The sequence below is a fragment of the Paraburkholderia gardini genome (genome assembly GCF_907164545.1).
In the GTDB taxonomy this organism is placed as follows: domain Bacteria; phylum Pseudomonadota; class Gammaproteobacteria; order Burkholderiales; family Burkholderiaceae; genus Paraburkholderia; species Paraburkholderia gardini.
On the sequence record NZ_CAJQZB010000010.1, the window covers coordinates 112681 to 153313 of the forward strand.

The window sequence follows — 40633 nt, forward strand, 5'->3', positions numbered from 1 at the left end:
GCGCAACTGATTGCGCCGACGGCGGGCGGGCTTGTCGCTGCGAATGCGGGCAGTGGATGGATATTCCTGGGCAAGGAAAACGGCGGTTCCGTTGTCGAGGAAGTCATGCCGGACTCGTCGATTGATTGCGTGGTCGTGCCGCCCGTGCCGTTTCCGGTGAAGGCGGGCGACCTGATCGGTCATCTTGGGCGCTACGACTCGTTGAGTCAGCAGACGTCCAACCGCATGGTCCACATCGAGGTGTTCTGTGACGACAGCGTCAAGTCGTTTATGGAGCAGGGGGCGGCATGGGTCAATGCTAATGGAGCGCATCCCGACCGTTGGCAGCAACTGGGGCTCCCGGGCGATCCGACGATCCTGCGCGTCGACAAAAACACGACGTTGTACCGGCCAGCAGGCCAGCCCGGGCAGTATCCGCAGCCTGGGCAGGGTGTGAAACCGACGGGCGTGATCCAGGTCGCCGCGTTTGCCGAGCTGGCGAAGCAGAGCGGCAATCCGCTAACCGAAACCACCGTGGATGCCGACGGCAAGAAACGGTGCTGGTGGCATGTGGACAGCGCGGACGTGCAGGGCAATGCCATCGATGGCTGGGTGCGGGAACAGAACTTTGCGGGTGGGCGGGTGACACGCGAGTTTGCGCAGACATGGGTGGACTTTCAGCCCCCCCTGGATGATGCGCATGACCCGGCGCATACGATGTTTGCCACCGCGCAGGCGTTTGTCGACTATGCAAGCGGCGCGGATGTGCCGGAACCGGCTGCGCTCGGCAAACTCAGTCCGCTGATGGCATCGATCTATCGAGCGTTATATCCGACCGGAGACGGCAGCCGGGCTGCGGACGATCTCTGCGCCGCCGCGGAGGACCCGTGGACTGCCTTGCGCATGTCGCGGTTGATCATCAAGCACGAGAGCGAGTGGGCCAATCCAGACAAGTGGAAGCAACTTATCGTGGAAATCGAAAAGCAGACCGGCCCACAGGCTCAGCACGAGGCGGAACAGAAGCGGATCGAAAAGCTCGTCTGGTGGGATGACGTCAAGGCTGGCTTGACTGACCTGCCGGCGTCAGACGTTTTCCATATTCATCCGATCGGACTGGTGGGAAATTTTTATCGGAACGCCAATGCACATGCGATTTCCGACAACGGATTATGGTTCATATTCGCACACGAGGCGCAAGCAAACGTAACTAACCATTTGCATTGGCCTCACGGCGCTAGCGGTGTAACACTTGGCGCGGGATACGATATGAAAGGAAGAACTCCAAGTGAGATTTCTACTGACATGAACTCTATTGGCCTTCCTGATGCAACGGCACAGGCTGTCTCACATGCGTCAGGGTTGCAAGGTAGCGCAGCAAGCACATTTGCCACGACGAATCACAATTTAGTTAACTTAACTGATAATCAACAGGTGCAGCTGCTTCGTAACACTATTGGACACTACGAAAATATGGTGCGTAATTCGATTAAAGTTCAAATTAGCCAAAATGAATTCGATGCGCTCGTGAGTTTTGCCTACAACCCAGCAGGGCGGTGGCAAAGCGTTACCAATTTTGTAAATAATGGACAGATAGAGTGCGCGATGTCAAAAATCAGAGAAGGAAATACGTCCGGAGGCGTTGTGATGTCGGGGCTCACAAATCGACGTTCAGATGAAGTTAACCTCTACAAAAATAACCGATACGAATTCAATGGTCACCCACTTCCGCCGAGATGAGTAATAATTTAACATGGTTTTTTGCGGGATACATTGGTTTGCTCGGAGCGTTAAGGATGAAATTATATTTTTTTACTTTGTTATTTTTATTTTTGGCGATCCCAGTTATTGCAAAGGACTTGCCCGATTCCGTACAGGGTAGGTGGGAGGTTGCCGAAGTTCACATAAATACGGAGGCGTCCCGTACTCCTTTTTATGCAGGGAATGATCCTCGTTTAGTAGGGCGAATTTTTACATTCGCACCAGGTCAGGTAACAAGCGATGCTCCGGAAAATTCCGAGTGCGTGACACCACAGATCAGAATAACTTCTGCCGATCCACAGGAGTTGATAAGGAAGAGTATGGCTGGATATGGGTATCCGGTCATGCATGCAGATGCAAAAGCCTATCGGCTTGATGTCGGTCGGGATAAAAATCCCGAGATAATGCAAATCTATTGTAAGGATAAATTGTGGAATGGCAGCCTGGGGGCAGACGGAGGCATGCAGGGCTCGTGGTTATTCCTTGCTGATGGCAATCGGATCCTACTGAGATGGTACGATGAAACGATCCTTGTTTTAGAAAGGATTACGGATAGCCAGAAGCCAGGACCTTCTTTTAATTGCTCAAAATCAAGTAATGAGACGGAAAAAGAGATATGTCAGTCAATAGAACTATCAGCATTTGATCGCAGTGTATCTGAAGCCTATAGGCTATCTATATCTCAATACCATGATGCAGGCAAAAATGTCGGTTCACTCATTCGCGATCAGAATTCGTGGTTGGTTTTGCGAAATAAATGTGGCTCGAATGCGAAGTGTATTCTTTCTTCGATGAGAAATCGACTGGATAGATTATCCGTGCCTTCTCAATGATGGGTAAGCCGATATCGATTCCTCAAAAAGCGGATAGCATCAACGAGTGCCACACTAATTTTCAAGATATCGATGGATGGGGATGGCTGATGCGTCCACCTATGTTTGCGGCCTATATGTAGTTATTCGTTGTTTTAATCTGAGGCGGGTCATCAGTTGGTTTCGCAAAAACCGGAGCGGGTAATGAGAATCTGGTTGGTGGGTGCAATGAGGCGCAGGAATGCGTGGTTTCTTTTACAAACCGAGCTGCTGCGCAAGATCGACTGTGCGAATCGACTGATCTTTCGGCTCTATGGATTCAAGGAAGTAGGAAATACTTGATTCAATGCAAAAGTGGAGACACAGCTGAAGACAACGTCGTGTGGATTGTTGACCAGAGCGCGAAATTCTTTGGTCGACTGAACTTCGGTCGATTCATAACAAAGAGTGCTATCGAAAAGAATCCGAATTCGAAAATTCCAGACAAATTCAGTTCGCGGAACCTTTGTCATCCGATCGACATGATCAAGCTCAAAGCGAGCGATTTTCTCCTGCACGATAAGAGGCCGACCGATGCAGATGACGACCCGTACTGCTATGACGTCACCTATTTGAAGCTAGGGGATGCGAAGTTGGTCATCGATACCAGTCGCGGTCCGGTAATGCGTAGCGATTCGCAGCATGCTGTACACGCGGTCTCAACTCGTGACCGAGAACGCTTGACTCACTTATTAGACGTACTGCGCCAATGGCATCCGCAGCCGTGATCATTCATGCAAGCGGAGCATACGAAATCGACTTACGAAGCGGCTCTGAGTGTTGAAAGGAATCATCGAAATGAAAAAACTGGCATACGAAGGCGATAGCACGAGCCACGGCGGAAAGATCCTCAGCGGCTCGGACCGCATCAGGATCAAGGGCCGCCGGGCCGCACGGATCGGCGACATCGTGTCGTGTCCGATCCACGGCGACAACGAAATTGTCGAGGGTGGCACGAGCATGACAGACAACGGCGTGCCGGTGGCGCGGGATGGTGACCGGACCCAGTGCGGGAGCATCCTCATCGCCACGTCGGACGGCGCGACGGTCCGATAGATGCCAGTTGACTTTGCACGGGTGCCGCCACGAGTCGCGGTACCGGAGCCGCCACGCCCGTCAAAACTGCTCTGGGCTGTCCTGCTCGGTGTGGTTATCTGTCTGGGCGCCGCGCTGTCGGTCTATGTCTGGCCGGCAGGAAGGCCGACGAACACCCTGTGGTTCTGGTTCTGCGTGATTGGCTATCCGATGTTCGCGTGGGTGTTCCTGCTGTGTTGCTATCTCGGATACGCGTACGCCCGGCGCAGCGGAGCCATTGCCAACAACCGGATCAGCGACCGTGAGGAACTGAAATGCCATACGCTGGCCAGCGCGCCACTCGCGGTGCTCGGGCATGCGTGGTGTTTCTCCGGTGACGACGATGAAAACGGCCTCGAGGGACTGGTCAGCGGCCGTGTGAAGATGGTCGCCCGGCCCAGCCGGGCAGAGCCGGGGTTCGATGTCAGAGCCCGATGGCTCGAAGTGCCGGGCAAACCGTTTTACGCGGGAAACGCACTGACCGAGCACGCGCGGCATCGGGCGGTGTCCGACTGGCTCCTGAACAGGTTAGTCGACAGGATTGCTACGGGACTCGCCGAACTGCCTCGTCGGACCGCCCTTCAGGTCAATCTGTGCATCCAGTCGGAAATGGACCTGGCAGACGTGCGGACCCGCTTGCAGGAACTGATTGCAGCCAGGACTCCGGCTCTGCGAGTGACGGTCGATGTGAGTGGGGAGCACCTGTCGCTCTTTCAGGCGGACGCGTGGCATGACGGCCTGAAACCAGGCGAGGCGCATTTGCTGATCGCAATCCAGTTGCGTAAAGCGGTCAGCGAACGGTTGCAGGACGGCGTCGCAGAGACCGGTGTTGCGCTGCTTCTGGGCCATCCGGGTATCGTCCGGAAGATGCCTGCAAAAGGGATGTCGCTACGCCTGTATCGCCCGGCTATCGGAGTGTCAGACACCGTGAGCAAGCCACTAGAACTTGCCGCGCGCTGGGGACAGGCTGATTCAACTTACATCAAGACGGTGTGGAGTCACGGCCTCACCGAAGAACTCGTTCGTTCGGTCAAATCGTCGCCTCAGTTCCGCGAGCAGACGCGATGGGTTGATCTTGGCGCAACGGTTGGAACATGTGAAGGTGCGGGCGCCTGGCTCGCAACGGCTCTCGCTGCGGAACACGCGTCGCTCACCGACGATCCGCAACTCGTCCTTACCCAGGAAGGCGGCGACATGATTGCCCTCGTGTGCAGAAAGCAAATATGAACGAACACAAGCCACAGTCGGTACCGATCTTCATCAGTATCGCAATTGCCATCGTTTTCCTTGCGTTGGGCATCGCCGTTTGGGTCGAGGGACCCGCACGTGGATGGTCGCGCGATATACGGATCATCATCGAGTTGAGTCTGTTATCGGGCTTGCTTGTATCGCTCATTCTCGTGAAGTACTTCGAGGCTGTCGTGCTGTGGATCGCTTCGATGCGTGCAGCGAGGTGGCTCGCGCAGTACGACTGGAAGCGGCAAGCTCATGGTGGCGCTGGACAAGCCACATCGTCGCAGGAAGGCGGTCTGGGGCGACCTGATGCGCTGCGCAATGCGCTTCGTGAGCGTCATGGGTGGCGCTGGAAATACCGGGATCGGTGGGTGGTGGTCGCAGGCGACGAGCCGATCGTCAAGCGTCTTGCACCTGGCCTCGTGCGAGACGGCTACACGATCTCGGGCGATACCGTCCTGCTTTACGCGAAGCAGACCGGCGACCAGCTGGATGCCATCTGGCTCGATCAGATTCGTCGCCTGCGCCGCCGCCGACCGGTCGATGCCATCGTGGCCGTGGTGCGAACCCATACCTCAGGCAATCGGCCGTTCGACGCGGAACGCACCGCCCAGCGTCTGGTTCGCCACGCCCGTGCGTTGCGCTGGGCCGCTCCGGCGTACCTGCTCAACGTCACCGAGGCCGGCAGCGAAACGTCCGACCCGGACGAAGCGATCGGTTGCACCTGGTCGAACGCACGGCTTGGGTCGGATCAGGTTATCGCCTCACTGCGCGGCGTCTCCGATGAACTGGCCGATGCCGGCGTCGTGCGCCTCACGAAAAACGTGGCAGACCGCTATCCTGCCGAACTGTCGCACCACATTGCGCAATACGGCAGCGCACTGTCGGATCTCGTGACCCAGATCGGCCAGTCGCGTATCTGGCGCAGCGCAATTCATGGCGTGCTTTTCACACCGCTTTTCAAGGAGCGCGCTGCGGTGATGCCGGAAGCCGTGGCGGAGGAGGGCGAAGGTGAAGCAATCGGTGCGCGTACGGTCTGGCAAACCATCGCTGACCACAGCCGGCGCATTCACGGCCGTCGCGTCGGGTTCTCGCTCTCGACCGCGACTGCATGGGCGGTCTCGGCAGGGGTCGCGTTATGGATCGCCGGCACTTTCCTGTCAGGCTTCTCGAACCGTGCAACGATTCAGGCAGCGGCAAACACGACCGCAAAGCTCCCGGCCTTGCAGGACCGCACGCAGGCGGCACTGACGCTGGATGCCTTGCAAAAACAGATGGACACCCTGGAGGTGCGGCGGCGTGACGGGGCGCCCTGGCACACGCGTTTCGGCCTGAACCGCGATGTCGACCTTCTCGGCGCGCTGTGGCCCGGCTACGAAAGTGGTGCTGCCCGCATTGTCGTTGACCCGATCCGCGCGAAGCTTGAAGAGCGCCTGCGGCAACTCGCGTCCCTGTCGGACGCGGAAATCGCAAGCGGCGGCGACGCGCAGGTCAAGTCCGCCTATGACACGCTCAAGACTTACCTGATGCTCGCGAAGCCCGAACGCGCCGACGCGGCGTTCCTCACGCCGCAGCTGATCGCAACAGCGGCTCCAGCGCTGCCGCTCGATTCGCCCTTGAACGAGGGCACGTGGCTGGACCTGTGCCAGCACCTCGTCGCCTTCTACGCGAATCATCTTGGGCAGCGCGTGATGGCTGAAGGCACGTCGCTCGCGATCATCCCCGACGCGTTGCTCGTTGGCGCCACGCGTCAGACGGTGATCGGCGTCCGGGGAATCCAGAACTCGACCGACGCGCTCTACCAGCAGATCCTCGATGAAGCGAGGCCGAAGTATCCGCCCGTGTCGCTTGCGACGCTGCTGGGCGACACCAGCAGCCGGGGGCTGTTCAATACGACAGCGACAGTCGCGGGGGTATTCACACGCGCGGCGTGGGACGAACGTATTTCGAAGGCAATCGACGATGCCAGCGAACAGCGCAACGTGGCCGGAGACTGGGTACTGTCAGACGCCCCGAAGGGAGTCCCACTGGGGGAGGCCCGCGCCGGCGCAACGCCGGTGGCATCGCTGAAAGCCGAACTGCGGCAGCGCTATTTCGACGGCTACGCGCGGGCGTGGCAATTGTTCCTGAACAGCATCCGCTGGCAACCGGCACCGACGCTCCCGGGCACGGTCGACCAGCTCGCGCTACTGGGCGATCCGCAGCGCTCGCCGCTTGTCGCGCTGATGAATGTCGTGGTGTATCAGGCGGGGGCCGGCGAAACCACACAGTCGCTCTCGGACACCCTGATCAGCAAGGCACAGCATCTCGTGGGCGCTGACGAATCTGCCAGGGGGACTTTCTTTGGGGCGCAGGATCCGTCGAAGATCGCCCAGCTGCGGAACATGGCGCCTCTTGCAACCACATTCGGTCCGCTGTTGCGTTTGAGCGGCAGCGATCTGGCCTCGGGGGGCACTCGCGGCGATAACGCGGCCGCACAGCTCGTCACCACAGGCGACCTGAGTCTCGCGCGCTTTCTCGAACGCGTGACCGCGATGCGGCTGAAACTGCAGCAGATCATGATGAGCAACGATCCGGATGCGATGTCGCGCGCCGCGGCGCAGGCCGTGCTGCAGGGCAAGACATCCGATATCGCGGACAGCCGCGAGTACGCGAGCCGTGTGGCCGCGAGCCTCGGCGAGCAGTGGGCGGGCTTCGGGCAACTCCTCGAGCAGCCGCTCGACCAGACCTGGCAGGTGGTACTGCAGCCTGCATCGTCGAGCCTGAATGACACATGGCGCACGGCGATCGTCGCCGACTGGGACAAGGCCTTTGGCGGCCGCTATCCATTTGCCGATTCCGACAACGATGCGTCGCTGCCAGAGATGGCGCGGTTCATGCGCCCGGACAATGGCGTGATCACGCAGTTCGTGACGTCGCAACTCGCCGGCATTGTCGAACGGCAGGGCGACCGCTGGGTGCCGGCGCAAGGGGCGAACCACGGCGCACTGACCGTCGATCCGGCGTTCCTTGCCGCGCTGAACAAGCTCATGCGCGTCTCGACCGTGCTATTTCCATCCGGCGACGCACATGTGCGGTACGAGTTGCGAGGAGTGCCAACGCCCGGCGTGACCGACCTGAAGTTCGCGCTGTCGGGCCGGGAGTTGCACTACTTCAACCAGAAACAAGAGTGGACGCCATTTGTCTGGCCGGGCGATGCGCTGGAAAACATCACGCACGTGGAGTGGCAGACCGAGCAGGGCGGCTTGCGCTCGGCGCTCGACACGCAGGGCCGCTTCGGTCTGATCCGCCTCCTCGAGCGCGCGAGCGTCACACCGCAGGACAGCGCGCGGTATCTGCTGTCGTGGAAACCGGACCAGAGCCTGGGCGTTCCGCTCAGTGTGCAGATGCGCAGTGAAGCCGGGGCGGGGCCTCTCGACGTGCTGGCGCTGCGTCACTTCACGTTGCCGGCACGAATTTTCGTGGCGACGTCGGCGAAGACTTCGCAACAGCAGACGTCCCCCAAGGGGACTTCCTCCGGGGCGTCGGTCAGTCCGCCACCACTGCCGCCAGCGGCAATCGCCGCCGCGAAACACGCGACGATGCCGCTACCCCATGGCGTGCTGCCGGAGGTCGAATGAGCATACTGCCCAACTTGCTGAAGGCGCTGTTTCCCTCGAACGACGCGGACCAGCTCGTGCGCGAGCGCGTCGACGCGTGGAGCGAATGGCTTGCTCCGCTGCCGGGCGCGGATGGCGTGGGCCGTGACCCCGGCTACGAAGACGCGTTTTTCACGTTGAAAGACGAGGTCACCAAACTCTCCGGTATCGACGATGCATTGATCGTGCGCTCGTGCGAGCAACTGATCAGGGAAACCGGCAAGGATCTGCGCGTGGCCGGTTACTACGCGTTCGCGCGCCTGCGTCAGGACGGGCCGGCTGGCCTTGCGGACGGCCTGGAACTTGCCGCAGCGCTCGTCGACCGTTTCGGCGAAGCGTTACTGCCCGCGCGGGCGGAAGCGAAGAAGGGTGCGCTCGAAATGCTCGCCACCACGCGCATGATCGACGTGCTCGAAAGCCGTGGCGGATCTGACGACGCATCTCACCACGGATTTGCGCCGGCCGACCTCGAACGTGCGATCGCGGCGCTCGATCTGCTCGTCACGTGCACCAGCGAATGGACGGAGGCGGCACGCCCCGATCTGCAGCCGCTAATTTCCCGCTTCGAGCGCAACGACAACCCGCCGCACAGCGACGCACCTGGCACCGGCACGCAGACATCGACTGCAACGGATGCCGGCAAGCCTGTCATGGCGATGAGTTCAGTGTCTTCCACGCGCGATCTTCTGGAACAGGCCCGAACGATGGCGACCTGGCTGCGGGATCAGGAAAACGGCTACCTGCCATCGGTGCGGCTCGTGCGCAGCGTGCGATGGGACACGCTGCATGAGGTGCCGCCAGCGGATGCGCAGTCGCGCACGCGGCTCGTACCGCCGCGCACCGAACTGCGCCAGCAGATGAAGCGGCTCGTGCTGCAGAAGCAATGGCATGAACTGCTCGAACGCGTCGAAGGCGCGTTCATGGAGGGCGTGAATCATCTGTGGTTCGATCTCCAGTATTTCCAGCACGCCGCGCTCGACCATGTGGGTACGCCTTACAGCGCGTGGCGCGAACTGCTGCGAGCCGACCTTGCACTGTTCCTCGAACGTTTGCCTGGCATCGAGCGGCTCGCGTTTAACGACGGGACGCCTTTCTCCGACGATGCGACGCTGGAGTGGATCGCGCGGCACGCGGTGGTGCGCGATCTCGAGGCCGGCGAGACGGTCGCGCCGCTGCCGGTCTCGGCCGACAGCGAGGATGGCGCCGGCGGCGACTGGCCGGAAATCGAGGCACAGGCGCGCGAGGTCGCTGCGAGCCAGAGTCTCGAAGCCGCCTTCACGTGGCTGGAGACGCTGCCCGGCGTCCGGACCGAACGCCAGCGATATCTGCAGCGCCTTGTGATGGCGCGGCTCGCGGACCATGCGGGGCGCACGGATACCGCGTTGCCGTTGCTCACCGAACTGGACGCCGCGGCGCAGACGGTACCGTTGATCCGCTGGGAACCGGCGCTCGCCTTCGAAGTCAAGCACCAGCTGATTCGGGCGCTGAAGGCAACGAGCCATCGCAAGGACGCGGACAAGCCGGCGCTCGCTCGCCGCATCGACCGGTTGCAGGGCGAGCTGACCGTGCTCGACCCCGCCCGCACGCTGACCCTGTCATAAGAACGGAATGACCAGAACGTATGTCCATGGAACACGACGATCCGATCCTGCGGTACTACGAAGCCGAAATGCGCTATCTGCGCGAAGCCGGCAAGGAATTCGCGAAGACGCATCCCGACCGGGCGCGCATGCTTAACCTCGATCGCGTGGGCGATCGTGATCCGTACGTCGAACGCCTGTACGAAGGCTTCGCGTTCCTGACCGGCCGTCTGCAGCAGAAGCTCGACGACGAACTGCCGGAGCTCACCGAGGGGCTGGTCAGCCTCCTGTGGCCGCACTACCTGCGCATGATCCCATCGCTGTCGGTGGTGGAACTCATTCCGCTCGCCGAAAAGCTGCAGAAGACGGAACGTGTTGCCGCCGGCGTGCCAGTGCGCTCGGCGCCCATCGCGACGCCCGTGACATCCGGTGGCGAGGGCACGACACCCAAAACCGTGCAGTGCGTCTACCGCACCACGCAGGCGGTGACGCTGCAGCCTGTGCGGCTCGTCAGCGCGGGCCCCGCTGTGCGTCACGATGGCCGGTCGGTGATCCGGCTTCGCTTCGAGATCGATCACTCGGCACAACGCGACGAAACGGATCTGTCACGGCTGCGCCTCTACCTGAACGCGGATCTGCCGACGGCATTCGCGATGCACCTCGCGCTCACGCGCCAGGTCGACTCGATCGCGTGGCGCATCCCTGAAGTGCGCGATGGCGAAGCGCTGCCGCTCGACGGTATGACGATCGAGCCAGCGGGCTTTTCGACCGGGGAGCGGTTGTGGCCCAAATCGGAGGCGGCGTTCTCCGGCTACCAGCTGCTGCTTGAATACTTCACTTTCCGCGAGAAATTCCTGTTCGTCGACCTGTGCGGACTCGATCTCGCAACACTGCCGAAGCATGCATTCAGCTTCGAGCTGGAAATCCTGCTGAAGCACAGCTATCCGGCCGACCAGCGCTTCACCACCGAACACGTGCGGCTCTTCTGCACGCCGGTGATCAACCTGTTTACGCTCGATGCCGAGACGATTCTGGTGAATCATCACGAGACGGAATACCGGGTGGTGCCGGCGGGTCATCAGGGCGAACACGTCGAAACCTACTCGGTCGACGCGATCGAATCATTCGATCACGAAACGGCGGGACGCCACGAATACGTGCCGTTCGTCACCTTCCGGCATCGCGGCGGCATGATGCGTCACGAAGCGCCAGAACGGTATTTCCACACGCGCGTGCGCCCCGGGGTGACCGGGCTGCACGAAACGTGGGTGATCCTGGGCGGCCACGCCTGGGAATCGATGCAGGACCTGCCGGAGGAAAGCCTGTCGCTGCGCGTGACGGGCACGAACGGCATGCTGCCGCGCAAGGGCCTGCGCGAAGCGAGCATCGATGAGCTCGTCGCGAGCACGCCGAACGTGGCGGGTGTGCGCAATCTCGCGGCACCGACGCTGCCGCTCTATCCGCCCACGGGCGACCGCTTCCAGTGGCGGGTGCTGTCGCATCTCGCGCCGAACTTCCTGTCGATGATGGATGCCGAAGTGCTGCGCGGCGCGCTGGCGCTTTACGACTGGACCAGCGACGAACTGAACCGTCGGCGCCTCGCGGGCATCCTGCACGTTTCGGAAGAACTGCTCGAGGAAGTCTCGGGCGGGTCGGTCGAGCGCGGCGTGCTGATCGAGGTGATACTCGATAGTCACGCGTTCGCGGGCGAGGGCGACGTGATGCTGTTCGGCGAGCTGCTGCACCGGTTCTTCGCGCTGTACGCGGAAATCAACCTGTTCACGAAGCTCGCGATCGTAAGCCTGCCGTCGCAAACCCGAACTGAATGGCCGCGCAGCAAGGCGCAACGCTCCCCGCTATGACGCTATGCGCCCCAAAGGAAGCCCCGTTAGGGGGCGAAATGCCCGATCCCGCACCGCCGGATCTCGACCCGCTCGTGAGATCGCTGCTGACGCGCGCACCGACGATGAGCTTCATGCAGTTGTGCCAGCTCCTCGAGATACAGATGCCAGACCACGCGGGCTTCGGTATTCGCGACACGATCGAACATGAGGCCGTGCGGTTCCGGCCGCGGCCGCGCACCGGGTTTCCCGCCGGTGAAGTGGCATCGGTCGAGTTCGACGCTGGAGAGGAACCATCCGGCACCCGTGCGCCGCCGACCGTGCGTACGACGTTCATGGGGCTCTACGGCGTCGACGCCGCGATGCCGTCGTGCATGATCGACGATATCGTGCTCCGGGAGGAGGGGCACGAAGCGCTCGAGGCGTTTCTCGACCAGTTCAATCACCGCTTCGTGACGCTGCTGTACCGCGCATGGAAAAAATATCGCTACCCGGTCGGCTTCCGGCCGGGCGCCACGGATGAACACTCGCGCAAGCTGCTGAGCCTGGCCGGCTTCGGCTGGGGCGAAAAACCGGCACGCGCCGGACTGCCGGATTCGCGCGTACTTGCCCTGCTCGGTCTCTTGATCCAGCGCACGCGCACGTCCGAGGGGCTCGCCGGCGTCATCGCGCTGGCGGTGCCAGGCGTCGAGGTCCGGGTCGACGAGTTTTACCCGACCTTCAAGGCCGCAAACAAACCGCATGTACTGGGTTCGACCGGCTCGGACAAGAACAGGCCGGATGACGGCGCGAGTCACACTCCGGGCACACTCGGTGCCGGCTACGCGCTGGGCGCACGGGTGGCGTATCGTGGCCGCGCGGTGCGGGTCACGCTTCGGCCGGCAGGCGCGGAGCAGGCGCACGACCTGTTGCCCGGCGCGCAACTCCACGGCGAGGTGATCGCGTTCCTGCGCCTGTACGTCGGCACGAAAGCCGACGTGTTCCTGCGCATGGAGGTGTCGTCGCGGCTGGTGCCGCCCCCCATCATGAGCTCAGCGACGAGCGGTCCGTTGCCGCGGCTCGCATGGACCGCGGTATTGCCGTGCGATCGCGAGCGGCTGATCACGATTGAACTCGGCCGCTACGAAGCGTTTCCCGCGCCGGCACCGAACCCGTATCTTGCGCCAACGCGCTGCCTGACTCCGGAGAATTCATGTCCAACCGCTTAACCCGGGCGACCCTGGCCGCCCTCGCATCCGGCCTGCTGCTTTCCGCATGCGGCGCCTGGCAGGCTGTGTCCGACGGCACTTCGAGCGCGTATCGCGCCGTCTTCTACAAAAAGGTCAAGACGCTGAATGTCGACCTGACGGCGCGGGCATCCCTCAATCCGGACGAGACAAACCGCTCGACCTCGGTCGCGGTGCGTGTGTATCAGCTCAAGGACCGCAAGCTCTTTGACGCAGCGTCCTACGACGATCTGATAAAGAACGACAAAACCCTGTTGGGGCAGGACCTGCAGACCAGCATCGCCACCGTGGTGAGCCCGGGCGCGTCCGCAAGCCTGTCGCAGCCCATGCAGCCGGAGACGCGATACGTCGCGATCGTCGCGTTCTACCGCGACCCAGGCACCGACGGCGGGTGGCGACGCGTGATTGCAAAGAAGAATCTTTCGGCCGATGCACCGCTCAAGCTCGAGCTGGTCGATCGTGAACTCGTCGCGTCGAACGATGAAGCAAAGGAACGATCCGTCCGGTAACGGCGAAACCGGTGTGGTTCCGCTGGAAAGTCGACCTTGTTTGTCCTGACACGTAGGCACGCGGATTGCTGGGTTGCGAAAACCAGACCGTGCTTGCGTGAGGCGTCATGAATTCAGGTTCGAAACAGGCTGCCGGGTACCAGACGATCGAAGTCCGTAAAGGACAGGTCACGGAAAAGATGTCGCGCGGAGCGTTTCATGGCCCGCTTCCACGACCCCGCGTTCCGGGCGGAAGACCCAGCGCTCGAGCGGCTCGAGGCGATCGCGTGGGACGCCTATTCGAATGCGCGCAAGTCGCCCATCACCGAAAAGGCCGGGGCCGGATTTCAGGACCCGGACTACGATCTGTCAGTCGAATGGCGCGCCGCAAGCGATCGTATCAAGGCCGCCGGGGCGCGCCAGAAAGACAGGGCGACGCCTTCACGCGTGTTGATCGTCAACGCTTCGTCGCGAAACGACTATACGTGCCCCGGCGAGATGTCAAAGAGCTTCCGGCTTGGCAAGATCGCCCAGCAAACGCTGGAGCAGAGAGCCTGCGAGGTCGATTTCCTCGATCTCTCGCGTCTGAATTCGGACCACGATCTGCATATCCATCCTTGCAAAGGGTGTGTTTCGACGGCGATGCCGCTTTGCCACTGGCCGTGCAGTTGCTATCCCAATCATTCGCTGGGTCTCGTGAATGACTGGATGAACGAGATCTACGAACGTTTCGCCGCCTGTCACGGCGTGTTGTTCGTTACGCCGGTTTACTGGTATCAGGTCAGCAGTCCGCTCAAGCTGCTGATGGACAGGCTCGTCTGCGCGGACGGCGGCAACCCGGACCCCACCTCGACGCATGGGAAGAACCCGGAAGAAGCCAAACGGATCGAGCTCGCGGGATGGGACTATCCGAAGCATCTGGCAGGCAGAGCCTATGGCCTTGTCGTTCACGGTGACGTTGCCGGTATCGAAGGCTCGCGTCGGGCGCTGACGGACTGGCTCGACTGGATGGGATTCATCGAATCCGGTGCGAAGTCGCGTCTCGACCGCTTTATCGGCTACTACGAGCCGTACGCGACAAGCCATGCGGCACTCGATCAAGACGAGGCCACGCAGAAAGAGGTGGTCAATGTCGCCGAGGCGATCGCCGTCTGCATCGCTGAAATTCGCGAGGGGCGCAAGGAACCCGACGAGCGTCTTGAAACCGTGCGCCTGAAATGATCGATGGGCGATCGCGTCGCCGCGCATGCACGTACGTGCCCGCCAGTCCGGAAGAATACGAGGAGGACGACCATGTCAGACGAAGCAGAGGAGTCACGCCGGGAGCGACGTCGTCTCGGAGAGTGGCTTCCGCGTAACGAAGCGCATCTCGTGCGATACAGACTGGATCTCGCCGCCAAAGCGCGAGCGCGGGGAGCTGCCGTAGCCCGTAACAGCGCGGTCGATGAACTCGCGGCATTGATCAGCGGCGATCCGGTTCTGAGGATGGACATGACGAGGGCCATCGCGCAGGCACAAGAGCAGGGACACGTTCCCGGCTATTCGTCGCTGGACGAACTGATGACGATCATCGACTACCTGATGACCTGCGCGCCGCCCTTCAGCAAAACCAGCCTGATTCACTGTCCTTTGAATGCGGTGCTGGACTGGCCGATGTGCATGCCATCGGGGTATGCGCTCTTTCGCGATCCCGCGCTCAATGCGCAGCTCAAGCGCGTGCTGAACTGCTGGTGTGGCTTTCTGGGCGGCCCTCATTCACGCGAGCATCTGAACACGATGCCGCCCGACGGCTGGTTCTCTCCCGAAGCCGACAAGCGGATCGGCCTGTCGCAATTCATCTGCGATCCCGATGAGCCGTATTGGGGCTTTACGTCGTGGAATGATTTTTTCACACGCCGGTTCCGCGACGGCGTGCGTCCGGTCGACGAGCCCGATAACGACAAAGTCATCGTCAGCGCGTGCGAGGCGGCACCCTGCAACATCCAGCACGATATAAAACTCCACGACACGTTCTGGATAAAGTCGCAACCTTACTCGTTGCGCGACATGTTTACCGCGAGCGAGCCCGAACTCGCGCAAGCCTTTATTGGCGGCACCGTTTATCAGGCCTTTCTCAGCGCATTCAACTACCATCGCTGGCATGCGCCGGTGAGCGGCGTGATTTCGAAAGCCTATGCAGTCGACGGCACCTATTACTCGAACGCGGATTCGGAAGGAGAAGATCCAGCCGGCCTCAATGATTCGCAAGGCTACATCACGGCGGTGGCGGCCAGAGCGGTGATCGTGATCGATTGCGACGATCGTTCGGTCGGCAAGGTCGGCTGTGTGTTCGTCGGCATGGCGGACGTGTCGTCCTGCGTGATCGAGGCGCTTCCCGGCCAGCGCGTGCGCAAGGGAGATGAGCTCGGTTTCTTTCAGTACGGCGGTTCGACATGTTGCCTCGTCTTCGGGCGCGATGTCATTCGCAGTTTCGCGTCGCAGCCGCCGTTCGACGACAATGAGGCACCCGTCAAAGTGAATGCGCGCATCGCGACCGCGCGGTAGCGGACGCAGGCGCGCCCCCGAATCGATGCCTTTTTCCGAACCACCCTCCGTTTCTGCACAGGCATCCGACCTCGTGATCGCGCGGCGGGAAGGGCTCTATTGCGCGCCCGGCGACTTTTTTATCGATCCGTGGCAGCCCGTCGAGCGCGCGGTGATCACGCATGCCCATTCCGATCATGCGCGCGGGGGTCATCGGCACTATCTGGCCGCACAGCCGGGCGCGGGCGTATTGCTGTCGCGTCTGCCGGGCATCGATCTGCAGACCGCCGCCTATGGCGCCCGCCTGAACATCAATGGCGTGACGGTATCGCTGCATCCGGCTGGACATGTCCTCGGGTCCGCGCAGGTGCGGCTCGAACATCGCGGCCGCGTGTGGGTCGCATCGGGCGATTACAAGCTCGCCGCCGATCCGACCTGCGACGCGTTTGAACCGGTGCAGTGCGACACGTTCATCACCGAATCGACCTTCGGCCTGCCGGTCTATCGCTGGGAGCCGCCGCAAACGGTGTTCGACGACATCGATTCATGGTGGCGCCACAATGCGTCGGAAGGGCGCGCATCGGTGCTGTTCTGCTATTCGTTCGTCAAGGCGCAGCGCATTCTCGCGGGCATCGACGCGGGCATCGGGCCGATCTTCTGTCACGGTGCGCTCGAATCGTTGAATCGCACGTATCGTGACGCGGGTGTGGCGTTGCCGCTGCTGCGGTTCGTCAGTGAAATCGCCATCAGGGATAAGACCGCGTTCAGGGAGGCACTGATCGTGGCGCCGCCATCCGCGCGGGGCAGCGCGTGGATGCGCCGCTTCGGCGATTACAGCGATGCGTTCGCATCGGGCTGGATGCGCTTGCGTGGCACGCGCAGGCGACGCGGTGTCGACCGCGGTTTCGTGCTGTCCGATCATGCGGACTGGCCTGGGCTGCAAACCGCGATACGCGAGAGCGGCGCTGAGCGCGTGATCGTCACGCATGGCCAGATCGAGCCGATGGTGCGCTGGCTGCGCGAGCAAGGCCTGCAGGCCGGTGCGTTCGAAACGCACTATGGCGAGGATGCGGTTGAAGCGGATGCGATAGCGGGCGAGGCGCAGGAAGCCGGAACGTCGATGGATTCGCCGTCCGAAACCAGCAGGCCGCCGGCCACGCGAGCACGTCGATGAAACGCTTCGCCGAGCTCTATACCGCGCTCGACGCGACCACTTCGACGCACGACAAGCTCGAAGCGCTCATTGCGTATTTCACGGTGGCCGCACCGGAAGACGCCGCGTGGGCATCGTATTTCCTTGCAGGCGGCAAGCCGCGCCAGTCGGTGCCGAGCCGGCTGCCAAGCGAGATCGCATGCGCACATGCGGGCTTGCCCGCGTGGCTCTTCGAGGAGTCGTATCACGCGACAGGCGACCTCGCCGAAACGATCGCGCATGTTCTGCCGCCTGCGCGGCGCACGTCCGAACTCGGTCTCACGCAATGGATCGAAGAGCGCGTGCTGACGATGCGCGGCGCGACGCCGGACGCGTTGCGCGTGCGGCTCACCGGCTACTGGGACGAACTAGACTGGAGCGGCCGTTTTTTGCTGACCAAGCTGATCGGCGGCGGCTTTCGCGTGGGCGTCGCGCGGCAACTGGTCGTGCGTGCGCTCGCGCAGGTCGCGGGCGTCGATCACAAAGTCATCGCGCAGCGGATGATCGGCTGGACCGACTCGCAACAGAAGCCGGATGCCGCGCGCTATCTCCGCCTGATCGCACCGCGGACGGACGGCGAGAAGGCGGGTCAAGCGCACGACAGCGACATCGGTCTGCCGTATCCGTTTTTTCTCGCGCATCCATTGCAGGCCGATCCCGCGACGCTCGGCGACCCGGCGCATTGGCAGGTTGAATGGAAATGGGACGGCATTCGCGCGCAGCTGGTCAAACGGGCGGGCCGCGTCTGGCTGTGGTCGCGCGGCGAGGATCTCATCACCGGGCGTTTTCCCGAGGTCGCCGCGTTGGGCGACGCTTTGCCTGATGGCTTCGTACTCGACGGCGAGATTCTCGCCTGGGCGCCAGGCGCAAACGCGCCGTTGCCCTTCGCGCGATTGCAGCCGCGTATCGCACGCAAGACGCTGACTAAAAAAATCCTGGCTGATTCACCGGCCACGCTGCTTGCCTACGATCTGCTCGAAGCGCACGGCAGCGATCTGCGGACAAAGCCGTCAAGCGAGCGGCGCGCGCGGCTCGAATCGCTCGCCGCGTCGCTCGACGGCACGCCCGCGCGCGATCTGTTGCGCGTGTCGCCGCTCGTGGCTGCGCCGGACTGGACCGCGCTTGCGCGCCTGCGTGAGGAAAGCCGGGCACGTGGCGTCGAAGGGCTGATGCTGAAGGAACGCGAATCGATGTACGGCGTGGGCCGTACCAAAGCATCGGGCACATGGTGGAAATGGAAGATCGATCCGTACGCGGTCGATGCGGTGCTGATCCATGCGCAACGCGGACACGGACGGCGCGCGAGCCTGTATACGGATTTCACGTTCGCCGTGTGGGATGAAGCGGATGGTCTGCGCACGCTGGTGCCGTTCGCGAAGGCCTACTCGGGCCTCACCGACGAAGAGATGCGCGAGGTCGATGCGATCGTGCGCAAGACCACCATCGAAAAATTCGGTCCTGTGCGCAGCGTGACGCCGACGCTCGTGTTCGAGATCGGCTTTGAAGGGATTCAGGCCAGTACGCGCCACAAGTCCGGTGTCGCGGTGAGATTCCCCCGCATGCTGCGCTGGCGCACCGACAAGCATATCGACGACGCCGATTCGCTGGCTATGCTAAAAGGCTTCATCGTCAATCATGGCGTTTGATATGCGCGGGTTTGCGCTTGCGATCCCTGTTGGCGATTGTGCCGGCTTGCCGCAACGCAGCGACGATCGCCGCATACGCGCTGTCGCGCGTTTCGGTGTCGGGCGCCCGCAACGCGAACGACGGATGATAAGTGGCGACGATCACGCGGCCGCCATGTTCCAGCGTCTTGCCCAGTGCATCGCCTAGCCGCACCGATTTCTCTTCGAGCACCGCTTTCAACGCCGTTACGCCCATCGCAACGACCACATGCGGCGCGACCGATTCCAGTTCTTTTGCGAGCCAGTATTCGCACGCTTCGATTTCGCGCTGCGCGGGCGTTTTATGCATCCGGCGCTTGCCGCGCGGCGTCCATTTGAAATGCTTGACCGCATTGGTGATGTACACGTCCTTGCGGGCGACGCCCGCTTCCTGCAGGGCATCGTCAAGCAACCGGCCCGCGGGACCGACAAACGGTTTTCCCTGAAGGTCTTCCTGATCGCCGGGCTGCTCGCCGACCAGCATGATCGGCGCGTGCCCTGGCCCGGCGCCGGCTACGCCTTGCGTGGCGTCGTGCCATAACGCGCAACGGCGGCATGCGTCGAGCGTGGCGGGTTGCTGGTCGCGTTCGACCATGGGTGAATCAGTCGACTCGCGGCCTTTCGAGGGTTCACCCTTGTCGTCGCCCAGTCGAGGTTGCCTGCTGTGTGGCACGCGCATGTTTATCCCCAACGATAAATGACGTGAGCTTTCCTTGACACAGCATGCAGCAAATCCCGTTCCGGCTGTTAAGCCCGGGAAGCGACACATAGCCTGGACAAAAGGAAATCAGGGCACGCGGCTTGCGGCACTGTCCCGCTGGCCGTCGCAATCCGCGTTGAGCGTGGCAGCTTGGGTGTTCTGGCCCGCCTGGCATGGCACAGGCGGTACATGTAAACGCGAGGTGATTGTATGATACGGCGTTCGCCAGACGGGCCGCACGTGCGGGGAACCTGTGCAGCCGCTCGCGGCGATACGGAGACGCATCCACGGCAGTCGAAATTGCCGGTTCACGCAAACTGACCAGTCGAATACAGAAAAAATGACCGTCCTTGACGCTGTCGATCAGAACAGTTTCCGCCGCATCATTCGACGAAATATCGCGCTACCTCTAGCGATCGGTCTTCTGACCGCCGCGGTGTTCGTCGCGCTCATCGCTTATCTGGTCTCGACCATGAGCTGGGCCGAGCATTCGGAACGCGTTATCGGCGAGGCCAATGAAATGTTGCGGCTGGCGGTGGATCGCGAATCGTCCCTGCGCGGTTTTCTGATCTCCGGCGACGAGAGTTTTCTCGCGCCCTATGAAGTGGGCGATGCGCGCTTTCGCACCGAGATCGTATCGTTGATGAGCCTCGTCTCCGACAATCCGACGCAGGTCGACCGGCTCAAACGGATTCAGGCCATCCAGGCGCGCTGGGACGGATACGCACAGGAGATGATCGATCTGCGGCGTCGCAATCTGGATTACGTGAAGGATGTCGCGAGCGGCCGCGGCAAGATCGAATTCGACGAGACGCGCCGCGAGTTCGGCGATTTCCTCGACATCGAATTGCGCCTGCGCCAGGAACGCACGGAGGCGGCGCGGCGCGTGACGGCGATCATGGTAGGCACTTTCCTCGCGTTCAGTCTGATCGCGAGCGGCCTGCTCGCATGGCTGGGGCGGCGCGAGTTGCTGAGCCTGTCGGGCACTTACGACGGCATTCTGCAGGATCAGGCCGGAAAGAACGAGGTGCTGGAGCAACAGGTCTGGCTGCGTTCGGGGCAGCGCCTGCTTGGCGAGAAAGTCGTCGGCCAGGCGACGCCGGCGCTCGTGGGCGGGGCCATGCTGGACTTCCTTGCCCAATATCTGGACGCCGCGGTGGCGGCACTCTATGTGCGCGACAGGCGCGACAACACGCTGCGCCGCATCGCCACCTACGGCTTTAGTCAGGAAAGCGAACAGGCTACAAGTTCTTTTCACGATGCCGAGAGTCTCGTCGGGCAGGCGGTCTTCACGCGCCGGCCGGTGGTGTTGCGCGAGGTTCCCGACGACTACGTGAAAGTGGTGTCGGGCCTTGGCATGAGCCCGCCCAGAAATCTGATCCTGATGCCTGTCGAAAGCGATGGCGTGGTCAACGGGGTCGTCGAACTCGGTTTTATCCGGCCGCTCGTCGCGCGCGATCAGGAATTCCTGCAACTGGTTGCCGGCAGCATGGGCGACTTCGTCGAAGCGGCGCTCTATCGCGAGCGCTTGCAGGACGCGCTCGTCGAAACGCAGCAGTTAAACGAGGAATTGCAGGTCCAGCAGGAGGAATTGCGCGTCTCCAACGAAGGGCTCGAGGAGCGCGGCCGGGCGCTGGTGGAATCGCAAACGCGGCTCGAAACGCAGCAGGCCGAGCTGGAACAGACCAACGTGCAACTGGAGGAGTACGCGCAGCGGCTGGAGCAGCAGAAGGCGGATCTGCTGCGCGTGCAGGACGAACTGGCGGCGAACGCGGCGAACCTTGAACAGTCGAGCCGCTACAAATCCGAGTTCCTCGCGAACATGTCGCACGAACTTCGCACACCGCTCAACAGCTCGCTGATTCTCGCGAAGCTGCTGCAGCAGAATCGTGGCGGCAACCTGACCGAGGAGCAGGTGCGCTATGCGCAGACGATTCACGCGTCCAACAGCGATCTGCTGGTATTGATCAACGATATCCTCGATCTGTCGAAGGTCGAGGCGGGCCAGGTCAGCGTCGAGGCCGAAACCGTTTCGATCGACGCCACACTGCAGGCGCTGGAGGAAATGTTCGCGCCGATGGCTGCGGCAAAGCAGTTGCGTCTGACCCTCGAGCGCGTGCCCGGCGTGCCGGACACGATCGTGACGGACAGCCAGCGCGTGCTGCAGATCCTGCGCAATCTGCTGTCGAATGCGTTGAAGTTCACCGGGCGCGGCGAGGTGTCGCTTGGCGTGTCGCCCGCCGAGGCCGGCATGCTGCGCCTCGACGTGCGCGATTCGGGCATCGGCATTGCGGCGGACAAGCTCGAACTGATTTTCGAGGCCTTTCAGCAGGCCGACGGTTCCACCAGCCGTCAATATGGCGGCAGCGGGCTTGGGCTGTCCATTTCGCGCAAGTTCGCGCTGCTCCTCGGCGGCAGGATCAGCGTGGCGAGCGAGGTGGGCAAGGGCAGCGTCTTCACGCTCTGGCTACCGCTCGACGCAACGGCCGCGCTGGCCAGGGCGAACGAGCCGAACGCGGCGGGAACGGCACCCGCCATTGGCCCCCTTGTCCCCGACGCAAGCATGGGCGCCGCCGTGCGGCAGCCGGATACTGTCGCGCCAGACGCCACTCAGCTCGCGCGGCGGCCGGAACCGTCCGGCACGCTCGCGGAGGAAAACGGCGAGCCGATCGACGACGACCGCGAGCATCGCACCCGCGGCAACCGGCTGATTCTCGCGATCGAGGACGAGCCTGCATTCGCCGAAATCCTGCGCGACCTGACGCACGAACTCGATTTCGATTTCGTCCATGCCACCGATGCCGCGAGCGGCCTCGAACTGGTGCGCGAGATGCACCCGGCGGCGGTGCTGCTCGACGTCGGCCTGCCGGACCATTCGGGGCTGACCGTGCTCGAATGGCTGAAGAACGATCCGCTCACGCGCCATATTCCGATCCATATCGTCTCCGCTACCGATCATGCGGACAAGGCGCTGCATCTGGGCGCGATCGGCTACACGCTCAAGCCGACCGCGCGCACCACGCTGGAAGCGGCGATCCGGCGCCTCGAAGCACGGCTGCAACAGCGCCTGAAACGCGTGCTGGTGATCGAGGACGACACGCCGATGCGCGAGAGCATCCGCGCACTGCTGCAAGGCGAGAACACGGAAATCGTGACGGTGGGGACCCTCGCGGATGCATTCGCGCAACTGTCGAACACCGTTTTCGACTGCGTGGTGACCGATCTCGCGCTACCGGACGGCACCGGCTACGACCTGCTCGAACGGCTGGCCGCCAACGCTTCGCATTTTGCGCTGCCGGTCATCGTGTATACGGGGCGCACGCTGTCGAGCGAAGACGAGCACCGTCTGCGGCGCTATTCGAAATCGATCATCATCAAGGGCGCCAGATCGCCCGAGCGCCTGCTCGACGAGGTCACGCTGTTCCTGCACAGCGTCGAGTCGTCGCTCGCGCCGGAGCAGCAGCGCATGCTGCGCACGGTGCGGCAGCGCGACAACGCGTTCGAAGGGCGGACCATCCTGCTGGCCGAAGACGACGTGCGCAATATCTTCGCGCTCTCGCATGTGATCGAGCCGCTTGGCGCGAAGCTGCTGATCGCACGCAACGGACGCGAGGTGCTCGATGCGCTGGCGAGCGGCCCGGAGGTGGATCTCGTGCTGATGGACATCATGATGCCGGAGATGGACGGCCTGACGGCAATGGCCGAAATCCGCCGCAACATCCGCTTCGCGCATCTGCCCATCATCGCGCTGACCGCCAAGGCAATGGCGAACGACCGGCTGCGCTGCCTCGAAGCCGGTGCCGACGATTACATCTCGAAGCCGATCGACGTCGACAAGCTCGTTTCGCTATGCCGCGTCTGGCTCAGGCAGCGGTAGGCGCACGGGAGCGACGACGATGAGCCATTCCATTTCCGCAGTCCGCCCCGAGCGCATCAGCGACTTCGATATCGAACTCAAGCTGCTGCTCGAGGCGGTGTACCTCAAGTACCAGCACGATTTCCGGCATTATTCGATGTCGTCGCTGCGGCGCAGGATGTTGCACGCGCTCGACGAATTCGGGCTTGCCACGCTGTCGCAGTTGCAGGACAGGATCATGCGCGACAGCGCCGACTTTTCGCGGCTCTTCAGATACCTGACGGTGCAGGTTAGTGACATGTTCCGCGATCCGGCGTATTTTCTGGCGCTACGCGAACATGTGCTGCCACTTTTGCGCACCTATCCTTCAATCAAGGTCTGGGTGGCCGGTTGCAGCACCGGCGAGGAATTATGGTCGCTCAAGATTCTCTTCGACGAGGAAGGCCTCACCGAGCGCACGCTGTTCTACGCGACGGATATCGACCCTGACGCGCTTGCGCGCGCCGAGGCCGGCATCTATGCGCTGGACCGGATCGCCGGCTTCACGCAGAACTACCTCGCTGCCGGCGGCCGGGCGTCGCTGTCCGACTATTACCACGCGGCGTACGGCGGCGCGCGTTTTGCCAGTTCGCTGCGGGACCGGGTGGTGTTTGCGGATCACAGCCTCGCGACCGACGAGGTCTTTCTCGAAGCGCATCTGGTTTCGTGCCGTAACGTGTTGATCTATTTTGACCGCGTGCTGCAAAACCGCGCGGTGGGACTGTTCGAGCGGGCCCTCGTGCGGCGCGGGTTTCTGGGCCTCGGCAGCAAGGAGACGCTGCGTTTTTCGGACCAGCATGAAGCGTTCGACGCGTTTCGCGAGCGTGAACGCATCTATCAGAAACGTTAAGGATAGCCGGGTGCCACGACCATGCCAGCATTCCCAGTTGGTTGACGGAAGTCCCATGTACGCCAATCGTCAATCTTCCGGACGACAGGTTGCATCGACGCGTTCGCACACCTTCGACATGGTGGCGATCGGCGCGTCGGCGGGCGGCGTCGAGGTGTTGAGGGAACTGCTCGCCGCGCTGCCCGGCAGCTTCGCGCCCGCCGTGATGATCGTGATGCACCTGGTGCCCGATGTGCCCAGCTATCTCGTGCAGACGTTCAGCTATCGCAGCGCGTTGCCGGTGATCGAGCCCGACGCCGGCGAGCGGATTCTCGCCGGCCGCATCCATGTCGCGCCGCCGGGCTATCACATGCTGGTCGAGAATGACCGCACCGTGGCCCTGTCGACCGAAGCAGCCGTGCGCCATTCGCGGCCCTCGATCGATGTGCTGTTCGAATCCGCTGCGTGGGTGTACCGGGAGCGCCTGCTCGGCATCCTGTTGTCCGGGGCCAACGACGACGGCGTGCACGGTCTCGCGACGGTGCGCGCAATGGGCGGTCTCGCCTGGGTACAAACGCCGGAAACCGCGGCGTCGCCCGAAATGCCGCGCGCCGCGATCGAACGCGGCGTGGTGGATGAAGTGCTTTCCCCGCCAATCATGGCCCGGCGTCTCGCCAGACTGCCGGCCGTTCACTGACTATCGACCCGCTGCCATGGCGAATCTACCTGTCAACATCCTGATCGTCGACGACGTCGCGCACAATCTCACCGCGCTCGAGGCCTCGCTCGCGAGCCCGGAGGTGATCCTGCTGGTGGCGGATTCGGGCACCGCCGCGCTCGATCTGCTGCTCAAGCACGACGTCGCGCTGGCGATTCTCGACGTCAACATGCCCGGCATGAACGGCTTCGAACTGGCCGCCTTGATGCGCGGCAGTCCGCGCACCTCGCATGTGCCGATCATCTTCCTGACCGCCACCGCCGAGGATGCGTCGCGCACGTTTCGCGGCTATGAAGCGGGCGCGGTGGACTTTCTCTACAAGCCGTTCGATCCGCGCATCCTGCAATCGAAAGCGGATGTGTTCGTCCAGCTCGAACGACAGAAGCGGCAGCTCGCTGCACAGCTGGCGACGACGCAGCAGATGCTCGAAGCCAATGAAATGCTGATGGCGGTGTTGAGCCACGATTTGCGCACGCCGCTTGGCGCCGTGCTGGCTTCCGCCGAACTGCTGATGCGCACGACAACCGATGAGCAGGTTTCGGGCACGGCCATCCGCATCAAGAGCAGTTCACTGCGCATGGCGCGCATGGTGGATCAGTTGCTCAACCTCGCGCGTCTGCAGGGCGGGCGGCTGCAGCTGGAGACGCGTCCGGTGGAACTGGCGATGCTGTGCAAATCGATCATCGATGAATTCGCCACACGCGAAGGCGGTGGGCGTATCGCCTTCACGAGCCACGGTGACTCGACGGGTAACTGGGACGCCGATCTGTTGTCGCAGGCGATCTCGAACCTCGTCGGCAACGCGCTGCATCACGGCGAACGCGGCGGCGCCATCACGGTGCGGGTCGACGTGACCGCGCCGGGTCGGGTCGGACTGAGCGTGACGAACCAGGGCATTATTCCGGCGGACATCTTTCCGAATCTGTTCAAGGCATTTGGCGCGAAAGGCGTGGGCGGCCGTCCGCGGGAAGGGCTCGGACTGGGCCTGCATATCGTGCGCGAGATTGTCCATATGCACGGCGGCGAGGTCGGTGTGCGATCAGACGAAGAGGGCGATACGGTTTTCACGGTCGAGTTGCCGCGTACGGTGACACGAGCACACGGCTCGTTGACAGGCCGCTAGTTTTGCTGGCGCATCGATATCGACGCGTCTGCCGCAGCCGGGCGCGAAGCGCCGGCAGCCTCTCCGGCGCAGAAGGGGGAAGAAAAACCGGACGCCGAACCGTCGTAATAGATGCCGGGCGGCGATGCCTCTGGCGTGGCGCTTCGTGTTGAGTGTCGCCTTCGAGCGCGAGTCCAGTCGCGCGGCACGAACTGCCGTGCGTCGCAGCAGATCCTGCAACGCGGCGGCGGTGTCGGCGACCTTTGTGCAGATCATTGCCAGGGCGGGTGATGCCCATATGCGATGACGCAGATATACTTCGACTGCCACAGCCTTCTCAACCAGCGTTTCTCAACCAGAATTCCCGCCGGGTCATGAAGCCTTCCTTGCTGGTCCTGATTCCTCTTGACGGGGACAGTCTCGCGGACATCTCCGCATCGTTCGATCTCATCCACGCACCCACACCGATGCAACGCACCGAGACGATCGCCCGTCACGGCGACGCGATCCGGGCCGTGCTGACCAATGGCACGACGGGGCTCACCGCCGCCGAAATCGACCGGCTCGGACAACTCGAATTCGTCAGTGCGCTTGGCGCCGGATACGAAAACATCGCGCTCGATCATGCGCGCGCACGCGGCATCGTGACGGTGAACGGCGCGGGGGCCAACGATAACTGCGTCGCCGATCACGCGTTCGCGCTGCTGCTCGCGGTCGTGCGCGACGTGCCGCGGCGCGATCGCGCCACCCGCGACGGCGTGTGGCGCGACGTGTTGCCAATGCGTCTGACCGTGTCCGGCAAGCGGCTTGGCATCGTCGGTCTCGGCAACATCGGCGAGAAGGTCGCGCGGCGCGCGGCCGGCTTCGATCTCGAAACCGGTTATCACAACCGCAAACCGCGTGAAGGCGCGACGAGCCGTTACTTCGACAGCGTGCTGTCGCTCGCGCGATGGAGCGACTACCTCGTCGTGACGACGCCGGGCGGCGCGTCGACCCATCATCTGATCGACAAGACCGTGCTCGACGCGCTCGGGCCGACGGGCTTTCTTGTCAACGTGTCGCGCGGAAGCGTGGTCGATACGGCCGCGCTGGCGGTGGCGCTGAAGGCGGGCGCGATTGCCGGCGCCGGGCTCGATGTCTACGAAGGCGAGCCGCATCCGCCGGAGGCGCTGATCGCATTGCCGAACGTCGTGCTGACGCCGCACGTCGGCGGGACTTCGCCGGAATCGGTTGCGGCGACGGTGCGCAATTTCATCGACAACGCCACGCGCCATTTCGCGGGCGAACCGGTACTCACGCCGATCTGATCGTTTTCGTTGCTCCGGTTTTCTGACCTTGGGAATTGCTCACATGGCATTGCATACAGCAGTCGTCGAATGGAACGGTAATGGCAGCACATTTACCGACAATCGCTATAGCCGCGCGCATCGCTGGACGTTCGACGGCGGTGCGGTCGTACCTGCGTCGAGTTCGCCGCATGTCGTGCGCGTGCCGTTTTCGGATTCCGCCGCTGTCGATCCGGAAGAGGCCTATGTGGCCGCGCTGTCGAGCTGCCACATGCTGTGGTTTCTGTCGATCGCGGCACAACAGGGATATGCGGTCGCCACGTATCGGGATGAAGCAGAAGGCACGATGGCGAAAAACGATGAAGGCAAGGAAGTCATGACGCGCGTGGTGCTGAAACCGCTCGTCACGTTTACCGGCGAAAAAATGCCCACCGACGATATGCTGCATCAGTTGCATCACGCCGCACACGAAGCATGCTATCTGGCGAATTCCGTCAAGACGCAGATCGATGTCGAGGGAACCTGGGCGTACAACGCGGGCCATTGACTGACAGTTTTGTCCCGGCAGGAGCGTATGCAGTCAGCCTCGACTCGAAAAGAGACCATAGTCTTGAATTGTTGATTTTTTGGCACTTATGAAGTGCAGCGATCGTGTCCATGGACAATTCGGTCTTTGCGGTCTGACATGGTGTTGAGTACGCCTGTCAACCCAAACGCGCCAAAGTCCTGGCCCCCGCAAAATTTCGCCATCTGCCGCGCGTCGTGTAGAGGTCAGCTTGCGCAACTTATCTTCACGCAGAAAGGCAGCGCGTTCGAGCTGAGCGTCAAACGACGGGTCAACTTCGAGGGCGAGACGGTTGAATACCTCGGGAGCGGCCGATATAGCTTGACAGGGAGATGAAAAAACGCATCCAGAGCTTGATTTTCTTTTTGCCTTACCTTAAAGTAAGGAATAGTTAAATCAAGGGGAATGTCATGGCATCCGCGACAATCACGTCGAAGGGCCAGGTCACGATCCCGGTCGGCGTTCGGAGCGATTTGGGGTTGGGAACTGGCGACAGAATCGAATTCGTTCTAAACGATGCCACTGGTCGTTACGAGCTGGTGCCCGCGACAAAATCCGTGGAATCACTCAAGGGACTTGTAGGGAAGCCTGCCAGGCCTGTGTCCGTTGAAGATATGAATGCCGCCATCGCCGCGCGCGGAGCTGGTGCTTAATGATTGGACTCGATACAAACGTACTAGTCCGCTACATCGCCCAGGATGACTCAGCGCAGTCGCCGAAGGCGACTGCGCTGATCGAATCGCTGACGGCTGACGAGCCCGGTTACGTTACGCAGGTTGCCCTGGTCGAAGTCGTGTGGGTTCTCTCCAGCTTGTACGCGGCGGATCGTGACCAGATTGCAAAGGTGGTTGAGGGTCTTCTTCGAACCAAAGAGTTGAGCGTCGAAGCTGCCGGAACAGTCTGGAAATCCCTTCGCGTCTTCACTTCATCGAAGGCCGATTTCGCGGACTGCCTGATCGAGCGTGTTTGCCACGATGCGCACTGTGAGTACACGGCGACGTTCGACGCGAAAGCAGCCAAGTCGGCCGGCTTGCGGTTAATCAAGTAGAGCGGAAAAGCATTTCACCCGACGCGCCGCATAACGCGGCGCGCGCCGGGCTAACCCGCGCACATCATCTCGTCCGCGCCGGAGACCGGTGCGGCGGTCGTCGCAAATCCCGACGCTGGCGAGGCGTCGAGCGGCGACGTCATGAACACACTGACGCAGCGCACGATCTGCCAGAACACTTTTTCGAAGGCACGCGAGCGCCCGGATTCCGTTATGTCCTGCGCGAGCGGATCGGCGAAATTCCAGCGGATCGAGCGCGGTTCACCCGGGAACGCCGGCGCATGGAATCCATCGACGCAATCGTCCATCGCGATGACAAGATCCATCCGTGGCGCCCAGGCGCCAGTGAATTCGTGCCAGCTTTTGGGACTGAGAACAGCCAGGTCGGACACGCCTGGCCGCAGTTGTGCAATAGCCAGCGAGTGCACCTTCGCGGCAGGCGTTGCGCCCGCGCTGAATGCCTCGAACCGGTCGCCTGCCAGTTCGCGTAGCAGTGCCTCCGCCATGATGCTGCGGGACGCGTTGTCCCGACAGAGAAACAGCACCCTGTATTTTATGGTCACCCTCATACCCCGTTTTGCGCATTTTCTGGTTATGTGCGGGATTCTGCCGGGCCAGTTTTACATGCCGGCGACAGAAAGATGACCTGAGATAATTCTGCCGTCAATCCGGCCTTTTCCTTCCTGCCGAGAATTCTGTCGAACGTTCTGTCAGATAGCGACGCGCGGTGTGGCCGGAAGCCGGCTGCCGTCGAGCCCGATGCGATCTTCCGGAGGCCGCACTGCCCGTGCCCGGCATCCGCCCGCTAAAGCTGGTTCGCACCGGCCGCGATCCGCGTGCCGCCCACGGCCCGGCCACCGACGAAGCAGACCACCAGCGCGGCGATCACGAGCACGCCGAGCGCGAGCCGCAGGCCGAATACGCCCGCGCCGAAGCCGATCAGCGGCGGCCCGATCAGAAAGCCCGCGTAACCTGTCGTGGCCGCCATTGACACGCCGATGGCTGGTGTCGACGTCGAACGTCCCGCCGCGCTGAAAATAACCGGGACGATGTTGGCCAGCCCCACGCCGACCATCGCGAAGCCGGCGCACGCGGTCAGGATGTTCGGCATGCCCAGCACCAGTGCGAGTCCGGCTGCCGCGATCAGACCGCCCGTCGCGACCACTCTCGCCGGCCCGAAACGGTGGACCGACACGTCGCCGATCACCCGGCAGGCCGCCATCGACAATGCGAACGCGGAATACCCGAGCGCGGCCGTGCTGGCCTCTCCAGCCAGCTCAGAGCGCAGGAATACGGCGCTCCAGTCGGCCACCGCACCCTCGACCATCATGCACAGGAACGCCAGCGCGGCGAGCTTCATGACGCCGGCGCCAGGCAACGCAAATCCGCCGGCGGGCGCGCTCGCACGCGGTCCGACATCGCGCAGCGCGAACACGGCGGCGCCCAGCACGAGCACAGCGATGAACAGGTCGGGCAGCGCAAGACCGCCCACGACGCCGACGCCGACTTTCTGGAGCATCCCGCCGCTCGCGGCGCCGAGCAGGCCGCCTGCGCTCCACGCCGCATGGAACGAGGACATGATCGGCGCGCTCCATTGCGTTTCGATCGAACTGGCGTGTCCGTTCATCGATACATCGAGCGCGCCGTTCGCCGCTCCCAGCATAAGGAGCACGAAACACAGCGCCGCGAGGTTGGGCATCAGCGCCGGAAGCGGCAGCGCGACGACAAACGCAGCGCCGAGCAAGGCGGTCGCGCGGCCGCTGCCAAGGCGCGGCGCGAGCCGGCCGGCGAGCGGCATCGCGACGATCGCGCCGAGCGCGAACGCGAAGAGCGCAATGCCGAGCGCGGCATCGCCGAGTGCGAGACTCTCCTTGATGCGCGGGACTTCGACGGCCCACGCGCCAATCCCGAAGCCGTTGGCGAGAAACACCGCCAGCGTCGCAATACGTTCGTTGACGGGTTTCATGATGCGGCCACCATCACGGTATCGAAAGCCGCCTGGAGACTCGCCATACGCGCGGCCGGAAGATCTGCCTCGACGATCAGAAAGTCGACCGCCGATGCAGGTGCTACGACGTACGGCGCGGCGGTCATCAGCTTCTCCGAGGTCATCGCGATCGCGACCTGGCCGCTCGCCTTCACCATCGCCCGTTTGAGTTCGGCTTCCCCGGCTTCGAAGGCCGCGATGCCTTCCGTCGGGTCGAGCGCGCAGGCGCCGAGAAAACACAGATCGGCATGGATCTGCTGGACCTGCAGCAGGGCGGTCGCGCCGGTCGCGCCTGCGGTGCGCCGGCCGACACGCCCGCCGATGAGAATCACGTCGAAGCCGGGCCGCTCCTGCATGCGCATGCAGGCTTCCGGTGAATTGGTGATGACGGTCAGATCCGCGTTGTCCGGCAGTGCCTGCGCGATCGCGACGTTGGTCGACCCCGCGTCGAGAAAAACGATCTGCTTCGGCCGGACGATCGACGCCGCGACCCGCGCGAGGCTCGCCTTGCGCTCGACGCCTTCGCGCATGCGAACCGACGCGGCGACGCCCGCCGGCGAGATCAGGATGGCGCCGCCATAGACCCGCTTGCAGTGACCGGCGCTGGCGAGATCGCGCAGATGCCGCCGCACGGTGTGCTCGGAAGTCTGAAGCTCGGCCGCGAGCTCGGCGGCGAGTACCCGGCCCTGCGCCTGAAGCCGCGCCAGAATCAGCCGCTCCCGCTCGTCGGGAAGAAGCCCTTCGATCGCATCCTGCCGTGTTCGCTGCATGTTCTTGCTCCGCTTTGCCCGGTTGCCCCGATCCATGAATCAATCACAATCGAGCAAAATATATCGTAAACGAGCAAAACGGACAATGCGAAAGCGACGGGCCCCGATGGAGCCAGTCGCGAAGCTGCATGCGTCAATTAGTGCAGGACGGTCCTGAATTCGTCGAGGCCCAGCCTGACCGGTTCGGTTGGCTGGAAGGACTTCTTGTATTCCGCGACCTTGAGGATTTCGTACAGCGCGCCTTCGAACGCGACGAGCAGGTCGGTGCGCCGCCGGCTGGCGGCGCCGCACCAGGTCATCAACGCTTCGGCGCTCACTTCGAAAACCTGCGCGCGATCGTCAAAACACACGCGAAAGGCGACCGTTGCGCACTCCGTCACGCAAGGCCGGAACGCTTCATCAACATATACCGACATGGCGATCTCCCAACACAACACTTCCAGGAGAACAGGATGACAGTCTGGCAAATCCAGTCTGTGGGAAAACCGCCATTCAGCGCGAGGTTCCTGATAAATCCGCTTACCCGCACGCGCCAATTTCCCCGCAGGCGGTACAAAAATCGCAGCCGTCCTTTCGGATGACGGCGTTCGCGCCGCAGTAGTCGCACTTGCTGCCGAGCATGGCCGGCGCGGATGCGGGTGCGCTGGCTGTGATGCTGGCATCGGCGCCGGAATCCGCGCCGGGCTCGCGGCGCGGCGCATTCGCCATCGCCGCGTGCGTGGTGTCGACCATCTGCCCGCGTGGCAGGCGGGCGAGCAGGCGCGACGGCACCTGGTTGCCTTCCGCGTCCAGAAAACCGCGACGGTGCAGGATCTGCTGGATCGCGTAGCCGAGCGCCGCGACTTCCGAATCGTGCCAGCGCGGCGAACGATGGCCGTCGGGGCGCAGCACTTCGCCGAGCCGCACCTGGCCGCGATCCCACGAGACCTTGCGCATGTCCTGCAGATTGCGTGCGATGAACCCGCCGCGCGCCGCGAGCGACAGCGAACGCATCGTGGCTGTGATCCATTGCTGCGAATCGTCGCGCTGGCCGGCCGGGATGAAAATTTCGATCGGCCGCTCGATGGTGACTTCCTCGCCGGCAATGCGCCCGGTGACCTCGATGAACGATACCGCCACGTACAGCGACTTCTTGCCGAGCTGCGTCAGGTACTCGACCTTTTCGATGATGGCGGGCAGCTCGCCTCTCGGGCGATGATCGAGCGTCACGCGCAGCGGGTCGAGATCCGCCGCGCCGGGCACTTCGTCGGGCGTGTCCGTCCCGGTGGGGGTGACACTCAGCACGGCACCAAGCGTCTCGTTGGGACGATACGTGGCGAGCCCTTTCAGCCCGCTTTTCCACGCATCGAAATAGAGGCCCTCAAAATCCTCGAACGGGTAATCGGCGGGCACGTTCACCGTCTTCGAAATCGACGTATCGACGAAGGGCTGCACGGCCGCCATCATGTCCAGATGGTCGCGCGCGGACATCTCCAGCGCGCTGACGAAATAGTCGGGCAGCGTGCCGACGTCGCCGCCGAGTTCGCGGTAGAGACGCCACGCGTGATCTTCGACCGCGAACTGCTGACGGCTGCCGTCGGCCATGATCTTCATGCGCGTGTAAGTCCACGAGAACGCGGGCTCGATGCCGTTCGACGCGTTGTCCGCGAACGCAAGGCTGACCGTGCCGGTCGGCGCGATGGAAAGCAGGTGGCTGTTGCGGATGCCGTGGCGACGGATCGCGTCCTTGAGGTCGTCGGGCAGGCGCGACGCGAAGGTGCCGTCTTCCAGATAGCGGGCCGCGTCGAAGAGCGGAAACGCGCCGCGCTCGCGTGCGAGTTCGACCGACGCGCGATACGCCTCGTCACGCATCAGCCGCGCGACGCGGGCCGCGAAATCGCGGCCTTCCTGCGCGTCGTAACGAAGACCGAGCATCACGAGCGTGTCGCCCAGACCGGTCAGGCCGACGCCGATACGCCGCTTCGCCGCGGCCTCGTCGCGCTGTTCGTCGAGCGGCCAGAGCGTGACGTCGAGCACGTCGTCGAGAAAACGCACCTGCGTGCGCGTGCGGTGCGCGAGCGCTTCCCAGTCGAACGAAGGCGTGCCGCCGTGCATCTGCGCAAACGGATCGATAACGAAACGCGTGAGATTGAGCGGCCCCAGATTGCAGCAGCCATACGCCGGCAGCGGCTGCTCGCCGCACGGGTTGGTGGCGCGGATCGTTTCGATCGCCCGCAGGTTGTTGTCCTCGTTCATGCGCGAGACGAACACGACGCCCGGTTCGGCGACGTCATACGTCGAGCGCATGATCTTGTCCCAGATTTCGCGCGCGGGTTTCTCGGCGTAGATCCAGTAGCCGTCGTCGCGCTGGCGCAGATCGTTCGCCGCGCGCATCGCGGGCGAGGGCTCCGCGCGATGCACGAGTTGCCACGGCGCGCTGGCTTCGACCGCGCGCATGAACGCGTCCGTCACGGCGACCGACACGTTGAAATTGTTCCAGCGTCCCTTCGAATGCTTGGCTTCGATGAATTCGATGAGGTCGGGGTGATCGCAGTCGAGCACAGCCATCTGCGCGCCGCGCCGCGAGCCCGCACTTTCGACGGTGCGGCACGACGCGTCGAACACATCCATGTAGCTGCATGGGCCGGATGCCGAGGAACTGGTGGTGTGAACGCGCGCGCCGCGCGGACGGATCGCGGAAAAGTTATAGCCGACGCCGCCGCCGCGCCGCATGGTTTCGGCGGCCTGCAACAGCGCGACGTAGATGCCGGGCAGACCTTCGTCGTCGACGCCCTGGATCGAATCGCCGACCGGCTGCACGAAGCAGTTGATCAGCGTGGCCGCGAGGCCGCTGCCCGCCGCGCTCATGATGCGGCCGGCGCCGAGCGCGCCGTGCAGCAGGTTGTCGACGAAGCGTGCCTCGATCACCGGACGCAGCGCTTCCGGCTCCGCCATCGCCACGCCGCGCGCGACGCGCCGGTAGACGTCGTCGACCGTCTGCTCGTCGCCCTTGGCGTATTTTTCGAGCATGACGTCGGTGGAGAATTGTTGCGGAGCAATCGATAGCGTCGGATCGTTTTCTGCCATGGTCCCGTCCCAAACGGCGTTGCGTGGATGATGCGGTGCGGTGAAGCCGGCGATGCGCGTGAGCCGGCGGCGCGATCCGTCTCACGGTACCGCACACGGGCGCTCGCCGCAATCGCCCGCCTTGCGCGCTATCAAATGCGAGCGAGGCGCCGGCGTCCGTTGATGCGCGCGCGTACGGGCATCGCCGGATGGCAGAAAAGACGTGCCCCGCTGCAACGCATGCCGTCGACCGTTTACGATGTGGCTGACGGGCGATTCATCGCGACCCGGACTGGAACAGAACAGGAAAATCCCATGCCCGACGAAACGCCGCTGGTTGTGTATCGCGACAGGGTCCGCACCGAATGGGTGGACTACAACGGCCATTTGCGCGACGCGTTCTATCTGCTGCTTTTCAGTTACGCGGCGGACGTGCTGATCGAGCGGATCGGACTCGATGACGCGACGCGCCGGGCGCGCGCCCGGTCGATCTATACGCTCGAGGCGCACGTCAACTATCTGCACGAGATCAAGGAAGATGCGCCGGTGCGCGTCGATGTGCGCGTGCTCGCGCACGACACGAAGCGGCTGCATATCTATCTGGAGATGTTCACCGACGCTCGTGATGTGCCCGTGGCTGCCGGTGAGCAGATGCTGCTGCACGTCGATACATCGGGCCCGAAGGCCGCCGCGTTCGACGCCGATATCGCGGCGCGCATCGAGGCGCTCGTAGAGGCGCAGTCGCTGGCGAACCTGCCGCCGGCGAAGCACCGTGCCCGCGCGATCGGCCTGCCGTCGCCAGGGGCGCGATGAAACCGGATCAGGCGTCGAGCAGGTTGCCGAGGATTTCGGCGGAGATCATGGCCGCTGCGTTCGAAGGCGCGGGGCGCTCAGCCGGTTTGAAGACGGCATCGCCGCGACGGATCTTGCTGCGCGACAGCGCGCAGGTGCCCGACGTGTGCGCCGAGCGGCGGCGCCAGCGCTGCTCGCCGTAATGGCAGCGGCCCGGCTCGACCCAGCGGATGACCAGCGTCGTGTCGGAGCGCTCGAGAATCTCGATGTGCACGCCTTCTGTTCCGCTCAGAGGTAAGGACGCTAGGGTCTGCATGGTCGGCTCCGTTGTGTGGTGTGCCCGAATGTAGTCCCGCGCGCGCGGGAAGAACATTGTGCATACGTTGAAACACCGTTCCATGTTTAGCAACAATGGTGCCACGGTCGCCTTGCGGGACGGAACGACGCCCCGTTTCACGCGATATGGCATGTTTTTGCAACGCTGTGTTGTTTCGGGCGCGACATCCAGCCGGCGTCTGGTGGCCGGTCGAGACGGCTTCACTGTCGACGGGCGGGCTCGCGCCGGGCATCCTTTAAGATGCGGGATCGCTTCGTGCGTCGCGCTTTCGGAGGCGTTTTCCCCTCAGGCCGCATCGTCCGTCGTTATTCAACCCAGCATCGAGGCTTCATGAACCAGCGTCTGCCCGCATCGCCCGACCCGCAATCCAGTCGCCAGAAAGCCCAGAAAATCGGGCTGCAGGTGCTGTACGTAGCGCTCGTGCTGCTAGCGCTGTGGATCGTGCGTTCGTTCATCCCTGCCGTGGTCTGGGCGAGCGTGATCGCCATCGCGCTCTGGCCGCTGCTCAGGCGCATGGAAAGCCACACCCTGTTCCAGGGCCGCACGACGGTGATTGCGTTCGTGTTCACCGCGGCCGTCTCGCTGCTGGTGGTGCTGCCGATCGGGCTTGGTATCGCGCAGGCGCTCAACGAGGCGCACGATGTCCTTGCATGGTTTCGCGACGCGCAGGAAAACGGCGTTCCGGTGCCGGACTTCGTTAACCATCTGCCGTTCGGCGTCGCCCAGATCACGGGCTGGTGGCAGACGAATCTGGAACAGCCGCTGCGCGGCTCGGCCGCGATGAAAGGCCTGCACAGCGAGGCCGTACTGACTTTCGGGCGGCATTTCGGCGCGCGTGCGGCGCATGTGCTCGTCGTGTTCGGCTTCATGCTCGTGACGCTCTTCATGATCCTGCAGGCCGGTCCGAAGCTGTCGGATACGCTGCTCACGGGCGCGCGGCGCGCGTTCGGCCCGGAAGGCGCGCGGCTGATCCAGCGCATGGCCGGCGCGGTACGCAGCACGGTAACGGGCCTCGTGGTGGTCGGGCTCGGCGAAGGTGTGCTGCTCGGAGTCGTCTATGCGATCGTCGGCGTGCCGCACGCGGCGCTGCTTGGACTCGTGACCGCCATCGCGGCGATGTTGCCGTTCTGCGCGCCCATCGTGTTCTGCTGCGCGGCGCTCTGGCTGTTCGTGCAAGGCTCGGTCGCGGGTGCGATCGGCCTGGCGGCGGTCGGCTTCGTCGTCGTGTTCGTCGCGGAGCATTTCGTGCGGCCCGTGCTGATTGGCGGCTCGACACGGTTGCCGTTTCTGCTCGTGCTGTTCGGCATTCTGGGCGGCGCGGAGACGTTCGGCCTGCTCGGTCTCTTTATCGGCCCGGCGTTGATGACCGTGCTGATGGTGCTGTGGAACGACTGGGCGCGCTAGTCGTATCGATTGGCTCGCGCCGTGCCCGATGCGCGCGCGAGGTTTGCGATGCCTCGCGCACGAGCGGGCCGGCGGCTCGCGCACGACGCGATGAACCGCGAAACCGGCTCCGCCGCCCACGCGACGAGCATTAGCGAGACGACCGCGATCGCATCGGCGGCGAGGCCGAGCGGGACGTCGAGCAGGCCATCGGTTGCCTGATACAGCAGCGAATCGACGACGAGCGAAATCACGGTTCCCGCGACGAAACACACGAGGCCCTTGCGGCCGATCAGACTGATCCACGGCAGCCTTTGCGCGATCTTGCCGGTCCAGCCGAAGCGTACGAGCGTGGCGACCAGCCACGCGATCGCCAGAAAATTCAGCACACGCAGCCACATGAGATTCTGTTTGAAGCCCGGGGCGAGTGGCGCCGTTGCGATGGCGAGCTTGTAGTACGCCGCCGCTCCGACGACCCCCGCGGCCAGCAGGGTGACGATCCAGCCCCAGCGACACGCGGCGACGCGCTGCCAGACCGGCTGGCAACGCGCGATCACGCCCACTACGAACATCAGCTGCCACGCGAGAGGGTTGAAGTCCCACGGTGTGTTTCCGACGCCCGGCAGCCAGCCGGCCAGATGCGGCGCGCCGGCCCACAGCGCGACGCTACCCGCGAGCAGCAGCCACGGCTTGCCGCGCGCGAGCGGCAGCACGACGGGCACCATCAGCGCGAAGAACGCGTACATCGGCAGCACCGACGCCAGATATGGCTGACGACGGAACAGCAGGATGTCGCCGAGCGACGCAAGCGGCGCGTTGATCAGGTCATCGAGATCGTTCGTGGCGAGGTTCGGCGCGTCGACGCTGAACGCGACCATCATCGCGCTGACGAGCAGCATCAGGCCCGCGGTGACGAGAAACGCACGGTAAATCTCGAGCGAACGTTTGAGAAAGCGGTTACGGGCGATGGCATCGGTGCGACGTTCGGCGAGCGCGGCATACGCGGTTGCGGTGGCGAACCCGCCGAGGAACACGAACACTTCCGCGGCGTCGCACAACGCCCAGGCGTGCAGCGTGAAGCGCGACAGGATGCTGCCGCCGATGTGATCGACCACGATGATGAGCAGCACGAGCCCACGAAAGAAATCAAGCTCGACGAGACGGTGCTGTGACGTTTGCATAAGTGTTGCCAGAACAACCTCATGCGGGACGCACGCGAGATGCGTGGTTGCCAGCATGAGGTTTGCTGAATAAGGAGAACCGGTATCGCGTGCGTTGCCTGCGCGGCCGGAATGGCGCGCAAGGCGCGAAGCGCCACGAAAAGCGGGGAAAGCTGGTTGTGCAGGCAGTCGTGAACCGGCTGCCGGGCCGATGAAACCGGCCGGGTTGATAACGGAAATTCCCCGGCGCGACTGCGGTTTCAGCGCGTGATACAACCCGCCGATGTTAGCAGGTCCGGGCAAATCGCTTAACGAGCCCTGCAGGCACCGCTCAATGCGCGAAGCGTTCGGGTGCGCGTGCGGTTGAAACATGCGCGATGCGGCTCAAGCGGCATCGCGTGGCAACCCGGCTGAAAGCCGCGCGTATTCAAGCTTTCCCTCAAGTTCGTGAGCATGCTGCCGTTAAGAAAGAGGCGGTCGTGCCAGCCGCCGTGCGGGTTTCTGACCTGAACGGTTGCGCCGTGCTGGACGAGTCACGGGGCCACGATCGCACCCCACGTCCGGCGGATGTCCGTTTTCGCGCCCAGGTTGCGGCGATATCGACTTCAGCCGGTCGAAATATTCGCTTCGTAAGCATTTGTATCGAGTTGTTCGGACAGCGCGCAGATTGTGAAGCGACCATTACAATGCTGCGTGAAATCTAATCGTGAATCTGGCCCTTTTCGTGTGAGGAGTCTTTCCCTGTTGCGAGAATGAGAAGGCCGCTTCATGCGCGGACCGGCGCAAGCTGGTTGCGGACTCAACGATGTGGGTTTTCCATTGTGCCGTCCGTATAAGACGCCATTACGTGAATGCATGCCTTCTGCGCAACGTACGAAAAGCGTGGCTACTGAAAGACGCAGGAGTCGAACATGTTGAGAAGTCGCTTCGACAGGACAAAAACGGGTCTCGCCGGTTTGTGGGTCGCCGTGGCGATCAGCGGTTGTGCGAACGTCGGGCAGCAAGGTGCTTCGGCGGATAACGCGGCGGCGAGCGCGCAGGCCGCGGCAGCTGCCGCACAGGCATCCGATGCAGCCGCGCAGGCGCAGCAGGCAGCAAGCGATGCGGTTACCACCCGCACCGTCACGACGACAAAAACGGTCCACTACCGGGTCAAACGCGGTGACACACTGGCTCGCATCGCGCAGAAGAACAATTGCAGCGTGAAGGATCTGCTGGCCTGGAACCGGATGAACGCTTCGGCGCACGTGAAGAAAGGGCAGGTGCTGCGCATCGTCACGCAGCAGACGGTGACCACGACTGTCGATGCGAATGGCAATCCGGTCGCTGCGCGCGCACCGGCGAGTTCCGCGGATTCACGCGCGATGGCAGCGCAGACCAGGCGTGCCGCAAAGAGCGTGGCGCTGGCGTGGCCGGCGCAGGGTGTCGTCGTCGAGCCGTTCCAGGCGGGTGAAACACGGGGTATCGAAATCGCGGGCAATGCCGGCGATCCCGTGCGCGCGGCCGCCGACGGCAAGGTCATGTATGCCGGCACCGGGCTCAACGAGTACGGCAGTCTCATCATCGTCCAGCACAACAAGGACTTTCTGACGGCTTACTCGCACAACCGCAAGCTGCTCGTCAAAACGGGCGACATCGTGCATCAGGGACAGCAGATTGCCGAAATGGGCAACGAGAACAACACACGTGTCTCCGTGTTGTTCGAGCTGCGTCACGACGGCATGCCGATCGATCCAATGCCGTATCTGCCGCAAGGGCGCGGCTAGGCGCATTGTTTCGTTCAAACCCTGACGACGCAAAATAAGACAGCCCCGGCAAGTCGCTTGCCGGGGCTGTCTGTCGTTGCCTGATGGTGTAGCCTGGCTGCCTGGTTTCAGCGCGCTCAGATCACATACAGATCGACGTATTCATTGACCGGCGTGGCTTCGAGCCTTGCCTGATCCAGCGACACGTCGAGAATCGCCTGTTG

34 protein-coding genes (1 of these 34 cut by a window edge) are annotated in these 40633 nt (G+C 63.1%); 26 read left to right on the plus strand and 8 right to left on the minus strand.

The window, feature by feature from the left end:
* The 14 genes from LPA37_RS09960 to LPA37_RS10025 all read left to right on the plus strand — a co-directional run.
* Positions 1 to 1716 carry the 3' portion of a glycoside hydrolase family protein gene (locus tag LPA37_RS09960; protein WP_229012440.1) on the plus strand. Its footprint begins 711 nt before the window's first position, so 1716 of the gene's 2427 nt are visible here — the last part of the coding sequence; the start codon falls outside the window, past its left edge; the stop codon is at positions 1714 to 1716.
* 56 nt (positions 1717 to 1772) lie between these two features.
* Positions 1773 to 2570, plus strand: a complete 798-nt coding sequence (locus LPA37_RS09965) for a lysozyme inhibitor LprI family protein (protein WP_229012441.1) — start codon at positions 1773 to 1775, stop codon at positions 2568 to 2570.
* A gap of 317 nt (positions 2571 to 2887) precedes the next feature.
* The gene (locus tag LPA37_RS09970) at positions 2888 to 3316 is read left to right on the plus strand and encodes a hypothetical protein (RefSeq protein WP_229012442.1); all 429 of its coding nucleotides are present in this window, start codon (positions 2888 to 2890) and stop codon (positions 3314 to 3316) included.
* 70 nt (positions 3317 to 3386) lie between these two features.
* The gene (locus LPA37_RS09975; protein WP_229012443.1) at positions 3387 to 3644 is read left to right on the plus strand and encodes a PAAR domain-containing protein; all 258 of its coding nucleotides are present in this window, start codon (positions 3387 to 3389) and stop codon (positions 3642 to 3644) included.
* The gene (locus LPA37_RS09980; protein ID WP_229012444.1) at positions 3645 to 4889 is read left to right on the plus strand and encodes a hypothetical protein; all 1245 of its coding nucleotides are present in this window, start codon (positions 3645 to 3647) and stop codon (positions 4887 to 4889) included. It begins immediately after the preceding gene.
* Entirely contained in the window at positions 4886 to 8515 is a 3630-nt protein-coding gene (locus LPA37_RS09985; protein WP_229012445.1) for an ImcF-related family protein, read from the plus strand. The genes LPA37_RS09980 and LPA37_RS09985 overlap by 4 nt, the downstream gene beginning before the upstream one ends.
* Entirely contained in the window at positions 8512 to 10134 is a 1623-nt protein-coding gene (tssA, locus tag LPA37_RS09990) for a type VI secretion system protein TssA (protein ID WP_229012446.1), read from the plus strand. Before LPA37_RS09985 ends, tssA begins: the two co-directional genes overlap by 4 nt.
* A gap of 26 nt (positions 10135 to 10160) precedes the next feature.
* Positions 10161 to 11975 carry a type VI secretion system baseplate subunit TssF gene (tssF, locus tag LPA37_RS09995; RefSeq protein ID WP_229012469.1) on the plus strand — a complete coding sequence of 605 codons (1815 nt, stop codon included), beginning with the start codon at positions 10161 to 10163 and terminating at the stop codon, positions 11973 to 11975.
* Positions 11972 to 13162, plus strand: a complete 1191-nt coding sequence (tssG, locus tag LPA37_RS10000; protein WP_229012447.1) for a type VI secretion system baseplate subunit TssG — start codon at positions 11972 to 11974, stop codon at positions 13160 to 13162. Before tssF ends, tssG begins: the two co-directional genes overlap by 4 nt.
* Entirely contained in the window at positions 13147 to 13689 is a 543-nt protein-coding gene (gene tssJ, locus LPA37_RS10005) for a type VI secretion system lipoprotein TssJ (protein WP_229012448.1), read from the plus strand. Before tssG ends, tssJ begins: the two co-directional genes overlap by 16 nt.
* Positions 13690 to 13887: 198 nt before the next feature.
* Positions 13888 to 14889, plus strand: a complete 1002-nt coding sequence (locus tag LPA37_RS10010; RefSeq protein ID WP_324251875.1) for a flavodoxin family protein — start codon at positions 13888 to 13890, stop codon at positions 14887 to 14889.
* Between the two features lie 72 nt (positions 14890 to 14961).
* Positions 14962 to 16212, plus strand: a complete 1251-nt coding sequence (locus LPA37_RS10015) for a phosphatidylserine decarboxylase family protein (protein WP_229012449.1) — start codon at positions 14962 to 14964, stop codon at positions 16210 to 16212.
* A gap of 25 nt (positions 16213 to 16237) precedes the next feature.
* On the plus strand, positions 16238 to 17365 hold the full coding sequence (locus LPA37_RS10020; protein ID WP_229012450.1) for a ligase-associated DNA damage response exonuclease: 1128 nt from the start codon (positions 16238 to 16240) through the stop codon (positions 17363 to 17365).
* The gene (locus LPA37_RS10025) at positions 17362 to 19029 is read left to right on the plus strand and encodes an ATP-dependent DNA ligase (RefSeq protein ID WP_229012451.1); all 1668 of its coding nucleotides are present in this window, start codon (positions 17362 to 17364) and stop codon (positions 19027 to 19029) included. Before LPA37_RS10020 ends, LPA37_RS10025 begins: the two co-directional genes overlap by 4 nt.
* Here LPA37_RS10025 and LPA37_RS10030 read toward each other — a convergent pair.
* On the minus strand, positions 19013 to 19642 hold the full coding sequence (locus tag LPA37_RS10030; protein ID WP_229012452.1) for a UdgX family uracil-DNA binding protein: 630 nt from the start codon (positions 19640 to 19642) through the stop codon (positions 19013 to 19015). The genes LPA37_RS10025 and LPA37_RS10030 overlap by 17 nt on opposite strands.
* 445 nt (positions 19643 to 20087) lie before the next feature.
* Here LPA37_RS10030 and LPA37_RS10035 point away from each other — a divergent pair, with 445 nt between their 5' ends.
* The 8 genes from LPA37_RS10035 to LPA37_RS10070 all read left to right on the plus strand — a co-directional run bounded on the left by LPA37_RS10035 (position 20088) and on the right by LPA37_RS10070 (position 29190).
* Positions 20088 to 23624 carry a response regulator gene (locus tag LPA37_RS10035; protein WP_229012453.1) on the plus strand — a complete coding sequence of 1179 codons (3537 nt, stop codon included), beginning with the start codon at positions 20088 to 20090 and terminating at the stop codon, positions 23622 to 23624.
* Positions 23625 to 23643: 19 nt separating this feature from the next.
* A complete protein-coding gene (locus tag LPA37_RS10040; protein ID WP_228981821.1) occupies positions 23644 to 24492 on the plus strand; it encodes a CheR family methyltransferase in 849 nt (282 codons plus the stop codon).
* Positions 24493 to 24610: 118 nt separating this feature from the next.
* Positions 24611 to 25168: a chemotaxis protein CheB gene (locus tag LPA37_RS10045; RefSeq protein ID WP_407672509.1), complete on the plus strand. Its 558-nt coding sequence runs from the start codon at positions 24611 to 24613 to the stop codon at positions 25166 to 25168.
* Between the two features lie 16 nt (positions 25169 to 25184).
* Positions 25185 to 26312, plus strand: a complete 1128-nt coding sequence (locus LPA37_RS10050; protein WP_228981824.1) for a hybrid sensor histidine kinase/response regulator — start codon at positions 25185 to 25187, stop codon at positions 26310 to 26312.
* Positions 26313 to 26665: 353 nt separating this feature from the next.
* Entirely contained in the window at positions 26666 to 27598 is a 933-nt protein-coding gene (locus tag LPA37_RS10055) for a 2-hydroxyacid dehydrogenase (protein ID WP_229012454.1), read from the plus strand.
* Between the two features lie 43 nt (positions 27599 to 27641).
* Positions 27642 to 28124, plus strand: a complete 483-nt coding sequence (locus tag LPA37_RS10060; protein WP_229012455.1) for an OsmC family protein — start codon at positions 27642 to 27644, stop codon at positions 28122 to 28124.
* A gap of 428 nt (positions 28125 to 28552) precedes the next feature.
* Positions 28553 to 28795 (plus strand): AbrB/MazE/SpoVT family DNA-binding domain-containing protein, encoded by a 243-nt coding sequence (locus tag LPA37_RS10065; RefSeq protein WP_228981830.1) that lies wholly within the window; start codon positions 28553 to 28555, stop codon positions 28793 to 28795.
* The gene (locus LPA37_RS10070) at positions 28795 to 29190 is read left to right on the plus strand and encodes a PIN domain-containing protein (protein WP_228981832.1); all 396 of its coding nucleotides are present in this window, start codon (positions 28795 to 28797) and stop codon (positions 29188 to 29190) included. The genes LPA37_RS10065 and LPA37_RS10070 overlap by 1 nt, the downstream gene beginning before the upstream one ends.
* A 50-nt stretch (positions 29191 to 29240) precedes the next feature.
* Here LPA37_RS10070 and LPA37_RS10075 read toward each other — a convergent pair whose 3' ends face one another.
* The 5 genes from LPA37_RS10075 to LPA37_RS10095 form a co-directional block, all read right to left on the minus strand.
* Positions 29241 to 29753: an arsenate reductase/protein-tyrosine-phosphatase family protein gene (locus LPA37_RS10075; RefSeq protein WP_267478163.1), complete on the minus strand. Its 513-nt coding sequence runs from the start codon at positions 29751 to 29753 to the stop codon at positions 29241 to 29243.
* A 242-nt stretch (positions 29754 to 29995) separates the two neighbouring features.
* Positions 29996 to 31156 carry an MFS transporter gene (locus LPA37_RS10080; protein ID WP_229012457.1) on the minus strand — a complete coding sequence of 387 codons (1161 nt, stop codon included), beginning with the start codon at positions 31154 to 31156 and terminating at the stop codon, positions 29996 to 29998.
* Entirely contained in the window at positions 31153 to 31947 is a 795-nt protein-coding gene (locus tag LPA37_RS10085; protein ID WP_229012458.1) for a DeoR/GlpR family DNA-binding transcription regulator, read from the minus strand. The genes LPA37_RS10080 and LPA37_RS10085 overlap by 4 nt, the downstream gene beginning before the upstream one ends.
* 137 nt (positions 31948 to 32084) lie before the next feature.
* The gene (locus tag LPA37_RS10090; protein ID WP_228981839.1) at positions 32085 to 32363 is read right to left on the minus strand and encodes a hypothetical protein; all 279 of its coding nucleotides are present in this window, start codon (positions 32361 to 32363) and stop codon (positions 32085 to 32087) included.
* A gap of 103 nt (positions 32364 to 32466) precedes the next feature.
* Positions 32467 to 35013 (minus strand): adenosylcobalamin-dependent ribonucleoside-diphosphate reductase, encoded by a 2547-nt coding sequence (locus LPA37_RS10095; protein ID WP_229012459.1) that lies wholly within the window; start codon positions 35011 to 35013, stop codon positions 32467 to 32469.
* Positions 35014 to 35307: 294 nt separating this feature from the next.
* Here LPA37_RS10095 and LPA37_RS10100 point away from each other — a divergent pair, with 294 nt between their 5' ends.
* Entirely contained in the window at positions 35308 to 35805 is a 498-nt protein-coding gene (locus tag LPA37_RS10100; RefSeq protein WP_229012460.1) for a thioesterase family protein, read from the plus strand.
* 7 nt (positions 35806 to 35812) lie between these two features.
* Here the strand turns inward: LPA37_RS10100 and LPA37_RS10105 are convergent, their stop codons facing one another.
* Positions 35813 to 36100 (minus strand): DUF3331 domain-containing protein, encoded by a 288-nt coding sequence (locus tag LPA37_RS10105; protein WP_228976499.1) that lies wholly within the window; start codon positions 36098 to 36100, stop codon positions 35813 to 35815.
* Between the two features lie 351 nt (positions 36101 to 36451).
* Between LPA37_RS10105 and LPA37_RS10110 the strand changes: the two genes are divergently transcribed.
* Entirely contained in the window at positions 36452 to 37525 is a 1074-nt protein-coding gene (locus LPA37_RS10110; RefSeq protein ID WP_229012461.1) for an AI-2E family transporter, read from the plus strand.
* Here the strand turns inward: LPA37_RS10110 and LPA37_RS10115 are convergent.
* On the minus strand, positions 37522 to 38685 hold the full coding sequence (locus LPA37_RS10115) for an OpgC domain-containing protein (RefSeq protein WP_229012462.1): 1164 nt from the start codon (positions 38683 to 38685) through the stop codon (positions 37522 to 37524). The genes LPA37_RS10110 and LPA37_RS10115 overlap by 4 nt on opposite strands.
* A gap of 377 nt (positions 38686 to 39062) precedes the next feature.
* On the opposite strand from LPA37_RS10115, the gene LPA37_RS10120 reads away from it, so the two are divergent.
* Entirely contained in the window at positions 39063 to 39368 is a 306-nt protein-coding gene (locus tag LPA37_RS10120) for a hypothetical protein (protein WP_229012463.1), read from the plus strand.
* Positions 39369 to 39575: 207 nt separating this feature from the next.
* A complete protein-coding gene (locus LPA37_RS10125; protein WP_229012464.1) occupies positions 39576 to 40430 on the plus strand; it encodes a peptidoglycan DD-metalloendopeptidase family protein in 855 nt (284 codons plus the stop codon).
* The last annotated feature ends 203 nt before the right edge of the window (positions 40431 to 40633 follow it).

Coding starts and splice junctions, on each gene's coding strand:
- LPA37_RS09975 (WP_229012443.1), top strand. CDS start 3,387: ATGAAAAAACTGGCATACGAAGGCGATAGCACGAGCCACGGCGGAAAG.
- LPA37_RS10015 (WP_229012449.1), top strand. CDS start 14,962: ATGTCAGACGAAGCAGAGGAGTCACGCCGGGAGCGACGTCGTCTCGGA.
- LPA37_RS09985 (WP_229012445.1), top strand. CDS start 4,886: ATGAACGAACACAAGCCACAGTCGGTACCGATCTTCATCAGTATCGCA.
- LPA37_RS10105 (WP_228976499.1), bottom strand. CDS start 36,100: ATGCAGACCCTAGCGTCCTTACCTCTGAGCGGAACAGAAGGCGTGCAC.
- LPA37_RS10030 (WP_229012452.1), bottom strand. CDS start 19,642: ATGGTCGAACGCGACCAGCAACCCGCCACGCTCGACGCATGCCGCCGT.
- LPA37_RS10125 (WP_229012464.1), top strand. CDS start 39,576: ATGTTGAGAAGTCGCTTCGACAGGACAAAAACGGGTCTCGCCGGTTTG.
- LPA37_RS10115 (WP_229012462.1), bottom strand. CDS start 38,685: ATGCAAACGTCACAGCACCGTCTCGTCGAGCTTGATTTCTTTCGTGGG.
- LPA37_RS10065 (WP_228981830.1), top strand. CDS start 28,553: ATGGCATCCGCGACAATCACGTCGAAGGGCCAGGTCACGATCCCGGTC.
- LPA37_RS10045 (WP_407672509.1), top strand. CDS start 24,611: ATGGTGGCGATCGGCGCGTCGGCGGGCGGCGTCGAGGTGTTGAGGGAA.
- LPA37_RS10050 (WP_228981824.1), top strand. CDS start 25,185: ATGGCGAATCTACCTGTCAACATCCTGATCGTCGACGACGTCGCGCAC.
- LPA37_RS10060 (WP_229012455.1), top strand. CDS start 27,642: ATGGCATTGCATACAGCAGTCGTCGAATGGAACGGTAATGGCAGCACA.
- tssA (WP_229012446.1), top strand. CDS start 8,512: ATGAGCATACTGCCCAACTTGCTGAAGGCGCTGTTTCCCTCGAACGAC.
- LPA37_RS10080 (WP_229012457.1), bottom strand. CDS start 31,156: ATGAAACCCGTCAACGAACGTATTGCGACGCTGGCGGTGTTTCTCGCC.
- LPA37_RS09965 (WP_229012441.1), top strand. CDS start 1,773: ATGAAATTATATTTTTTTACTTTGTTATTTTTATTTTTGGCGATCCCA.
- LPA37_RS10010 (WP_324251875.1), top strand. CDS start 13,888: ATGGCCCGCTTCCACGACCCCGCGTTCCGGGCGGAAGACCCAGCGCTC.
- LPA37_RS10025 (WP_229012451.1), top strand. CDS start 17,362: ATGAAACGCTTCGCCGAGCTCTATACCGCGCTCGACGCGACCACTTCG.
- LPA37_RS10020 (WP_229012450.1), top strand. CDS start 16,238: ATGCCTTTTTCCGAACCACCCTCCGTTTCTGCACAGGCATCCGACCTC.
- LPA37_RS10100 (WP_229012460.1), top strand. CDS start 35,308: ATGCCCGACGAAACGCCGCTGGTTGTGTATCGCGACAGGGTCCGCACC.
- tssF (WP_229012469.1), top strand. CDS start 10,161: ATGGAACACGACGATCCGATCCTGCGGTACTACGAAGCCGAAATGCGC.
- LPA37_RS10110 (WP_229012461.1), top strand. CDS start 36,452: ATGAACCAGCGTCTGCCCGCATCGCCCGACCCGCAATCCAGTCGCCAG.
- LPA37_RS10095 (WP_229012459.1), bottom strand. CDS start 35,013: ATGGCAGAAAACGATCCGACGCTATCGATTGCTCCGCAACAATTCTCC.
- tssJ (WP_229012448.1), top strand. CDS start 13,147: ATGTCCAACCGCTTAACCCGGGCGACCCTGGCCGCCCTCGCATCCGGC.
- LPA37_RS10070 (WP_228981832.1), top strand. CDS start 28,795: ATGATTGGACTCGATACAAACGTACTAGTCCGCTACATCGCCCAGGAT.
- LPA37_RS10035 (WP_229012453.1), top strand. CDS start 20,088: ATGACCGTCCTTGACGCTGTCGATCAGAACAGTTTCCGCCGCATCATT.
- LPA37_RS10040 (WP_228981821.1), top strand. CDS start 23,644: ATGAGCCATTCCATTTCCGCAGTCCGCCCCGAGCGCATCAGCGACTTC.
- LPA37_RS10090 (WP_228981839.1), bottom strand. CDS start 32,363: ATGTCGGTATATGTTGATGAAGCGTTCCGGCCTTGCGTGACGGAGTGC.
- LPA37_RS09980 (WP_229012444.1), top strand. CDS start 3,645: ATGCCAGTTGACTTTGCACGGGTGCCGCCACGAGTCGCGGTACCGGAG.
- tssG (WP_229012447.1), top strand. CDS start 11,972: ATGACGCTATGCGCCCCAAAGGAAGCCCCGTTAGGGGGCGAAATGCCC.
- LPA37_RS10085 (WP_229012458.1), bottom strand. CDS start 31,947: ATGCAGCGAACACGGCAGGATGCGATCGAAGGGCTTCTTCCCGACGAG.
- LPA37_RS10055 (WP_229012454.1), top strand. CDS start 26,666: ATGAAGCCTTCCTTGCTGGTCCTGATTCCTCTTGACGGGGACAGTCTC.